At 71.5% G+C, this 57,671-nt stretch carries 46 protein-coding genes and 2 tRNA genes (1 of these 48 running past the window's edge); 39 read left to right on the top strand and 9 right to left on the bottom strand.

Features of this window, described 5'->3' with window-relative positions; all coding sequences use genetic code 11:
• Nucleotides 1–97 precede the first annotated feature (97 nt).
• The 5 genes from Q0283_RS06405 to dnaG all read left to right on the top strand — a co-directional run bounded on the left by Q0283_RS06405 (nt 98) and on the right by dnaG (nt 7,597).
• Complete coding sequence (locus tag Q0283_RS06405; RefSeq protein WP_298043823.1) at nt 98–1,507, top strand: aromatic acid/H+ symport family MFS transporter; 1,410 nt, start codon at nt 98–100, stop codon at nt 1,505–1,507.
• 206 nt (nt 1,508–1,713) lie between these two features.
• Entirely contained in the window at nt 1,714–2,814 is a 1,101-nt protein-coding gene (locus tag Q0283_RS06410) for an iron ABC transporter substrate-binding protein (RefSeq protein ID WP_298043826.1), read from the top strand.
• 41 nt (nt 2,815–2,855) lie between these two features.
• Complete coding sequence (locus Q0283_RS06415; protein ID WP_298043828.1) at nt 2,856–4,511, top strand: iron ABC transporter permease; 1,656 nt, start codon at nt 2,856–2,858, stop codon at nt 4,509–4,511.
• Entirely contained in the window at nt 4,508–5,626 is a 1,119-nt protein-coding gene (locus Q0283_RS06420) for an ABC transporter ATP-binding protein (RefSeq protein WP_298043831.1), read from the top strand. Before Q0283_RS06415 ends, Q0283_RS06420 begins: the two co-directional genes overlap by 4 nt.
• 66 nt (nt 5,627–5,692) lie before the next feature.
• The gene (gene dnaG / locus Q0283_RS06425) at nt 5,693–7,597 is read left to right on the top strand and encodes a DNA primase (RefSeq protein ID WP_298043833.1); all 1,905 of its coding nucleotides are present in this window, start codon (nt 5,693–5,695) and stop codon (nt 7,595–7,597) included.
• 10 nt (nt 7,598–7,607) lie between these two features.
• Here dnaG and Q0283_RS06430 read toward each other — a convergent pair whose 3' ends face one another.
• Nucleotides 7,608–8,291, bottom strand: a complete 684-nt coding sequence (locus Q0283_RS06430; RefSeq protein ID WP_298043836.1) for a PepSY domain-containing protein — start codon at nt 8,289–8,291, stop codon at nt 7,608–7,610.
• Nucleotides 8,292–8,455: 164 nt separating this feature from the next.
• Between Q0283_RS06430 and aroQ the strand changes: the two genes are divergently transcribed.
• On the top strand, nt 8,456–8,911 hold the full coding sequence (aroQ, locus tag Q0283_RS06435; protein WP_298043839.1) for a type II 3-dehydroquinate dehydratase: 456 nt from the start codon (nt 8,456–8,458) through the stop codon (nt 8,909–8,911).
• Between the two features lie 85 nt (nt 8,912–8,996).
• Here the strand turns inward: aroQ and Q0283_RS06440 are convergent, their stop codons facing one another.
• Nucleotides 8,997–10,406 carry an MFS transporter gene (locus Q0283_RS06440; RefSeq protein ID WP_183524131.1) on the bottom strand — a complete coding sequence of 470 codons (1,410 nt, stop codon included), beginning with the start codon at nt 10,404–10,406 and terminating at the stop codon, nt 8,997–8,999.
• Between the two features lie 146 nt (nt 10,407–10,552).
• Here Q0283_RS06440 and Q0283_RS06445 point away from each other — a divergent pair, with 146 nt between their 5' ends.
• From Q0283_RS06445 to Q0283_RS06490, 10 genes are all read left to right on the top strand, one after another.
• On the top strand, nt 10,553–11,311 hold the full coding sequence (locus Q0283_RS06445; protein ID WP_183524134.1) for an IclR family transcriptional regulator: 759 nt from the start codon (nt 10,553–10,555) through the stop codon (nt 11,309–11,311).
• Nucleotides 11,312–11,351: 40 nt separating this feature from the next.
• Entirely contained in the window at nt 11,352–12,251 is a 900-nt protein-coding gene (locus Q0283_RS06450) for a shikimate dehydrogenase (RefSeq protein ID WP_183524137.1), read from the top strand.
• A gap of 10 nt (nt 12,252–12,261) precedes the next feature.
• Complete coding sequence (locus tag Q0283_RS06455) at nt 12,262–14,127, top strand: sugar phosphate isomerase/epimerase and 4-hydroxyphenylpyruvate domain-containing protein (RefSeq protein WP_183524140.1); 1,866 nt, start codon at nt 12,262–12,264, stop codon at nt 14,125–14,127.
• Nucleotides 14,128–14,211: 84 nt separating this feature from the next.
• Nucleotides 14,212–14,667 carry a universal stress protein gene (locus Q0283_RS06460; RefSeq protein ID WP_183524143.1) on the top strand — a complete coding sequence of 152 codons (456 nt, stop codon included), beginning with the start codon at nt 14,212–14,214 and terminating at the stop codon, nt 14,665–14,667.
• Nucleotides 14,668–14,936: 269 nt separating this feature from the next.
• Nucleotides 14,937–15,947, top strand: a complete 1,011-nt coding sequence (gene sbnA, locus Q0283_RS06465; protein ID WP_298043845.1) for a 2,3-diaminopropionate biosynthesis protein SbnA — start codon at nt 14,937–14,939, stop codon at nt 15,945–15,947.
• A complete protein-coding gene (locus tag Q0283_RS06470) occupies nt 15,944–18,619 on the top strand; it encodes a Pls/PosA family non-ribosomal peptide synthetase (protein WP_298043848.1) in 2,676 nt (891 codons plus the stop codon). Before sbnA ends, Q0283_RS06470 begins: the two co-directional genes overlap by 4 nt.
• A 23-nt stretch (nt 18,620–18,642) precedes the next feature.
• Nucleotides 18,643–21,180 (top strand): amino acid adenylation domain-containing protein, encoded by a 2,538-nt coding sequence (locus Q0283_RS06475; protein WP_298043851.1) that lies wholly within the window; start codon nt 18,643–18,645, stop codon nt 21,178–21,180.
• A gap of 15 nt (nt 21,181–21,195) precedes the next feature.
• Nucleotides 21,196–22,203 (top strand): TauD/TfdA family dioxygenase, encoded by a 1,008-nt coding sequence (locus Q0283_RS06480; RefSeq protein ID WP_183524152.1) that lies wholly within the window; start codon nt 21,196–21,198, stop codon nt 22,201–22,203.
• Nucleotides 22,200–23,267, top strand: a complete 1,068-nt coding sequence (gene sbnB / locus Q0283_RS06485) for a 2,3-diaminopropionate biosynthesis protein SbnB (RefSeq protein WP_183524157.1) — start codon at nt 22,200–22,202, stop codon at nt 23,265–23,267. The genes Q0283_RS06480 and sbnB overlap by 4 nt, the downstream gene beginning before the upstream one ends.
• A gap of 54 nt (nt 23,268–23,321) precedes the next feature.
• Nucleotides 23,322–24,485, top strand: a complete 1,164-nt coding sequence (locus Q0283_RS06490; RefSeq protein ID WP_183524160.1) for a pyridoxal-phosphate dependent enzyme — start codon at nt 23,322–23,324, stop codon at nt 24,483–24,485.
• Nucleotides 24,486–24,561: 76 nt separating this feature from the next.
• Here the strand turns inward: Q0283_RS06490 and Q0283_RS06495 are convergent, their stop codons facing one another.
• Both Q0283_RS06495 and Q0283_RS06500 read right to left on the bottom strand, forming a co-directional pair.
• Nucleotides 24,562–25,530: a ketopantoate reductase family protein gene (locus Q0283_RS06495; protein WP_298043858.1), complete on the bottom strand. Its 969-nt coding sequence runs from the start codon at nt 25,528–25,530 to the stop codon at nt 24,562–24,564.
• A gap of 41 nt (nt 25,531–25,571) precedes the next feature.
• Nucleotides 25,572–26,891 carry a heparan-alpha-glucosaminide N-acetyltransferase domain-containing protein gene (locus tag Q0283_RS06500; protein WP_183524163.1) on the bottom strand — a complete coding sequence of 440 codons (1,320 nt, stop codon included), beginning with the start codon at nt 26,889–26,891 and terminating at the stop codon, nt 25,572–25,574.
• Between the two features lie 672 nt (nt 26,892–27,563).
• Between Q0283_RS06500 and Q0283_RS06505 the strand changes: the two genes are divergently transcribed.
• The 5 genes from Q0283_RS06505 (at nt 27,564) to Q0283_RS06525 (ending at nt 34,075) form a co-directional block, all read left to right on the top strand.
• Nucleotides 27,564–28,691, top strand: coding sequence for an acyl-protein synthetase (locus Q0283_RS06505; RefSeq protein ID WP_183524166.1), 1,128 nt, complete (start codon nt 27,564–27,566; stop codon nt 28,689–28,691).
• Between the two features lie 157 nt (nt 28,692–28,848).
• A complete protein-coding gene (locus Q0283_RS06510) occupies nt 28,849–30,021 on the top strand; it encodes a sensor histidine kinase (protein ID WP_298043862.1) in 1,173 nt (390 codons plus the stop codon).
• Nucleotides 30,018–30,704, top strand: coding sequence for a response regulator transcription factor (locus Q0283_RS06515; RefSeq protein WP_183524172.1), 687 nt, complete (start codon nt 30,018–30,020; stop codon nt 30,702–30,704). The genes Q0283_RS06510 and Q0283_RS06515 overlap by 4 nt, the downstream gene beginning before the upstream one ends.
• 194 nt (nt 30,705–30,898) lie before the next feature.
• The gene (locus Q0283_RS06520; RefSeq protein WP_298043864.1) at nt 30,899–32,398 is read left to right on the top strand and encodes a zinc ribbon domain-containing protein; all 1,500 of its coding nucleotides are present in this window, start codon (nt 30,899–30,901) and stop codon (nt 32,396–32,398) included.
• A 3-nt stretch (nt 32,399–32,401) separates the two neighbouring features.
• A complete protein-coding gene (locus Q0283_RS06525; RefSeq protein WP_183524178.1) occupies nt 32,402–34,075 on the top strand; it encodes a serine/threonine-protein kinase in 1,674 nt (557 codons plus the stop codon).
• Nucleotides 34,076–34,091: 16 nt separating this feature from the next.
• Here the strand turns inward: Q0283_RS06525 and Q0283_RS06530 are convergent, their stop codons facing one another.
• Nucleotides 34,092–34,460, bottom strand: a complete 369-nt coding sequence (locus tag Q0283_RS06530) for a hypothetical protein (protein WP_183524180.1) — start codon at nt 34,458–34,460, stop codon at nt 34,092–34,094.
• A 155-nt stretch (nt 34,461–34,615) separates the two neighbouring features.
• The gene (locus Q0283_RS06535) at nt 34,616–35,089 is read right to left on the bottom strand and encodes a hypothetical protein (RefSeq protein ID WP_183524183.1); all 474 of its coding nucleotides are present in this window, start codon (nt 35,087–35,089) and stop codon (nt 34,616–34,618) included.
• Between the two features lie 326 nt (nt 35,090–35,415).
• Here Q0283_RS06535 and Q0283_RS06540 point away from each other — a divergent pair, with 326 nt between their 5' ends.
• Genes Q0283_RS06540 through Q0283_RS06550 form a run of 3 tightly spaced genes read left to right on the top strand, consistent with a single transcriptional unit; the run spans nt 35,416 to nt 41,202 of the window.
• A complete protein-coding gene (locus tag Q0283_RS06540) occupies nt 35,416–39,624 on the top strand; it encodes a TIR domain-containing protein (RefSeq protein WP_183524186.1) in 4,209 nt (1,402 codons plus the stop codon).
• Complete coding sequence (locus tag Q0283_RS06545; RefSeq protein WP_183524189.1) at nt 39,621–40,793, top strand: patatin-like phospholipase family protein; 1,173 nt, start codon at nt 39,621–39,623, stop codon at nt 40,791–40,793. The genes Q0283_RS06540 and Q0283_RS06545 overlap by 4 nt, the downstream gene beginning before the upstream one ends.
• A gap of 13 nt (nt 40,794–40,806) precedes the next feature.
• The gene (locus tag Q0283_RS06550) at nt 40,807–41,202 is read left to right on the top strand and encodes a hypothetical protein (RefSeq protein ID WP_183524192.1); all 396 of its coding nucleotides are present in this window, start codon (nt 40,807–40,809) and stop codon (nt 41,200–41,202) included.
• 61 nt (nt 41,203–41,263) lie between these two features.
• Here the strand turns inward: Q0283_RS06550 and Q0283_RS06555 are convergent.
• Nucleotides 41,264–41,336 (bottom strand) — tRNA-Asn (locus Q0283_RS06555).
• Nucleotides 41,337–41,522: 186 nt separating this feature from the next.
• Here Q0283_RS06555 and Q0283_RS06560 point away from each other — a divergent pair.
• The 8 genes from Q0283_RS06560 (at nt 41,523) to Q0283_RS06595 (ending at nt 49,173) form a co-directional block, all read left to right on the top strand.
• Entirely contained in the window at nt 41,523–42,971 is a 1,449-nt protein-coding gene (locus Q0283_RS06560; RefSeq protein ID WP_183528214.1) for an MFS transporter, read from the top strand.
• A gap of 53 nt (nt 42,972–43,024) precedes the next feature.
• Nucleotides 43,025–43,540, top strand: a complete 516-nt coding sequence (locus Q0283_RS06565; protein WP_183524195.1) for a ferritin — start codon at nt 43,025–43,027, stop codon at nt 43,538–43,540.
• A 279-nt stretch (nt 43,541–43,819) separates the two neighbouring features.
• Nucleotides 43,820–44,740 (top strand): phage holin family protein, encoded by a 921-nt coding sequence (locus Q0283_RS06570; RefSeq protein WP_183524198.1) that lies wholly within the window; start codon nt 43,820–43,822, stop codon nt 44,738–44,740.
• Nucleotides 44,741–44,771: 31 nt separating this feature from the next.
• Entirely contained in the window at nt 44,772–45,416 is a 645-nt protein-coding gene (locus tag Q0283_RS06575; RefSeq protein WP_183524201.1) for a CDP-alcohol phosphatidyltransferase family protein, read from the top strand.
• A complete protein-coding gene (locus tag Q0283_RS06580; RefSeq protein ID WP_183524205.1) occupies nt 45,413–46,312 on the top strand; it encodes a DMT family transporter in 900 nt (299 codons plus the stop codon). Before Q0283_RS06575 ends, Q0283_RS06580 begins: the two co-directional genes overlap by 4 nt.
• Nucleotides 46,309–47,508: a glycosyltransferase gene (locus tag Q0283_RS06585; RefSeq protein WP_183524208.1), complete on the top strand. Its 1,200-nt coding sequence runs from the start codon at nt 46,309–46,311 to the stop codon at nt 47,506–47,508. Before Q0283_RS06580 ends, Q0283_RS06585 begins: the two co-directional genes overlap by 4 nt.
• Before the next feature lie 70 nt (nt 47,509–47,578).
• On the top strand, nt 47,579–49,018 hold the full coding sequence (locus Q0283_RS06590) for a lipase maturation factor family protein (RefSeq protein WP_183524211.1): 1,440 nt from the start codon (nt 47,579–47,581) through the stop codon (nt 49,016–49,018).
• 81 nt (nt 49,019–49,099) lie between these two features.
• A tRNA-Ile gene (locus tag Q0283_RS06595) sits at nt 49,100–49,173 on the top strand.
• Nucleotides 49,174–49,175: 2 nt separating this feature from the next.
• Here Q0283_RS06595 and Q0283_RS06600 read toward each other — a convergent pair.
• Nucleotides 49,176–50,318, bottom strand: coding sequence for an S-layer homology domain-containing protein (locus tag Q0283_RS06600; protein ID WP_183524214.1), 1,143 nt, complete (start codon nt 50,316–50,318; stop codon nt 49,176–49,178).
• A gap of 328 nt (nt 50,319–50,646) precedes the next feature.
• Between Q0283_RS06600 and Q0283_RS06605 the strand changes: the two genes are divergently transcribed.
• Nucleotides 50,647–51,777 (top strand): glycosyltransferase, encoded by a 1,131-nt coding sequence (locus tag Q0283_RS06605; protein WP_183528216.1) that lies wholly within the window; start codon nt 50,647–50,649, stop codon nt 51,775–51,777.
• On the opposite strand, the gene Q0283_RS06610 is transcribed toward Q0283_RS06605, so the two are convergent.
• Complete coding sequence (locus Q0283_RS06610) at nt 51,774–52,376, bottom strand: M23 family metallopeptidase (RefSeq protein ID WP_298043878.1); 603 nt, start codon at nt 52,374–52,376, stop codon at nt 51,774–51,776. The genes Q0283_RS06605 and Q0283_RS06610 overlap by 4 nt on opposite strands.
• A gap of 373 nt (nt 52,377–52,749) precedes the next feature.
• On the opposite strand from Q0283_RS06610, the gene rpsB reads away from it, so the two are divergent.
• The 6 genes from rpsB to Q0283_RS06640 form a co-directional block, all read left to right on the top strand.
• On the top strand, nt 52,750–53,697 hold the full coding sequence (gene rpsB / locus Q0283_RS06615) for a 30S ribosomal protein S2 (RefSeq protein ID WP_183524220.1): 948 nt from the start codon (nt 52,750–52,752) through the stop codon (nt 53,695–53,697).
• A 122-nt stretch (nt 53,698–53,819) separates the two neighbouring features.
• A complete protein-coding gene (gene tsf / locus Q0283_RS06620; RefSeq protein ID WP_183524222.1) occupies nt 53,820–54,656 on the top strand; it encodes a translation elongation factor Ts in 837 nt (278 codons plus the stop codon).
• A gap of 174 nt (nt 54,657–54,830) precedes the next feature.
• The gene (gene pyrH / locus Q0283_RS06625) at nt 54,831–55,649 is read left to right on the top strand and encodes a UMP kinase (RefSeq protein ID WP_010142775.1); all 819 of its coding nucleotides are present in this window, start codon (nt 54,831–54,833) and stop codon (nt 55,647–55,649) included.
• Between the two features lie 106 nt (nt 55,650–55,755).
• The gene (gene frr / locus Q0283_RS06630) at nt 55,756–56,313 is read left to right on the top strand and encodes a ribosome recycling factor (protein ID WP_010142774.1); all 558 of its coding nucleotides are present in this window, start codon (nt 55,756–55,758) and stop codon (nt 56,311–56,313) included.
• A 15-nt stretch (nt 56,314–56,328) separates the two neighbouring features.
• Nucleotides 56,329–57,240, top strand: a complete 912-nt coding sequence (locus Q0283_RS06635; protein ID WP_183524225.1) for a phosphatidate cytidylyltransferase — start codon at nt 56,329–56,331, stop codon at nt 57,238–57,240.
• A gap of 100 nt (nt 57,241–57,340) precedes the next feature.
• Nucleotides 57,341–57,671 carry the 5' portion of a DivIVA domain-containing protein gene (locus tag Q0283_RS06640; protein WP_010142772.1) on the top strand. 278 nt of this gene lie beyond the right edge of the window, so 331 of the gene's 609 nt are visible here — the first part of the coding sequence; the start codon lies at nt 57,341–57,343; the stop codon falls past the right edge of the window.

A 57,671-nucleotide genomic window follows, 5' to 3' on the forward strand; every position in this document is an offset into this window, starting at 1 on the left:
TCGTGTGAGCGCCGTCATGGCCACCCATGACGCAGGACTCGTCGTCAGCGCCCCGCGCCCCATCCCCGTCAAACGATCGCCCCGTCCCGGAGGTTCCATGTCCACGTCCACCACCGCCCGCCCCGCCGGCGGGTCCGGTTCACTCGTGTTGCGCGGCCGCAACTGGGTGGCCCCGCTGTGCTGGTTCGCCGTCTTCCTCGATGGCTTCGACGCCGTCGTCCTCGGCGCCATCATGCCGATGCTCACCTCCGACCCCACCATGGGCATCGACAACGCCGACGGCACCGTGATCGCCACCGCCGGGCTCGTCGGCATGATGGTGGGCGCCCTCGGGATGGGTTGGCTCACGGACAGGTTCGGCCGCCGTAATCTGCTCATGGGCGCCGTGATCGCCTTCTCCGTGCTGACCTTCGTCACCGGTTTCGCCCAGGACGCCTTCACCATCGGGCTGCTGCGCTTCCTGGCCGGCCTCGGCCTGGGTGGCTGCCTGCCCACCGGCATCTCCATGGTCACGGAGTTCGCCGGGCACAAGAAGGGATCCAACGCCACCACACTGATGATGACCGGCTACCACGTGGGCGCCGTCGTGACCGCCCTGCTGGCGATCTGGGCCGCCGCCAACACCGTCTCCGGCTGGCGGGAGATGTTCTTCATCGGGGGCCTGCCCGCCCTCGTCCTCGTGCCGCTGATGTGGCGCTTCCTGCCGGAGTCCCCGGACTACCTGCTCTCCAGGGGCCGGATCCAGGACGCCCACACCGTGGCCGCTCACTACGGCGTCGAGATCGACGACGACCCCGAGCGCGCCTTCGTCGATGCCTCTCCGGAGCGTGCCGGCACCGAGAAGCAGGGCGCCTCATTGCTGCTCTCCGCCGCGTACCGCCGCAACACCGTCTTCATGTGGATCGCCTCCTTCATGGGGCTGCTGCTCGTCTACGGCCTGAACACCTGGCTGCCCCAGATCATGCGAGCCGCCGACTACGACCTCGGCAACTCCCTGGGCTTCCTCGTGGTGCTCAACGCCGGCGCGGTCATCGGCCTGCTCGTCGCCGGACGGGTGGGGGACGCCATCACCCCGCGCAACGCGGGCATCATCTGGTTCCTGGCCTCGGCCGTGCTGCTGGCCGCCCTGGCGATCAAGCTGCCGCTGCTGGGCATCTACGTGATGATCTTCATCACCGGCTGCTTCGTGTTCTCGGCGCAGAACCTGGTCTACGCCTTCGCCGCCACCAACTACCCGCCGAAGGTCCGCGGCACGGCCCTGGGCATGGCCGCCGGGGTGGGCCGCCTGGGCGCCATCTCCGGGCCGATCATGGGGGGAACCCTCGTCACCGCGGGGATCGCCTACCCCTGGGGCTTCTTCGGCTTCGCCGTCGCGGGCGCCCTGGGCGGCCTGGCGGTGACCGGCCTGAGGACGATGCGCCGCGCGCAGCGGGACGGCTCCGGACGCACCGGTGGCGACGCCGGCTCGGTCGCCGGACCCGCCGAGCGCACCCCGGCCGGGGTGTAGTCCTCTCCCCGTCCCCGCTGGGCCGGCCCCGGGGTGGTCTCGTCCGACGGGCTCACCACCGGGGCCGTCCTATTGCGCAAGGACGGCGTTGTGTATTCTGGGTGCTGCTCGGGTTAGGTGAGACTTACCTCACCCCCGGGTTCTCGGCGGACTCGGAAGGGCGCGCCGGGATCTCCCCTCCAGAAGTCCGGACAGGAAGTCAGCCGATGAACCACCGCCGTACCCCCGTCGCCCTCACCCTCCCGATCGCCGTGGTCCTCGGCCTGACGGCATGCTCGGGCGGACAGCCCTCCACGGACACGGCCACCGCGCCGGCCCCGGACACCGCCGCGGCCACGGCGGAGGGGACCACGGGGTCCCCGGCCGAGGGGGACGGCCAGTTGACGCTCTACTCCGGCCGCAACGAGGAACTCGTCCAGCCGATCCTGGACCGGTTCACCGAGGAGACCGGCATCGAGGTCGACGTGCGGTACGGCGACACCGCCGGCATGGCCGCCCAGTTGCTCGAGGAGGGCGACCGGTCCCCGGCCGAGGTGTTCCTGGCGCAGGACGCCGGTGCCCTGGGCGCCGTCTCGCGGGCCGGACTGCTCGAGGCCCTGCCCCAGGAGACCGTCGACGCCGTGCCGGAGTCCTACCGCTCCGCGGACGGGGACTGGGTGGGCCTCACGGGCCGGTCACGGGTCCTGGTGTACAACCCGGAGCAGGTCTCCGAGGACGAGCTGCCGCAGTCGGTGGACGAGCTCGTCTCCCAGGAGTGGAGGGGCCGGGTCGGGGTCGCGCCGACCAACGCCTCGTTCCAGTCGTTCATCACCGCGATGAGGGTCATGGAGGGGGACGAGGCGGCCCGGGCATGGCTGGAGGACCTGGCCGCGAACGACCCCCAGATCCGGGAGAAGAACGGCCACATCGTGGCGGACGTGGACTCGGGCGCCATCGACGCAGGCCTGGTCAACCACTACTACGTGCACGAACTCGCCCAGGAGAAGGGCGTGGACCCGGAGGACCTGTCGGTCCGCATGCACTTCTTCGGGGCCCAGGACACCGGCGCCCTCGTCAACGTCTCCGGTGCGGGGCTGGTGGGGGACCAGCCCGACGGCGATGCCCAGGCGCTCATCGACTACCTGCTGTCAGAGGAGGGCCAGGCCTACTTCGTCGAGGAGACCAACGAGTACGCGATGATCGAGGGCGCGGAGGCGCCCCAGGGCGTGCCCTCCCTCGAGGAGCTCGAGGCACCCAAGGTCGACCTCAACGACCTCGACGACCTGGAGCAGACGATCGAGATGATCACGCAGGCGGGACTGCTCTGACCTCCGCCCGCCGTCACCCCGCGCTGACCGTCGTGGCCCTCGTGGCCACGGCGGTCGCGCTGATCCCCCTGGGCTACCTGCTGCTGCGGACCGGCCAGCAGGGGCTGCCGGCCTGGCTGGACACCGTGTTCACGTGGCGGTCCGGCCGGCTGGCGGCCACCTCGGTGGCCCTGGCCGCCGTCGTCACGGCCGCGAGCCTGGTGATCGGGGTGGCCGGCGCCTGGCTGGTCACCAGGACCGCCGTCCCGCACCGCCGGTTGCTGGCCGTCCTGCTGGCCCTGCCGCTGGCCGTGCCCTCCTACGTGGCCGCCTTCACCTGGGTGTCCGTGGCCGACCTCTGGAACGGGGCGCCCGGCGGGCGCTTCGAGGGCTTCACGGCAGCGTGCGTCGTCCTGACCCTCTACACCTACCCGTATGTCTTCCTGCCCGTGGCCTCGGCGCTCAGCCGGGTGGACGCGGGGCAGGAGGAAGCGGCGCGCTCACTCGGCCGGGGGCCGTTCAACACGCTGATGACCGTCACGCTGGCCCAGGTGCGGCCGGCGATCGTGGGAGGGGGCCTGCTCGCCTCGCTGTACGTCCTCTCGGACTTCGGGGCCGTGTCCATCCTCCGGCTCGACACGTACACCCGGGCCATCTACACGGCGCACACCGTGGGGTTCAACCGGGACCAGGCGCTGTCCCTGGCCACCCTGCTGGTCCTGCTGACCGGACTCATCCTGTGGGGTGAGGGGGCCACGCGCCGGGCGGGCACCCGCTACGCCTCCACCCGGCCGGGCCGTCCCCCCGTGGTGGCCGACCTGGGCGCCTGGCGCTGGCCCGCCGCCACCGGACTGTGGGCCGTGGTCCTGGTGGCCCTGGGGGTCCCGGCGGTCTCCCTGGTGCGGTGGACCGTGGCCGGAACCTCCCTGGCCGACGCGTGGGGGCGCATCGGCGAGGCCGCGGCCGGCTCCCTCACGCTGTCCCTGCTCGGCGCCGTCGTGACCATGGTGCTGGCCCTGCCGATCGGGATCCTCGTGGCCCGGCACCACGGGCGGCTGACCCGGTTCGTCGAGCGGGCGGTCTACCTCGCGCATGGGCTGCCCGGCATCGTGGTGGCCCTGGCCCTGGTGTTCTTCGGCGTCACCGTGGTCCTGCCCCTCTACCAGACCTCCTGGCTGGTGGCCCTGGCCTACGCCACCCTGTTCCTGCCCCTGGGCGTGGCGGCCGTGGTGGGCGCCGCCGCCCAGGCCCCGCCGTCCCTGGAGGAGGTCGGGCAGTCCCTGGGGGCCACCCCCGCGGAGGTGTTCCGGCGGGTGACCGTGCCGCTCACGCTGCCGGGCATCGGCGCCGGCGCCGCACTGGTCTTCCTGGCCGCGATGAAGGAACTGCCGGCCACCCTCCTGCTCCGCCCCACCGGCATGGAGACCCTGGCCACCCGGCTGTGGAGCGCCACGGGCGTCGGGCGGTACGCGGAGGCGGCACCCTACGCGCTGTTGCTGGTCCTCCTCGCGGCGGTCCCGACCTGGGTGATCGTCCAGCGCTCGGGGATCGTCCGGCCGGCTCCGTCCGACGCCACCCCGCCCGAGGACGGCACGCTCCTCGCACCGGCGCCCGCGGCACCCCTGATGGTCGACTCCGTGGCCGGCGAGGTCGGCAACCTCGGGGCCGTCCCGGGCACCACCACGCTCCGACGACCCGCAGAGGACGTTCAGTCATGAGATCCACCGTCAACCGCGCCCCCCTGACAGGGTCCGGACCCCGGGACCCGGCGCCGCGCCCCCGGCTCGCGGTGGACCTGGCGGGGGTCGCGAAGTCCTACCGGTCCCACCCCGTCCTGCAGGACGTGGGCCTGCAGCTCGAGCAGGGCGGCTTCCTGGCGGTACTGGGTCCGTCGGGCTGCGGCAAGACCACCCTGCTGCGCTGCATCGCCGGCTTCGAGCGCATCGACGGGGGGCGGATCGCCCTGGGCAACCGGGCCGTGTCCCTCCCCGGGACACACGTGCCGGCGCACCGGCGCCACGTCGCCGTCGTGCCCCAGGACGGGGCCCTCTTCCCGCACCTGTCCGTGGCCGGGAACGTGGGCTTCGGCCTGCCGAGGACGCAGCGACGAGGGGACGCGCGCATCGAGGAGTGCCTCGCGCTGGTGGACCTGGCCGGGCTGGGCGACCGCATGCCCCACGAACTCTCCGGCGGCCAGCAGCAGCGGGTCGCCCTGGCGCGGGCCCTGGCGCCGCGGCCCCGGCTGGTCCTGCTCGACGAGCCCTTCGGCGCCCTCGACGCCTCGTTGAGGGTGGAGCTGCGCCGTGACATCCGGGCCGCGCTCCACGAGGACGGGGCCACCGCCATCCTGGTCACCCACGACCAGGACGAGGCCCTGTCCATGGCCGACCGCGTGGTCGTGCTGCGCGAGGGCCGGGTGCGCCAGGACGCGGTCCCGTCGAGGGTCTACGCCCAGCCCGCGGACTCCTGGGTGGCGTCCTTCGTGGGCGACGCCGACCTGCTGCCGTTCACGGGGACGGACCCGGCCGGACGGGCCCGCACCGCGGTCGGCCCGGTGGAGGTCCGCTCGGGTGGGCCGGGGGCCACGCACCTGGTCCTGCGGCCCGAGCAGGTCCGCATCGATCCGGTGGGGACCGGGGCGGTCGAGGGCCCCGTGGCCACCGTGCGGGACGTGGAGTTCTACGGACACGACACGCTCACCGCCCTGACCCTGCCGGACGGAACCGTGATCCGCTCGCGTTCCCTCGCGGCAGCGGCCGCGGCCGGTGACAGGGTCCGGGTCCGCGTGGTGGGCCCGGTCTGGGCCGTCCCGGACGGCGGACACCCACGGTGACCCCCGCCCGGCGGTCCGGTGGACGACCGGGCCGGGCGCACCCTGTCCACGCCTAGACTGGAGGGCATGGCAGGTCTGATCAAGCGCGAGGACATCGATCGTGTCCGCGAGCGCACGGACCTCAAGGAGATCGTGGACGCCTTCGTCACGCTCCGGGGCGCCGGGGTGGGCTCCTACAAGGGCCTCTGCCCGTTCCACGACGAGCGCAGTCCCTCCTTCCACGTCCGCCCCTCGGTGGGGACCTACCACTGCTTCGGCTGCGGGGAGTCCGGGGACGTCATCAGCTTCCTGATGAAGATGGAGCACACCACCTTCGCCGAGACGGTGGAGCGGCTGGCGGCCAAGGCCGGGATCGAGCTGCACTACGAGGACGGCGGGACGGGCCCGGACCGTGAGCAGGTCGGCCGGCGCCAGCGGCTGCTGGAGGCCAACAAGGTCGCCGACGAGTACTTCCAGTCCCAGTTGCGCACCGAGGGCGCGGCCACCGGGCAGCAGTTCCTGGCCGGCCGCGGCTTCACCTTCGAGCACGCGGCGCAGTTCAACGTGGGCTACGCGCCGCAGGGCTGGGACAACCTCCTGAACCACCTGCGCCGCAAGGGCTTCCGGGACGACGAACTGAAGCTCACCGGACTGTTCTCCGAGGGCCAGCGCGGGATCTACGACCGCTTCCGCGGCCGGCTCGTCTGGCCCATCCGGGACATGACCGGGGCCACGATCGGCTTCGGCGCACGCAAGCTCTTCGAGGACGATCCCGGGCCGAAGTACCTCAACACACCGGAGACGCAGCTCTACAAGAAGTCCCAGGTCCTCTACGGCATCGACGCGGCCAAGCGGAACATCGCGAAGAAGCGCCAGCTGGTCGTGGTGGAGGGGTACACGGACGTGATGGCCGCGCACCTGTCCGGCGTGGACACCGCCGTGGCCACCTGTGGCACCGCGTTCGGCTCCGACCACGTCAAGATCGCCCGCCGGCTGATCTCGGACGACGGCACCGGCGGGGAGATCATCTTCACCTTCGACGGTGACGCGGCCGGCCAGAAGGCCGCCCTGCGCGCCTTCGAGGAGGACAGCAAGTTCCTGGCCAGGACGTACGTGGCCGTGGAGCCCTCGGGACTCGACCCCTGTGACCTGCGCCAGGAGAAGGGGCCGGAGGCCGTGGTCGCCCTCATCGACTCGCGCCGGCCGCTGTTCGAGTTCGCCATCAAGGCGGGGATGAAGAACTTCGACCTGGACACCGTGGAGGGCCGTTCCGGGGCGCTGCGCCATGCCGCCCCCATCGTGGCGGGGATCCGGGACTCCGTCGTCCGCCCCGGGTACGAGCGGGAACTGGCCGGGTGGCTGGGCCTCGACCAGTCGACCGTCCACCAGGCCGTGCAGCGCGCCCAGCGCGGCGCGGCCTCATCGGCGGACGCCCGGCGGGGGGAGCGGCGGTCATCGGCGGGGGAGGACCAGCGGCCCGACGGCGACCCGGCCGCGTCCGGGCGGCCCCCCGGGTTCCAGCGTCCGGACGCCCGCGACCCCGCCGCGCGGATGGAGAGGGAGGCCCTCGAGGTGGTGCTGCAGCAGCCGACGCTGCTCTCCGCCGAGCAGTGGCAGGCGTTCTACTCGGCGGACTTCAAGGTGCCGGCCTACGCGGTGGTGCACTCCGGGATCCGGGCCGCCGGGATGGCCGGGGCCACCCCCTCGCAGTGGGTGGAACAGGTCCGTCAGGAGGTGCCGGTGGAGCTGGCACCGCTGGTGGGGGAACTGGCGGTCACGCCGTTGCCGGCCCGCACGGACGAGGACCTGATCCGCTATTGCCGGGACATCATGAACCGGTTGTTCGAGCTGCAGATCACCCACCAGAAGGCCGAGCTCCTGGGCCGGCTGCAGCGCATGGGCCCCGCCGGGGACCCGGCCGAGTTCGCGGCCCTGAACCGGCAGTTGCTCGACCTGGAGATGAAGCGGCGGTCCCTGCGCGCACGGGACTGAGGTCGCCCGCTCAGCGGTCCGGGGTGACCTCGCCGGTCATGGCGTCCACGTGCAGCTTCTCGCCGTCGTCGCCGTTCTCGCGGTCCAGCTCCACCTTCCACACGAGGGTGCCGCCCTCGTCATCCAGTTCCATCTCGTCGATGGTCTGGCCCGCACGGCCCTCCAGTGCGGCCCGGGCGGCGTCCTCCGCGGTGACGCTGGCATCCCGCGCGCGGCGGAGGTGGTCGTCGTCGGTGTCCCTGCCGTCCTCGCGGACCGCGCCGTCCGAGGACACGGTGAGGTCGAGGATCTCACCCTGCAGGTGGGCCTCGATCTCGTAGGACGAGCCGTTGTCCTCCCGGTCGACCTTCACGACGAAGGCATCCGGGTGCTGGCCCAGGGCCGCATCGATCGCGGCGTACGCCGGGTCCCCCTCGCCCGTTCCACCCGTGCCGGTGGTGCCGGTGGCCCCGGCGGGGCTCGAGGAGTCGTCCTCGGCCGGTGTCCCCGTGCCGGGGGAGGACTCGGCGGGCGAGCTCTCGATCGGGGCGGTGGTGGCCGTGGCCGTCGTGGTGGCCCCGTTGTCCGCGGGGGTGCCGTCGGCCTCCGGCTCGGCGGTGGAACAACCGGTCAGGAGGGCCAGGGCGAGGAGCCCGGTCCCGGTCATCGCCAGCGGCGTGGTGTACGTGGTCTGGGTTCCCGTGTTCTCCGTCATGGCCCCAGTGTGCCAAACAGGGGTGAGATGTCCATGGGTGACCGTCGGCGCCATGGAGCGAGGGCCCGGACCGTGCATGGGGGAGACTGGAGACGGCCCCGTCGGACCCTCTCCGGCGCGGTGCCCGACCCCCGCCCGCCTGCCCCGAACCCCTGGAGGACCCGATGGCCGACGCCGCCGACAAGCCCGTCTTCGTACTCAACGGACCCAACCTGAACCTGCTGGGCCGGCGTGAACCGGAGAAGTACGGCAGCACGTCCCTGGAGGAGGTGCGCACGATGTGCGAGCAGACGGCCGCCGAGCATGGCCTGACCGTCGACTTCCGGCAGTCCAACCACGAGGGCACCCTGGTCGACTGGATCCAGGAGGCCCGCACGGCCGGCCGCGGCATCATCCTCAACCCGGCCGGGTACACCACCACGTCCATCGCGATCCTGGACGCGCTGCTGGCGGCCGAGCTGCCGGTGATCGAGGTCCACATCACGAACATCCACCAGCGGGAGGAGTTCCGGCACCACTCCTACGTCTCCAAGGCCGCCGCGGCGGTCATCGCCGGGGCCGGAGTGCACGGGTACCAGCTGGCCCTGCAGCACATGACCCGGCTGGTGTCCGGGCGGTAGGACCCCACCCACCACGACGACGGCGCCCGCGAGTCTCGCGGGCGCCGTCGTCGTTGCGGCAGGTCCGGTCAGTCGGCCGGTGACCTCACCGGGCGGTGCCGGCGGGGGTGGTGGTCCGGTCCAGCCGGGCGAGCTCGGCCGCCTCCGTGCGGGTGGTGTGCAGGGCGTCGATCCCGTCCAGGGACAGGTCCTTGGTCTCCTTGGCCGTCAGGGCCGCCGTGCCGGAGATGAGGCACGCGATGCTCACGACGATCGCCACGGCCAGCCAGTTCGTGCCCTCGGCGCCGGCCACCGCCGAGGCGACGATCGGCGTCAGGCCGCCGGAGACGGCGAAGCCGATCTGCGTGCCCATGGCCAGGCCGGTGACCCGCACGCGGGTGGGGAACATCTCGGCGTAGAACGAGGGCCAGATCCCGTTCGCCAGGGAGTAGAAGCACCCCGAGAGGGTGGCGCCGAAGAGGAAGATCAGCGTCCAGTTCCCGGCCTCGATCGCCGAGAGGTACGGGTACATCATCACGGCCGGCCCGATGACACCGGCGAGGAACACCGGCTTGCGCCCGATCCGGTCCGCCAGCACGGCCGCCAGGGGGATGACCACGAGGGCCACGGCATTGGCCAGCACGGCGACCCACAGCATGGTGGGCCGGTCCAGCCCGACCACCGAGGTGGCGAAGGACAGCGACCAGACCAGGAAGACCACGTTGACGGTGTTGATCATCGCGGCGCAGGCGATCCGGGCGACGGCCGCCTTGTGGTACTTGACCATCAGGGCCAGCGGGGTCGCCGGCTTCTCATCGGGCAGCGCGGTCTTCGTCTGCTCGAAGGCCGGCGGTTCCTCCAGCTTGCGCCGGATGACCCAGGCGACCACGACCACCACGGCGGAGAGCCAGAACGGCACGCGCCAGCCCCACGAGAACAGCTGCTCCTCGGTGAGCAGCAGGGTGAACGGAATGAACACGGCGGTGGCCAGCAACGTACCGAACTGGGTACCCTGCAGGGTCCAGCTCGTGGTGAACGCGCGGCGGTGCTCCTCCGAGTGCTCGAGGGACACGGTGATGGCGCTGGCCTGCTCACCGGAGGCCGACAGGCCCTGGATGATGCGGCAGAGCACGAGCAGCGCGGGGGCGAGCATCCCCGCCTGGTCGTAGGTCGGCAGGCAACCGACGGCGAAGGTCGCCCCGCCGATCATGAACAGGGTGAGCATGAGCACGAACTTCCGGCCCAGGCGGTCCCCGAGCGGACCCATGATGAGCGCGCCCAGGGGGCGCACCACGTAGGCCACGCCCACGGTCGCCATGGACAGCAGGATCGCGACGCCGGGGGAGGCGTCGTCCGGGAAGAACAGGTGGTTCAGGACGAGCGCCGCCGCGGTGCCGTAGACGGCGAAGTCGTAGTACTCCAGGGCGGACCCGATCCAGGCGGCCAGGGCGGCCTTCCTGGGGGTCTTGACGTGGGTGGCGCCGTGGGCGCCGGCGTCAGGGGCTGCATGGGTCATGACGGGGTCCTTGGGTTGTCCATCTTCAGGGAGAGAGCGGGGGCGAATCCCCTCCGCAGACGTGGAGTTCTCGAATATTGGGAGTAACTCCTGTATGTTAGGAATGAGCATGGCGCACATCACAGCGGAGTGTCAAGGAGGCACGCATGGCGACGGTCCAGACCGGCACGGTCGGCAAGGCCCTGGAGATCCTCACCGTGGTCGGGGAATTCCCCGAGGGCGGCACGGCCGCGCAGGTCGCCCAGCGGGTGGACTACCCGTTCAGCACCGTGCACCGGCTGCTGTCCACCCTGACCGAGACGGACTTCCTGTCCTATGACCCCCGGGACAAGCGCTACTCGCTGGGGCTGCCCGTCTTCCAGCTGGGACAGCAGGTGGCACACCGCCGCGGGTTCACGGCCACGGCCGCCGCGGTGCTCTCGAGGCTGACCGAGGCGACGGGGGAGAGCTCGATCCTGTCCGTGCTGGACCGCGGGCGTGCGCTGACCGTCCACACGGTCGACGGGCCGCAATTCCGCACGACCACCGATCCCGGGGGATACAGCCCGCTGCACACGAGCGCGATCGGCAAGGCGCTGCTGGCCTTCACGGACGAGGAGACCCGGGAACACCTGCTGGCGACCGTGGACCTGACGCCCCGCACCGAGCACTCGGTCACCGACCGCGCCGTCCTCGCCCGTCAGGTCGCCGAGGCCCGCGCGCAGGGCTGGGCCGGGCAGTCCGAGGAGAACGACATCGGCATGGCCGCCATCGCGGTCCCGGTCCAGGACCCCTCGGGAGGGCTGATCGCGGTCGTGGCGCTGGCCGCCCCCCTGTTCCGCTGCGACCTGGAGGGGCTCAAGGGCCACCTGCCCGCGCTCCTCGCCGCCGCCCACCAGCTCTCAATCCAACTGCCCCCGCGCTGAGGCGCGTCCACCCACCACTCACCACCGCGAAGGAAACCGCATGAGCACAGTCGCAGAGTCCTACCTCGTCGGGCTGATCGGGGACGGGATCACCGCCTCCCTGACCCCGCCGATGCACGAGAGGGAGGGACGCGAACAGGGACTGCACTACCTCTACCGTCCCGTGGACGTGGCCGCCCTCGGGTTCACCGGGGACCAGGCCCAGCGCCAGGCGCCCCTGCTGCTGGAGTACGGCCGCCGGCTGGGCTTCAACGCCTTCAACATCACGCACCCGTTCAAGCAGACGATCATGGCGCACCTGGACGAGGTGGACGAGGACGCGCGGAACCTCGGGGCCGTGAACACCGTCGTGTTCGCCGACGGGCGCTCGGTGGGTCACAACACGGACTTCTCCGGGTACATCACCGGCCTGCGCACCACGCTGCCGGAGGCGGACCTGACCTCGGTGGTCCAGCTGGGCGTCGGCGGCGCCGGTTCGGCCGTGGCCTACGCCCTGCTGCGCGCCGGTGCCGAGGAGCTGGTGCTGATCGACCTCGACGCGGACCGGGCCGGTGCGCGGGCCGCCGACCTGCAGGAGCAGTTCCCGGCCCAGCGGGTGTCCGCCCGGCCCCACGGAGAACTGCGGCAGGCCCTGGCCCGGGCCACCGGCTTCGCGCACTGCACGCCCGTGGGCATGCACCTGCACCCCGGCATGCCGGTGGCCGCCGAGTGGCTGCGGGCGGGGATGTGGGTCTCGGACGTGGTCTACCTGCCGGTGGACACCGAGCTGATCGTCACCGCGCGGGACCGGGGCTGCGCCGTGGTGGACGGCGGGACCATGGCCGTGGGCCAGGCCGTGGACGCCTTCGGCCTGGTGACTGGGCGTCCGGCCGACGCGGGTCGCATGCGCCGCCACTTCCTGGACCTCGTGGCCGCCCAGTCGACGGGGCGGGGTGCGTAGAGTGAGCGCCGTGAGGACCTCCATCGCCACCGTCTGCCTGTCCGGAACCCTCGAGGAGAAGATGCGCGGTGCCGCCCGGGCGGGCTTCGACGGCATCGAGGTCTTCGAGCCGGACCTCGTGGCCTCCCCCCTGTCCCCGGAACAGGTCGCCGACCTCGCCGCGGAGCTGGGACTGACCCTGGACCTGTACCAGCCCTTCCGCGACCTCGAGGGGGTGGAGGCCGAGGTCTTCGCCGCCAACCTGCGCCGGCTCGAGGCCAAGTTCCAGCTGATGCGGTGCATGGGCATGGACCTGATCCTGCTGTGCTCCAACGTCGGCACCGCCACCCGGTGGGAGGACGAGGTCGCGATCGACCAGCTGCGGCAGGCGGCCGACCTGGCGGCCGGCTACGGCATCCGCATCGCCTACGAGGCGCTGGCCTGGGGCCGGTACGTGAGCACCTACGAGCACGCCTGGAGCCTGGTCGAACAGGCCGACCGGCCCAACCTGGGCGTGTGCCTGGACTCCTTCCACATCCTCTCCCGCCGCGGTGACGTCACCGGGTTCCGGTCCATCCCGGGGGAGAAGATCTTCTTCGTGCAGCTGGCCGACGCACCGAACCTGTTGCTGGACCTGCTGTCCTGGTCCCGCCACCATCGCACCTTCCCCGGCGAGGGCGCCTTCGACCTGGTCGGGTTCTACCGGGAGCTGGTCGCCACCGGGTATGCCGGCCCGCTGTCCCTGGAGGTCTTCAGCGACGTCTACCGGCAGACGGACACCCCGCGCACGGCGCTCGCCGCCATGCGCTCCCTGCACTGGCTGCAGGAGGCGACGGCGCACCCGGACGAGGCGGCGGACCTGCAGCCGAGGGGCTGGGACTACGCCGAGGTGCTGGCCGCCGAGCCCCAGGACGTGACCGAGATCCTGGCCGCCCTGGGCTTCCAGGACCGCGGTCCGCACCGGACCAAGGACGTCCGGCTCTATGCCGCCGGAGACGCCCGGGTGGTGCTCAACGGCCGGCCCCGGCCCCGCGGGGAGGACGGGTCCGAGCTGGTGGGCCTCGGCCTGCAGGTCCCGGACCCCCGGGCCACGATGGACCGCGCCCGGCTGCTGCAGTACCCCGTGGCCTGGCGCTCCAACCGGGCGGACGAGATGGTCCTGCGCGGGGTCACCGCCCCGGACGGCTCGGAGCTCTTCGTCGCCCCGGTGCCGGACGAGGGCCGGGAACCGGGCTGGACCGGGGAGTTCGGGCCGGACGCCACCGGCCGCGGCACGGGACACCTCCGCGCGACGGACGCGCCGGCGTCGTCCGCAGGTGAGTCCCTGATCCTGGGGGTGGACCACGTCAACCTGGCCCAGCCGTGGCAGTGGTTCGACGAGGGCGTGCTGTTCTACCGGGCGCTGTTCGGTCTGCACGCCCGGGCCAACAACGAGGTGGCCTCACCCCAGGGACTGGTGCGGTCCCAGGTCGTGCAGACGGACGACGCCTCGGTCCGCCTGGCCCTGAACATGCTGCCGCAGGTGCTCGAGGGCACGGACGAGGGACGGCGACGGCGGCGCGCCGACTTCCCGGAACACGTCGCCTTCCTGTCCTCGGACGTGGCCGAGGTCGCCCGCCGCGCCCGGCGGGCCGGCCTGCGGTTCCTGCCGATCCCGGCGAACTACTACGAGGACCTGCACGCCCGCTTCGACCTGGACGAGGGGCTGTTGCGCGTGCTGCGCGAGAACGACCTGATGTACGACCGCGACGAGCGGGGGGAATTCCTGCACTTCTACACCCGCACCGTCGGCAGCGTGTTCTTCGAGGTGGTCGAACGCCGCGGCGGTTACGACGGCTACGGCGCGATGAGCGCCCCGGTGCGCCTGGCCGCGCAGTACGACGTGGACCGGCAATAGCCGACGGGCGGACGTTGTGCGGCCCCCGCCGTGGAGCCTACGGTGTCCGCACACCCGGACACCGGTACCCGAGGGAGCTCCACGATGCAGACATCACAGCCGATCGTCGTCGGGGTCGACGGCTCCCAGGCCTCCCTGGAGGCGCTGCGCGAGGCCGGCCGGATGGCCGACCTGATGGGATGTCCGTTGACGGCGGTCACGACGTGGCAATTGCCGGTCACGGCCGCGGACTACCCCTTCCCCCTGGAACAGAACTTCGAGGAGGACGCCCGGAGACGGCTCGGCGCCTCGGTCCGCGCGGTGTTCGGCGAGGATCCTCCCGCCGGTCTGGAACAGGTGGTGAGCGTGGGATCGCCCGCGCGGGTGCTCCGGGACCTCAGCGAGGACGCCCGGTTGCTGGTGGTCGGCAGCCGGGGCCACGGGGGCTTCGTCGGCCTGATGCTGGGTTCGGTCAGCTCCGCCGTGGCCGCCCACGCCCGGTGCCCCGTCCTCATCACGCACCGGGACGTCCCCGGGCCGGCCTCCGCGCCGGCCGGCTGAAAACTGTCAGGCCCCCGTCCGGAACCACCGGGCGGGGGTCTTTTCGTGCGTTGTCCCGCGTCCGGGCTGGTCACCCCGCATTCCGGCCTCCAGGGGAGCCGAGGCCCGGGTGGAGGGAGCCCGAGTACGCCGGAGAAAGTACCCCGCATACCGCTGTGTAGGTATTCCCAAAATACCGGGGCGGGAGGATTCTTTCTCGTGTTTTCGAATCCACTCTTGATGGGGAGCGGTCCTGGGGCCGCGCATAGGGCAAGAGATCGAGGGACATCATGACCATCATCAAGGAACCGCACCTGTTCAACGAGCAGAGCCTGTTCATCGACCTGGAGGGAGTACTCGGGAGGCTGCTCTACCTGAAGATCGAGGGGTTCAACCTCGCGGGATCGATCAAGCTCAAGCCGGCCATGGAGATGGTCGAACGGGCCGAGCGGGAGGGGAAGGTCGGCCCCGGCTCCGTGCTCGTGGAGTCCTCCTCGGGCAACCTCGGCGTCGCGCTCAGCATCATCGCCGCCAGCAAGGGGTACCGCTTCGTGTGCGTGATCGACCCGCGCTGCAACCCCGCGACCCGGCAGCTCATGGAATCACTCGGGGCCCAGGTCGACCTGGTCACCGAGCCCGATCCCGTGGACGGCCTGCTCGGGGCCCGGCTCAACCACGTCCGTGCACTGTGCGAGTCCGACGACCGGTACGTCTGGCTGAACCAGTACGCCAACCCCGGCAACTGGGGAGCGCACTACCGCTGGACCGCTCCCGAGATCGCCGCGCAGTTCCCCGGGCTCGAGGTGCTGTTCGTCGGGGCGGGGACCACGGGCACCCTGATGGGGTGCGCCCGGTACTTCCGTGAGCACCGGCCGGACGTGCGCATCGTCGCGGTCGACGCCGCCGGATCCGTCTCCTTCGGGGGCCAGCCGGGCACCCGCCTGATCCCGGGCCTGGGCATGAGCGTGCGGCCGCCCCAGCTCGATGAGTCACTGGTCGATGACGTGGTGATCGTCGAGGAGGTGGACACGGTGCGCACCTGCCACCGCCTGGCCTCCCGCGGGTTCCTGTTCGGCGGTTCCACCGGGACCGTGGTCCACGGTGCCATGACGTGGCTCGCGGACCACCACGCCCAGCACGTCACCGCGGTGGCCATCTCCCCGGACCTGGGCCGCCCGTACCTGGACACCGTCTACGATCCCGACTGGGTACTCGACCACTTCGGGGCCGGGGCGCTCACCGGGGCCGACCCGTCGGCAGCGTCGGTGGTCAACTCCTCGCCGGAGAGTGTCTCGCAGTGAAGAAGCTCGTCGACACCCTGCCGATGTCCACGGCTGCCCGCATCCCCGCACCCAGCCTCCTTCCCTCCACCCCGGAGACCGAGGGAACGGCCGCGGACCGTCCACTCGAGCGTCGCCTGGCCCAGCTCCTCGCCTCCGTGGTGCAGCAGGACGAGGTCGCCGTGGACGCGAACTTCTTCGAGGACCTGGGCGCCGACTCGCTGGTGATGGCGCAGTTCTGTGCCCGGGTGCGCAAGCAGCCGGACCTGCCGGCCGTGTCGATCAAGGACGTCTACCGGCACCCGACGATCGCGGCACTGGCCGCCTCGCTGGGTGGGGGTGAGCCGGTGACCGCGGGCCAGCCCACGGTCACCGACGCCGTCGCCTCCCCCGCGGCGGGACCGGGACCGTCCACCGCCCTCGTCCCCCCGGAGCGCTCCGGGCGGACGACGCACCGAGGACGTCACCGGCGCACCCCCGCGGAGGGCACACCGGCCACCACGACCGAGTACGTGGTGTGCGGCGTGCTGCAGACCCTGATCTTCCTCGCCTACACCTTCCTGTTCGCCGTGATCATCGAGAGGGGGCTGCTCTGGGTCTGGGAGGGGGAGGGCCTGCTCGAGCACTACCTGCGGGGTGCCGGCTTCGGTGCGGTCACCTTCCTGGTCATGTGCACGCTGCCCATCCTCGTCAAATGGCTCCTCATCGGCCGCTGGAAGCCCCGGGACATCCGCATCTGGAGCCTGGACTACGTGCGGTTCTGGTTCGTCAAGACCGTGGTGGTCGCCAGCCCCCTGGTCCTCTTCGCCGGCTCGCCCCTGTACCTGTTCTACCTGCGGGCCCTGGGAGCCAAGGTCGGGAAGGGGGCGATCGTCCTCACCGGGCGCGTGCCCGTCTGCACCGACATGCTCACCATCGGTGAGCGCACCGTCATCGACAAGGACACCTTCCTGACGGGATACCGCGCCGTCAGCGGCATGATCCAGACGGGTCCGGTGACCATCGGCAAGGACGTCTTCATCGGTGAGAAGGTGGTGCTGGACATCGGCACCTCCCTCGGTGACGGCGCACAACTGGGCCACGCCTCGTCCCTCCACGAGGGCCAGGCCGTCCCGGCCGGCGAGCACTGGCACGGATCACCAGGTGAGCGGACGGAGTCGGACTACCGTGCCGTCGCCCCGATCGACTGCGGCCCCCTGAGGAGGGCCGGGTACGTCATCTGCCAGTTGCTGCTCCTCTTCGGCGTGACACTGCCGGTGGGGTTCGGCGGGCTGGCCCTGGTCCTCGACGTGATCCCCTGGCTCTCGGACATGCTCTGGTCGCCGGTGGTGTCCTTCACGAGCGCGTCGTTCTACGGGTACGTCCTGCTGACCTCCGTCATCCTGTTCTTCGGGACCATCGTCGTCGGCATGGTCCTCACCATGACCGTGCCACGGCTGCTCAACCTGGCACTGACCCCGGACCGGACCTATCGACTGTACGGATTCCATTTCGCGTGCCATCGGGCGATCGAGGGACTGACCAATCGACGGTTCTTCCACGACCTCTTCGGGGACAGCTCGTTCATCGTCCGCTACCTGCAGAGCCTCGGGTACGGGCTGTCCCCGGTCGTGCAGACCGGATCGAACTTCGGCACCGACATCAAGCACGACAACCCGTACCTGGTCTCCGTCGGGAGCGGCACGGTGGTGGCCAGTGGCATCTCGATCGTCAACGCCAACTACTCCAGCTCCTCGTTCAGCGTCTCGCGCAGCTCGATCGCGCCCAACAGCTTCTTCGGCAACGAGATCCTCTACCCACCGCAGTCCACGACGGGCCCGGACTGCCTCATCGCCACGAAGGCGCTGGTCCCGATCGACGGACCGGTCCGGGAGGGGGTCGGGCTCCTGGGCTCGCCGGCCTTCGAGATCCCGCGCACGGTCCAGCGGGACAGTGAATTCATCCGCATGGCCCATGACGAGCAGCTTCCCGACCGGCTCGCCGCGAAGAACCGGCACAACCTCGTGACCATCGGACTGTTCCTGCTGGCGCGCTGGTTCTACGTCTTCGTGGCCACCCTGTTCGGCTTCTTCGCGGTGGACCTCTACTTCCTGGTCGGTGAGGTCTCACTCATGCTGACCACGGTCCTCACCCTCGTCTTCGGCCTGTTCTACCGTGCCCTGGTCGAACGCGCCTCGACCGGGTTCAAACCCCTGAAGCCGAAGTACTGCTCGATCTACGACATCGACTTCTGGCGCACGGAACGCTTCTACAAGCTCGAGGCGGAAGTGAGCCCGCTGTTCAACGGCACCCCGTTCAAGGGCGCGATCCTGCGGATGCTGGGGGTGCGCGTGGGCAGGCGGCTCTTCGACGACGGTGCCCAGATCGCCGAGAAGAACCTCGTCACCCTCGGTGACGACGTCGCCCTCAACACCGGTGCGTGGGTCCAGTGCCACTCACAGGAGGACTACGCCTTCAAGTCCGATGCCATCACGATCGGCTCCGGCTGCTCCGTGGGGGTGTCCGCGATGATCCTCTACAGCGCGCGGATGGGCGACGGCGCCTTCCTCGCCCCCGACTCCTTCCTGATGAAGGGCGAGGAGATCCCCGCCGGCGAGCGGTGGGGAGGCAACCCTGCCGAGGCCCTGACCGATGCGAACCCCGGCCGGCAGCCACGGCCGTCCTCCGCCGCCGACGTGGTCGAGACCGTCTGAGCAGGAAAGCAGGAAAGCAAGACATGGACATGATGACTGACACGGGACGCGCTTTCTGGCGGGGCATGCTCGCCGCGGGTGGACTCACCACGATCCCGCGGTGGACGCTGGACCCCCGTCCCGGCCTCGGCGAGCACCACGAGGCCCTCCCCGAGGACCTGCTGGGAGCGCTGCGCCGGCTGGCCGACGGCCTGGGGACGTCGGTGGACGCGGTCCTGCTGACCGCCCACGCCAGGGTGCTCGCCACGCTGGCCGGGGAACGGGAGGTCGTGACCGGTTACGGCACGGCGCCCGGAGGCGAACCGGTGCCGTGCCGGCTGACGATCGACCCGGGCTCCTGGCGCGATCTCCTGACCTCCGTGGCTCGCCTGGAGGGGGAGCTGCGATCGCACCTGCAGGACGGACACGGCGTCGACCTCGACGGTGTCCGCCGGGAGCTGGGCCTGCGCGGGCCGGTGTTCGAGACCGAGCTCATCCCACGGGACACCCCGGGGGAGCCGGCCGACGGCACGGTCCTCCAATTGTCGGTGTCGAACGAGGCGGGCGGTGCCCGGTTGCGGCTGCGGTACCGCACCGATGCGCTAGACGCGCCCGCCGCCGCCCGCATCGCCGGATACCACGCGCGGGCCCTGGCGGCCATGGCCGCGGACCCGGACGGCGAGCACGCCCGCGCCTGCCTCCTCACCCCCGAGGAGTTGCGCTTCCAGCTGGAGGATCTCGCCGGTCCCCGGCGGGAGCTTCCCGACCTCCGCGTCCACGAGGTGCTCGAGCAGCGGGCCGGGTCCACCCCCGACGCGGTCGCCGCGGTGCACGGGGAGGCCCTCCTGACCTACCGCGAGCTGAACGCCCGGGCGAACCGGTTGGGCCGGGCGCTGCAGGCCTGGGGCCTCGACCGGGAGACCGTCGTCACCGTGGTGACGGAGCGGAACCTGGACTGGATGGTGACCGTCCTGGCCATCTGGAAGGCAGGCCTGACCTACCTGCCGCTCGAGCCGCACTTCCCGCCGGAGCGCATGGCCACGGCCATCTCCCGCGCGGAGTCCCCGCTGGTGGTGACCGAACGGGCCAGTACCGCGATGCTCGACCAGGCCCTGTCCATCCTGCCCGGCGTCACGGAGCTCTTCGTCGAGGACCTCGCCGCCGAGGATCACCCGGAGGGCGACCTCGGGGTGGACGTCGCCGCCGGTCAACTGGCCTACATCCTGTTCACGTCCGGCTCCACCGGGCAGCCGAAGGGCGTGATGTGCGAGCACGCCGGGATGCTGAACCACATCCTGGCCAAGATCGACGACCTCGGCGTGCGCGAGGGAGAGGTGATTCCCCAGACCGGTCCGCAGTGCTTCGACATCTCGGTGTGGCAACTCGTCGCCGCCCTCCTGGTCGGCGGGCGCACCCTGCTCGTCGACCAGGACGCCATCCTCGACGTGGAGCGGTTCGTCGACACGATCGTGGACGGTCACGCCGGCGTCATCCAGGTCGTGCCCTCCTATCTCGACGTGATCGTGTCCTACCTCGAGCAGCACCCCCGCGAGCTGCCGGACCTGCACTGCGTGTGCCCCACCGGCGACTTCCTGAAGAAGGAGCTCGTCCAGCGCTGGTTCGCCCTCTACCCCCACATCCCCGTGGTCAACACCTATGGGCTCACCGAGACGTCCGACGACGCGGTGCACGAGATCATGGACCGGCCCCCGGCTGGGCCGGGGGTCCCCCTCGGGCGGCCGATCAACAACACCCACGTGGACGTCGTCGACGAGTTCGGCACCCCGGTACCGCTCGGCGCCCCGGGACTGATCGTGTTCTCCGGCGTGTGCGTGGGACGCGGGTACGTCAACGACCCGGAACGCACCGCGGCGATGTTCGGCGACGACCCGCATCGTGCGGGGGCGCGCATCTGCCGGACCGGTGACTACGGACGGTGGCGTCCGGACGGGAAGCTCGACTTCCTGGGCCGGCGTGACAACCAGGTCAAGATCCGGGGCTTCCGCATCGAGATCGGTGAGATCGAGAACGCCCTGCTGGGGGTTCCCGGCGTCCGCGACGGCGCCGTCGTCGTCGGGCGGGGGCCCGACCAGTCCGCGTTCCTCGTGGCGTTCTACTCCGGTGACCGTCCACTCGAGGCGGAGGAGCTCCGTACCCGGATGGCCGGACGGGTCCCGGACTACATGGTCCCCTCCGCGTACCGGTGGCAGGAGCGCCTGCCCCTGACCGGCAACGGCAAGATCGACCGGAAGACCCTGGGCGGCATGGCGCAGGACACCGTGGCACACCCCACCCCCACGGAGGAGCTCACGGCCGCCGAGCAACGGCTGGCCGGGGCCTGGGGATCGGTCCTGGGCCTGCCGCCGGAGCGGATCAGCAGGCAGGACTCCTTCTTCGAGCTGGGCGGCACCTCCTTGTCCGCCGTGAAGCTCGTCGTGCTGCTCCAGCGCGCCGTCTCGCTCCAGCAGGTCATGCGGACCCCGGTCCTGGCCGACCTGGCGTGCCTGCTCGACACGCATTCCGCGCCCCCGGACCAGGACCCCGGCCGTGACCGGCTGACCACTCCCACTCGTTCCCTGTGACCCGAAAGGACCCTCATGTCATCCCCCTCACCCAGAACACAGCTCGCCGTGGACCGTGAGGCCGGCCGGACACCGATGCTCACCGTCGCGGACGGCCCCGATCCCGTCCAGTGGGCCGACCAGCACCGGGAGGGACTGCGCGCGGCGGTGGACGAGCACGGTGCCGTCATGGTCCGTGGGCTCGGCCTCCGCGACGCAGCCGAGGTGGCCGCCGTGTTCCACCGGCTGGCCCCGGGCGGACTCATGCCCGACCGGGAGGCGTTCGCCGCCCGGCGGCAGCACGCCGAGGGCGTGTACTCGTCGCTCACGTGGCCAGCCAACCAGCCCATGTGCATGCACCATGAGCTCAGCTACGCGCTCGAGTTCCCCGGCCTGTTGCTGTTCGCCTGCCTCGAGGCACCCGCCACCGGAGGGGTGACCGGTGTCGCGGACGCCCGCACCGTGCTGGAGGCCCTTCCCCCGGACCTCGTCCGGCGGTTCGAGGACGAGGGGTGGTTGCTCGCCCGCAGCTACAACGAGGACGTCGGGGCCTCCTACGAGGAGGCCTTGGGGGTCGGTGACCGCGCCGCGGTCGAGGACTACTGCCGGGCCCACGAGATCGAGTTCGAGTGGCAGCCCGACGGGGAGCTCCGGACCCGGCAACGCCGCCCCGCCGTGGTGCGGCACCCGGTGACGGGCCAGCGCTGCTGGTTCAACCAGGTCGCGTTCCTGAACGAATGGACGATCGCCCCGGAGATCCGGGAGTACCTGGTGGACGTCTACGGTCCCGACGGACTGCCGTTCAACACCCGTTTCGGCAACGGCGACCCGATCGGGGAGGACGTCATCACCCTGGTGAACGAGGTCTACGAGGCCCACACCCTGCGGACGCCGTGGGAGGCCGGGGACCTCATGCTCGTCGACAACGTGAGCACGGCCCACAGCCGTGAGGCCTACGAGGGCCCTCGGGAGATCCTCGTGGGGATGGCCGAGCCGCGGCGGGTGTCCGACCTCGTGACCACGGGGCGGGAGGACGTGCGATGAAGGAGGATCCCACCGTCTCCCCGGTCGCCACCCCGGAACCGAGGACCGTCCCCCCGTTCGCCGTCATCCCCGGTGCCCAGGTGCAGCAGGCGCTCCAGGGCCGGGAGCGGCAGGTCGTCGAGCTGGTCGAGGAGACCTACCGGGTGCACGCGGCCGGGGACTCGGTGAACCCCCCGTCGTACTTCCTGACCTTCCCGGACCGGCCCACCGCGCGCATCATCGCCCTGCCCGCCTCGATCGGCGGCAGCGTCGGGGTCGACGGCATCAAGTGGGTCTCGAGCTTCCCGGACAACGTGAGGTCCGGGATACCCCGCGCCTCCGCGGTGCTGATCCTCAACGACCGGGCGACGGGCTACCCCTTCGCCTGCATGGAGAGCTCCATCATCAGTGCCTCCAGGACGGCCGCCTCGGCGGCCGCGGCCGCGGACTGGCTCAGCAGGGGACGGGGCCGGCCCCGACGCGTCGGGTTCTTCGGCGTGGGCCTCATCGCGCGGTACATCCACACCTTCCTGGACGCGACGGACTGGTCCTTCGACGAGATCGGGGTGTACGACCTCTCGGGCGAGAGCGGAGAGGGATTCAAGGGGTATCTCGAACGGAGCGGCACGGCCGCCCGGGTGACCGTGCACGACAGCCCCGAGCAGTTGATCCGGAGCAGTGACCTCGTCGTGTTCGCGACCATCGCGTCCCAGCCGCACGTGCACGACCTCTCCTGGTTCGAGCACAACCCGCTGGTGCTGCACGTGTCCCTGCGTGACCTGGACCCGGAGATCCTGCTGGCGTCGACCAACGTCCTGGACGACGTCGACCACTGCCTGAAGGCCGGGACGTCCGCGCACCTCGTGGAGCAGATGGTCGGTCATCGGGACTTCGTGGCCGGCACCCTGGCCGATGTCATGGCCGGCACGGTCCCGCTGCCGGAGGACCGCCCGGTGGTCTTCTCACCATTCGGCCTGGGCGTGCTCGACCTGGCCGTGGGCAAGTACGTCTATGACGACATGGCCCGCAGCGGCCGGCTCCAGGTGGTCGAGGACTTCTTCACCGAGCTGAGCCGGTATGGCTGAGACGGTTCGCCCGGACACGGACACGGACACGGACACGGGGGAGGCGGACGCGGAATGGGCAGGGTGACCGGTTCGGCGCGCACCGCCGGGTGCGAGTGGCTGCAGTACGACTACGGTCCCGCCCTGGTCCCGGACGGGGAGCCGGGATCGTTCACGATGTGGCGGTACCGGGCGCTGCTGCCCGTGGCCGAGGGGCCGGTGCGCTACCCGTTGCCCGTCGGCGGCACGCCCCTGCTCGCGGTCCCGGCCCTGCGAGGCGCGCTGGGCGTCGCGGGCCTGTGGGTCAAGGACGAGACCCGTGGCCCGACGGCGTCCAACAAGGACCGGGCCACGGCGCTGGTGATCGAGGACGGGCTGCGGCACGGCCGGGACACCATCACGACGGCCTCCACGGGCAACGCCGCGGTGGCCACGGCCTTCGGGGCGGCCGCCGCCGGAATGCGCGCCGTCATCTTCGTCTCGACCGACTGCCAGGAGGAGAAGCTCGCGCTGATGACCCAGGCGGGGGCCTGGGTGTTCCAGGTCCCCGATGGCTACGCCGCCGCCGTGGACCTCTCGCGTGCAGCCGTCGAGGAGTTCGGCTGGGTGGACCGGAACACCGGGGTGAACCCGCTGACGACGGAGGCGAAGAAGACCGTCGCGCTGGAGGTCTGGGAGCAGCTCGGCCGGCGCATGCCGGACGTGATGGTCGCCCCGGTGGGTGACGGCCCCACGCTCGTGGCGCTCGCCAAGGGCTTCGACGAGCTCGTCGCCTGCGGCGTCGCCGCCCGGACGCCCCGTCTGGTGGGTGTGCAGGCCGCGGCGTGCCAACCGCTGGTGCGCGCGTGGTCGGGCACCGATCCGGGTCCCGGTGAACTGGATGCGGGGGCGACCGTCGCCGACGGGATCGCCGTGCTGCGGCCGGCTATCGGTGAGGCGGTGCTCCAGGCCATCCGCTCCAGCGACGGGACCATGGTCGCGGTGAGCGACGCGGAACTGCTGGCGGCCGTCGGCCTGCTGGCCGCCACGGCCGGCGTCGGTGCGGAACCGGCCGGGGCCGCCTCCGTGGCCGGCCTGCGGGGTGCCCTGCGCGAGGGCGTGGTGCAGCCCGGGGAGACCGTCGTGGTGCTGGTCACCGGACGTGAGGTCAAGGCGTCCGGGTCCCCGTCCCGGGACCGGGTGACCGTGGCCCGCCGGCTGGACGACGTGCGGACGGCCCTCGCGGACGCCCCCCGGTGAGGGCCGGGCAGCCGACCCACCCGCATCGGCGGCCCGGTGCCCGGTCCCCGGGGGTGAGCGGACCAGACGGTGGTCCTCACAGGGTGGCCAATCGCACCGGACCCGGCTGGGCCGGACGGTCGGCTCGCGTGGCGGTCTGGTCGTGCACCCGCACGTGGGTCAGGGCCAGCCGGGTCAGGGGGACCTCCACGCCGTACCGCTCCGCCGTGGCCACGAACTCCCCGAGCAGGTGTTCCCCCTCGTGCGAGAACCCGGCGGTCAGGTCCCGGTAGAGGGAGGAGGTGAACACGGACCCGGGTTCGGTGAACATCTCCAGGCTCGCCGCGTGCGCGGCGTCCGAGACGGGGTATCCGGCCGCCGCGGCGACCCGTTCGGTCTGGTCGATGACCTCCAGGACGAACTCCCTGCCGCCGGGGGTGGCCAGGATGGCGCCGATGGTGCCACGCATCAGGCACGTGGTGGTCCCCCCGGCCACGATGAAGGCCCACTTGTGCCACATCGCGGCCAGGATGTCCTCGTCCAGGACCAGGTCGTACCCCGGTACCGACAGTTCCTGCTGGATGCGGGCCGCGCGGTCCGTGCCTCGCCGGTCCTGTTCGCCGAAGATCATCGTGGCGTGCGGTTTCAGCTGGAAGACCGCACCCTCCGGGGTGACCGTGGTGACCACGCGGACGATCCCGCCCAGCACGGCACCGCGGCCGAAGCGGGCGTTGACCCGCTCCAGGTGGGCCATGCCGTTGAGCAGCGGCAGGATGGCGGTGTCCGGTCCCACGGCCGGGGCGATGTCCTCCATGGCCTGCTCCAGGGCCCAGGCCTTGGTCATGAGCAGGATCAGGTCGTAGGGACCGTCCAGCTCGCGGGCCGTGACGGCCCGGACGGGAATCGTCTCGTCGTACCCCGGCCCGTAGACGCGGAGGCCCTGGCGCAACTGCTCGGCGCGGGGTGGACGGACCAGGAACGTGATGTCACGTCCGGCCTGGACCAGACGGGTCCCGAAGTACCCGCCGGTGGCTCCGGCTCCCACAATCAGAGTCTTCATGGTCATCTTTCCTCGTGTCGTGCGGATGGGTGTGAGGGACGGGCTGTTCATCGGGCTGATCCCCGGTGTTGCTCCGGTGCGGCTGTCCGGTCCCCGTCCGGGGACGGAGCCTCCAGCGGGGGGACGCTGGGCGAGGGCTTCGCCCACCCCTCCCGCACGCGCCGCCGGGTCCAGTCGCTGGACTCGGAGATGATCGCCTCCAGGGGGCCCTTGCCCAGGGAGCTGCGCCACATCAGCGCGAACAGCATGAAGGAGATGACCTGGATCCACAGGTTCACGACCGGCTGGTCCTCCGGCAGGATCTCGAGCATCATGACGATGCAGTGGGCCGAGTAGAGGGTCAGCGTCATCGCACCGATCGCGGTGAAGGGCGTGAAGACCCTGCCCCCGCCGCGGGTGATGAGCAGGGCGAAGCCCAGCACGGCCATGGCCGCCCCCAGCGTGTGGAGCGTGCTCAGCGGGGTCTCGGAGTAGGGCGCGACGGTGGCCAGCCACCACCAGGACGAATCCGGCAGCAGGGTCGTCTCCGGACCGAAGGTCAGCACCTCGGCGATCTCGTCCGCATCGAGTTCCGGAGTCGCCCCGATCAGGCGCTGCAGGCCGCCGACGGGGCCGAGCAGGAACATCGACAGGGCCCAGGCCGCGGCGGCCAGCGCCGAGCCCCAGCCCAGGAGCCTGAGCGCCAGCGTGCGGGACGTCAGTGCCTGCCGTCCGATGACCATGCCCACGCAGAGGTAGACCATCCACATGGCCGCCGGGTAGAAGCCGGTCACCACCATGTCCGAGAGGAACGGCAGCGGTTGCTGGGCTGCGGTGACCAGCGTGTAGTCGGCGTCCGGATCGGCCTGTTCCGGGATGAGGCCGTGGAGATTGAGCAGTTGCCTCAGGATGGGCCCGAGGACGACGAAGACGGCCGCGGCCACGAGCAGCACGCGCGATGACCGGCCGTAGAACGGCAGGGCCAGCAGGAACAGGACACCGAAGTAGGGGATGATCGTGGCGATCGGCGTGTCCAGGTGCCCCAGCATCAGGCCGGCCAGCAGGATCAGCAGTCCACGGACGACCAGGGCCGCCCGGTCGGCCGCCAGGGCGCGGCCCGAGAAGTCCCCGCGGGACCGCTTCTCCACGAACGCGATGGAGACCCCGGCAAGCAGGGCGAACAGGGCTGCGCCACGCCCGCCGGCGATGCCGAAGGCCAGGCTCATGCCGCCCTCCCGGTTCTCCTCCGGGAGGACGTGGACGGAGACCATGCCGATCAGGGCAAGCGCCCGGGCCACGTCGACGCCCAGGGCACGCCGTGATGACGGCGGTACCGCCTCACGGGGAGTACGAGGTGCGGGTGCACTGGCCAGCGGATGTGGAGACATGGGATCGACCTTGCGGATTGAGGAGGTGGATGGGTGGTGTGGCCCCGTCAGCTGCGGCTGGACCTGCAGGAGCGGGACACCGTGTGCCTCCAAGAATGCGCGGGAGTCGGCTCAGAAGCGTCCGCCACGGGCGGTATCCCGGCGCTACAGAGTGTGGTGGATACCGAATGGACCGGGGCACGACGATCGGGCCATGCTTCCGACCGCAGTCGGTGTGCTCCGACCGGGATGCCGGCCATTCTGAGTGATGCCAGCCGCGGTATGTCGCTGTGAACCATCCCCTGGATCCACATGACCGGGCCGGTGATCAAGTCCAGCACCGGGCGCGGGGCGGTCGCAATCATGGCGATGCTGTGCGTTTTCTATGAGGTCCCCTGCGCGCCGCGTACGCAATGAACAGTACGAGGTCTACCGCATCGCAGGTATTCCCAAAGTACCGCTGCGGGAGGATCCTTTCTGGTGTCCTCGCAACCATCATTGACTGACATAGGGACAGTTCGAGCCCATCGGTGAGCCGAACTGCTGGGAAGAACGAATTGCAGAGGGGCAGTCTCATGCGAGCCAACCACCAGATCACCCATGCCTCCGGCGATCACGCGGGTGTGTTGCCTGTCCGGTACACCCGTGCCGCCGCCACCGTGGCGGCCGTCGAGACCACGGGGAGATAGGACCATGTTCTCCTTGTCGCAGATCCTCGGCGACGTGTCGGCAGCGCACCACCAGACCCCGGACGACTGGGCGCGGTCGGTCACCACCGTCGTGCGGGACGCCGCCATCTACCACGCGGCCAGGAACGGCTTCTACCGTGCCCAGTGCGACGCCGTGGGGGTGGACCCCGCCGCGCTGCACGAACTCGAGGACCTTCAGCGCCTGCCCCTGTTGCCCGTCAGCCTGTTCAAGCGGGCCGATGCCCGCGTCCTGCTCACCTGCCCCCTGTCCAAGGTCGAGACCGAGGCCCGGTCCACGGGGACCAGCGGGGTGTCCTCGGTCGTGCGCCGCGACGCCGAGACGGTGACCCGTGCACTGATCGGGCTGACCGGCACGTACCGGGAATTCTTTGGCCTGTCCGGGGGAGCGGGACTCTTCCTGAGCCCGTCCTCCGCCGACGCCCCGGAGAACGGCATGGCCAAGGTCTTCAACATCCTCAACGGCATCCTCGACGACCACGCCTACCTCGTCAGTGACAACGTCTTCGATCCCGCCGACGCCCTGGAGTACCTGCGGAAGTGGAAGGGCCTGATGACCCGGCACATCATCGGGCCCCCGTTCCTCGTGCGTCGGTTCCTGCGCTTCCTCGAGCTCGAGGGAATCAACGTCTTCCTGGACCCCTACAGCATGGTCATCACCCTGGGTGGCTGGAAGCGCTACCCGGGTGAGGCCGTCTCCGCCGAGGACTTCCGGGACGAATGCCATCACCGGCTGGGCGTCAGCCGGGAGAACGTCCGGGACATGTACGGACTGATCGAGTCGGACCTGCTCGCGGTCGAGTGCCACCTGCATCGCAAGCACGTGCCACCGTGGTGCTTTGTGTCCATCCGGGACGTCCACGACGTCACCAGGGAGGTCGCCGCCGGGCAGACCGGCATGATCGCCGTCCTGGACGCCGTCAACACCAGTTATCCGGGCTTCCTCCTCACCGACGACGTGGGGGAGGTCGAGACCGGCACCTGTGCCTGCGGCCGGACCGGGCAGGTCATCACCTTCCGCCACCGGAGGCAGGGGGGTGAACTCGACCGCAGCGCCGTGAGCATCGAGCGGTACATGGGTTCGGGCCGGTACGCCTCGGCCCAACCCGCATGAGTGCAGCACCGCCAGTCCCTGGAAGGGCGGTCGGGACGGAAGATCATGAGTTCAGTCGAGACCGGTAAGCCGTTCCGGCGATGATGGGCACGGGGCGCCGGCCGTGGGGCCCCCTCGGGGCCCGGAGCGCGGTCCGTCAGGCCGGGGGTGATGCGCGATGATCTCGCCCATCGTCTCCGGCCGGGACGTGAAGATCGCCCTCGGGGCGGTGGCCCTGGACACGCTGCTGTTCACGGGGGTGCCCTACGCCGGATGGTCCGCGCTCGGACCACCGTCCGTGACGGTGGTCGTGCTGAATCTCGCGATGGTGCCCGTCCTGTTCCTCCGGCGGCGCGCACCGGTCCTGATCTGCCTGATCCTGTGCGGTTACGCCGCCGCCCTGACCCTGACGGTGGGGTCACGCCCCCTGGCCAGTCTCCTGGTGGCCGTCTTCACCGCCGCGGCGCTGCGCCCGGCCCGGTACAGCGGCTGGTGCCTCGCGGCCATCCTGGGCACCCATGCCGTCAACCTGTCCTACCAGGCCTCCCTGGCCACGAGGGAGGGGAACCCGTGGACGACCGTCCTGGTCGTCGGCGTCGCCCTGGTGGTCTTCGACCTCGCAGCCTGGTTCCTGGGGCGCTGGGCCGCCGAGTCCCGGCGCCGGTCCCGTGAGCTCGTCAGGACGAGTGAGGCCAGGGCCGCGAAGGCCGTCGCGGACGAGAGGCTGCGGATCGCCCGGGAACTGCACGACATCGTGGCCCACGCGGTCACCGTGATGGTCCTGCAGGCCTCCGGCGCCCGGCGGCTGCTGGTCAAGGACCCCGTCTCGGCCGAGACGGCGCTCGCCTCCGTGGAGGAGGTCGGCAAGCAGGCGATGGCCGAGCTGCGCCGCCTGCTCCAGGTGCTCCGCACCGTGGGCAGCACGGATGAGGAGGCGCTCGAGGCCGGGATGATCGCCGGCCTCGAGGACCTCGATCCCCTCGTCGAGCAGACCAGGGCCGCCGGGGTCACCGTCGATCTCTCGACCTCGGGCCTGGAGGGGCGGCTCCACTCCAGCGTCGAACTGAGCGTGTACCGGGTCGTTCAGGAGGCCCTGACCAACGTGGTCCGCCATGCCGGGCCGGGCACGCGCGTCCGCGTGAGCGTGGCCCGCGTGGATGACACCGTCACGGTCGAGGTGACCGACGACGGTTCCGGCACCGTCAGCAGCGTGGCCCAGGAGCTGACCAGCGGGTATGGCCTGGCCGGACTCCACGAGCGGATCAAGCTCATGGGCGGGGAGATCCACACCGGGCCGGTGGACGGCGGCGGTTACCGGGTCCGCGCCACCCTGCCGGCGGTGACACCATGATCCGCGTCCTGCTCGCCGACGACGAACCCCTGGTCCGGACCGGTATCGCCATGATCCTCGGAGCCGAGGACGACATCGAGGTCGTGGACGTCGTGGGCGATGGCCGTGCGGCCGTGCTGCGCGCCCGCCAGACCGCACCGGACGTCGTCGTGATGGACGTCCGCATGCCGGTGATGGACGGGGTCGAGGCGACGCGGCGGATCCTCGACGAACAGGAGGCCGGTGCGCCGCAGCCGGGGGTCCTGGTGCTGTCGACCTTCCATGTGGACGAGGCCGTGCACGGTGCCCTGCGCGCCGGTGCCTCCGGTTTCGTCCTCAAGGACGCGGCGCCGGACGAGCTGGTCGCGGCCGTCCATGCCGTCGCCCGCGGAGACGCCTGGCTCGCCCCCGCGGTCGCCAAGCGACTGCTGGCGGAGTTCAAGGGACGGCCGGAGTCGCTGCTGCCGCGCGGCGACCTCATGGGCCGCCTCACCCATCGCGAACGGGAGGTGCTCATCCTCCTCGCCCACGGCCTGGGCAGCAGGGCGATGGCCGAGCACCTGTTCCTCAGTGAGGCGACCGTCAAGACCCACCTGAACCGGATCCTGACGAAGCTCGGCGTGCACGACCGGGCCGGAGCGGTGGCCGTGGCCTACCGCGAGGGACTGGTGGGCCCCAACGATCCGATGCCGCCACGACCGTGACCACACCGAGACGGGCCCGCGGACGGGCATGTGTTCCGGGTCACGGGGCGAACTGCTACCCTCTGCCCAGGCATCGTGGAACCTCTTGGCCCAGGGACGGGGCAACAGTGAGAAGCTTGCTCGTCAACAATGGATCCGTGCCAGCGTCGGCTGAATGCTTCGCCGGGGGACGGGCGCGTGTCCCACTGGTCCGGGTGCTTCTCGGCATCGTCGCCCTGGTGTGCCTGACGGCGGCCGGAAGCCCCGCCCCGTCCGCGTCGGCCGAGCTCCACAGCGGCACGGAGGGGACTAAGGCCGCCCTCGTCCGCGTCGAACTCAGTGCCGTGGCCGAGATCGTCCACATCGACCACTCCTCCGGTGAGGTGGAGATCGCCCGCGGCCGGACCACCGTGCCCCTGGGGGCCGGGACGGGCGTGCTGGTGTCCGCGGACGGCGTCGTGGCCACCACGTGGGAGAACATCCGCGTGGACGCGGACCAGGTGGCCGTCTACGCCGCCAATGAGCTGTTCGCCGACGTCATCGGCGTCGCCATCGTCGGCAACGACGGCGACCCGGCCAAGCGGGGTTCCACCCCGGATCCGTACTGGGGTCCGCACCTGCAGCACTGCTACGACCAGGTCACGCACTGCGTGCACTTCCGGGTACCGCAGTACCACGTGCGCACCTACACGACGGAGCCCGGTGGCGTCATGGCCGAACTGCTCAACTCCCCGTCCGGGCCCGGGGACGTGGCCCTGCTGCGGATCAGCGGCGGCGGGGGTGCGCCCACCGCCACGGTCGCGGCAGCGGACGCGGCCCCCGGTGCGGACGACCTCCTGCTCGGCTTCACGCGCCGGCCTGGACCGGAGCACGGACCGGTGCAGCTCCCGGTGACGCTGGACGCCGCCACTGACGTGATCAGCTCCCCGGAGGACCTGACCGGGCCGTTCGGCGCAGGCGTGTCCGGCGGACCCGTCGTCGACCCCTCGACCGGGCAGGTCATCGGACTGGCCGGGCCGCCCCAGGACGGCGGATCGGCGACGCTCGTGACCGCCGCTCAGATCCGGGCGGCCATGGACGAGGCCGGTGTGGAACCGTCCTCGTCGAAGTTCGACGTGGTGTTCCGCCGGGGGATCGATCATCTGGCCTCGGGCAACCCCGGCAGATCGGCCCAGGGTGCCCTCGAGGAGTCCCTGACGTACTACGATTCCGCGCTGGCGACGAGCCATCTCCACCAGGCCCAGGCGTCGGAGCCCACCGACAGCGCCGACGCGGCGGCAGCCGCCGGGCCGGGGGAGGAGACGGGAGGCCTGCGGTGGGGTGCCTTCCTGGCCATCCTGATCGGCGCCCTGCTCGTGGCGGGCATCGTCGCGGCCCTCGTCCTGGGGCGACGCCGGACGCCCGCGACCGCCGGTGCCGACAGCCGGCCTCCGGAGACCGGCCGCTGGCGCTCCGTCCCCGCGTCCGTGGCGTCAGTCCTCCCGGCGAGGTGGCGGGGCGACACGCACCCGGACCCCGCCCCTCGGCACTCCCGGTCGGCCGATGCGCCGGCACCGCCGGATGCGGCGCCGGACCACGGCGACGACGCTACCGTCGACGCACGGACCGGCCCCGCCCCGGACGGGTTCGACGGTCGACGGTTCTGCGCCCAGTGTGGCGCGGCGGTGGGCCCGGGAGCGCGATTCTGCACCGGTTGCGGTCACCCGGTCGGCTGATCCGTGGACAGCCCGAGGAATTCCCTGGGACCGGGGGCGGAGGTCGCGGGGTACCGCGTCCAGTCACTGATCGCCCGGGGCAGCAGGGGCGTCGTCTACCGGGCCCTGGACGTCGAGCACGACCGTCCGGTGGCCCTCAGGCTCCTCGCCCCGGAACTCTCGGCCGATCACGAGTTCAGCCGGCGGTTCGACCGCGAGTCCCGGCTCGTGGCCTCCATGGACCACCCGAACATCCTGCCCGTGTACGGGACCGGGGAATGGTCGGGGCTGCTGTACGCCGCCATGCACCACGTCCGCGGGACGGACCTCCAGTCCGAGCTCGACCGGCGCGGCCCCCTCCCGCTGCCAGAGGCACTGCGCATCCTGACCGAGACGGCCGCCGCCCTGGACGCCGCCCATGAGGCCGGGGTGATCCACCGCGACGTCCGGCCCGGCAACATCCTGCTGTCCGAGGATCCCCTCCCCGCCGACGGCGCGGACGGCCACCGCCACGTCTACCTGGCCGGCTTCGGCCTGGGCAGGCCGATGGCGATCGCCAGCGGGGCCGCCACCCCGGCCCAGGTCCCCGGCACCGTGGACTACCTCGCACCCGAGCAGATCCGCGGTGGGGACGTCGACGGCCGGGCGGACGTGTACGCGTTGGCGTGCGTGGCGTTCGCACTGCTCACCGGTCGCCCGCCGTTCGACGAAGCGGACGGGGAGGGGGACGAGGAGGCACGGCTCCGGGCCCACCTGGCCGGGAAGCCACCACGGCTCGCCGGCGAACGCCCCGACGTCCCGGCCGTCGTCGAGTCCGCGATCCTCCGGGGCATGGCGAGGGACCGGGCGGACCGGCCCCCCTCCTGCGGTGCGCTGGTCGGCCTGATGTCCGGGGCCCCGGCCACCGACGCCGGGCGCGTCCCGCCACCCCCACCGGACGCCACCACCGAGCCGGCCGGTGACGGACCGGCGCACGGTGGCGATGACGACGTCCGCGCCGAGCCCGGACGGCCGGCGGACACCGGAGGCGGTCCGGGGCCCGGTCCCCGCCCGGACCAGCACGGAGGCTCCCGGCACCGCGCGGTGCCCCGGGTGGGAGGACGCACCCGCCGGATGATCGTGCTGGGCGCGGTGCTCCTCCTGCTCCTTGGCCTCGGCCTGGTGCTGGCCCGGTGGTCACCGGGGGAGAAGTACGTGCCCTTCCGTGCGGAGGGAGTGCCCTACACCCTCGATGTCCCGGAGAGCTGGACCGCCCGCACCCACCAGGCCGGGGACAGCACGGTCAGCGTGCTGTCCCCGGCGGACCTCACCGCCTTCTTCGCCGATGACCCGGAGGCGCCTGCGGCCGTGGGCCGCACCGCGGCCGACGACCCGTCCGGTGTCGTCGGCCTGGCCATCTACCACCGTCCCACCGGGCTGGAGGGTCAGTCCCCGGCCGCCCGGGTCGATGCGGCGGAGGCCCTCCTGCCCGGCCGGGAGGCGTATCTGGTCCACCGCGGGGAGGCCACCGTCGGGGACCTGACGGGGCAGGTCATGGAGGGATCCGTGCAATTGCCCACCGCCACCCTGCAGGTCCGGGTCCTGGTCGTCGAGGCGGACCCCGCCCAGTTGCTGGTGTTCTTCGCCCCCTCGCCGCTCTTCCACGAGCGTGCGGAGGTCTTCGACGAGGTCACCGCATCTCTGCGCCGGACCGGCTGACCGCCCGGCCCCGGGGTCACTGGGTCTGGCAGGTGGCCAGGCTCAATTCCTCCAGGACGGACAGCACCGCGGTGCCCGGTCGGTCCAGGGCGGTCTGCATGCCGCTCAGCGCCTTCCGGAGGGCGGCGGCCGGCCGGGTGGACCCCTGCGCGTTGGCGTACCGCAGCAGGTGCTCCACCAGGCTGATGCGCTCCAGGGTGCGGTCCTCACTCGGGCCGTTCAGGGTGTCCTCGACGGCGAGCACCGCCAACCGGGTGGCGACCGCGGCCAGGGTGCCGTACGAGGCACCGCGGCTCGTGAACGTCTCCTCGACCCGGCGGCCGGTGGCGGTGGTGACCACCGCGGTGCCGGTGGCCGGGGAACTGGTGGTCGAGACGATGGTCATGGTCTTCCCTCGTGGTCTGCTGAGTTCGTGCGGGTGCGGGTGCGGGTGCGGGTGCGGGTGCGGGTGCGGGTGCGGTGGCCGGATATCCGGCGGGGTGCGGGATCCGGCCGTGGCGTGGACCCCGCACCCGGTGGCGTGCCGGTCTGGCTGCCTGCCTAGTCCCAGTACCTCACGACCTTGTACTTGAGCTCGTAGTGCGCACCGTGGTCGTCGAACGTCGCGTACTGCCATCCCTCGTCGTAGTCGTGCTTCTCGATCCAGACGTGTCCGAGGTAGTCGTCCTCGTCGTCGTGGTGTCCGTGGTCCTCGTCCCAGAGGCTGAGCTTGAAATCGTGGTCGACGTCCGCCCAGGCGCCGTCGAACCCGTAGTGGTCCCCCTCGTCCATGTCCTCGGGGCCCCAGACGGTGTGGTGACCGAACTTCATGTAGACCTCGTCGTAACCCTTGTGGTCCTCGTTGTCGTGGCAGTCGAGGTAGTCGAAGACCACTCGGTAATGCCACTCGCCGTCCGAAGAGCCGTCCGCGCCGGCGGTGCTCGCCGTCGCGGCCGGAACCCCGGCGAGGAGGGCGGATGCCGCGAAGGCCGTGCCCGCGAGGGTGGCACCGATCTTTCGGTTGAGAGGCGACATGGTGGTGATCCTTTTCCTCAAGGGGCGTTCCGCCGATCGGAACCCTGGATGCCCTGTGTCATCAATGGTGGTCCGATCGGCCGGGGAAAGCGTCGGCTCGAAAAGGTATTTCCCGGCTACCGCAGACGGTGTACCCGGGGTCCTCCCCGGGGTGACGGCGCAGACGCCCACGCCTTGCCGCGCCGCGGAAACGGGCGGAGCATGGACGCCATGGACTGGGGGTCGGGCCGCGGCCGGTGGGGGCCGTCGTCTCATCAGGGGTTCTGCCGGACGACGACGGCGCGTGCCGTTCGCCGCGCGGGACACCGCGTCCCGGGAGCGCTCTGATGTCCCGCGTGTTCCTGAGCCACTCGAGCCGCAATTCCGCGGAGGCGGTGGCCCTGAAACGCTGGCTCGTGGAGCAGGACCCCGGGCTCGCCGACGAGATCTTCCTGGACCTCGACCGCGACACGGGCATCGCCCCCGGCGAGCGGTGGAAGCGGGCGCTGCGCCAGGCCAATGAGCGGTGTGAGGTCGTGCTCTGCCTGCTCTCCGCCCACTGGCAGAACTCGAGCGAGAGCCTGGCCGAGTACCGGACGGCCGAGACCCTGGGCAAGCTGATCCTGTGCGCCCGGCTCGAACCCCTGGACACGGCGGGGATCACGGGGGAGTGGCAGCACTGCGACCTGTTCGGCGATGGCCCGGCCACCGAGATCCCCGTGGACGAGGCGGGCCGGTCCGTGTGCTTCCAGACGGACGGGCTCCGGCGGCTCTACCGGGGGTTGCGCCGGGCCGGCATCGGCGCGGACCAGTTCGCCTGGCCCCCGCCGGACGATCCGGAGCGGGCCTGCTACCGGGGGTGGGAGCCGCTGGACGAGTCCGACGCGGCCGTGTTCTTCGGCCGGGACGCACAGATCATCCGGGGCATGGACGCGCTGCGGGGCATGCGGGCCTCCGGGATCGAGTCGCTGTTCGTGGTGCTGGGCCCCTCCGGGGTGGGCAAGTCCTCCTTCCTGCGCGCGGGACTGCTGCCGCGGATCCGGCGCGACGACCGGCACTTCCTGGTGGCCGGCATCGTGCGCCCCGGCCGGGACGCTCTCACCGGGGACCGGGGCCTCGCCCGGTCAATCCATCACCTGCGCATCGGCCTGGGCCTGAACCATCCCGCCCTGGGTGACATCAAGGAGGCCTGTCTGCGCGCGGACGCGGCCTTCCTGACCGGACTGCTCGCGGAGGCCCGGCAGACCGCGGGCCAACGCCTCCTCGACGAGTCGGAGCAGACGCCCCTGCCCACGGTGGTCCTGCCCCTGGACCAGGCGGAGGAACTGTTCAGCGCGGACGCCGGTCCCCAGGCCCCGCGGTTCCTCTCGCTGCTGGCCCAGTTGCTGGGCCCCGGGGACGGGGCCGCACGCGGGATGGTGGCGGCCTGCACGATCCGCACCGACTTCTTCGGGTCGTTGCAGGACGCTCCCCAGCTGTCGGACCTGAAGAGCGTGGTCTTCGATGAGCTGCGGCCCATGCCCCCCGCCCATTTCCGGGAGGTCATCCTGGGGCCGGCGGCGCGCTCCACCGCGGCCGGGCGGGCGTTGGTTGTCCAGGCCGACCTCGTCGAACGGCTGCAGAGCGACAGCTCACACGGTGCGGACAGCCTGCCCCTGCTCTCCCTCACCCTCGCCCGACTGTACGAGGACTACGGGGACACCGGTCAGCTCACCCTGGACGGATACGAGGCGATGGGTGGGATGGGCCGGGTGGTCCAGACCCAGGTCGACGCGGTGCTGGCGCGGGACCCCGTGGTGCGGAAGTCGCAGCTCCATCGACTGCGGTCGGCCTTCATCCCCTGGCTGGCCACCATCAATCCGGACAACGACCAGCCCGTGCGGCGGGTGGCACGGCTCTCCGACCTGCCCGCGGACGCCCGCCCGGAGATCGACGCCCTGGTGGCCACCCGGTTGCTGGTCCAGGACGAACGCGACGGCGAGGTCTTCGTCGAGGTGGCGCTGGAGAGCCTGCTGCGCCAATGGGGGGAGCTGGCCGGATGGCTGGAGGCGGAGCGGGGGGACCTCAAGGAGGCGGACAACCTCGAGCGGGCCGCCGCCGCCTGGGAACAGAACCAGCGCAATCCCTCGTGGCTGCTGGAGGGCGAACGCCTCGAGCGGGCCGAGTCCATGGTGGCGAAACCGGGCTTCCGGGATCGTCTGTCCCACACGATGGACTTCCTGTTCGCGTCCCGGGCCCGGGAGTACCAGCGGATGGCGCAGGAGGAGCGCCACAAGGCCGCCGAGCTCCACGCGGCGCGGGAGAAGCAGGAGGTGGCGGAGGCCCATGCCGCGACCCTGCGTCGCAGGTCGCGCATCCTGAGGGCGGTCCTGGCGGGGACCGCCGTCGTCGCCCTGGCCGCCGTCATCGGTTTCGTGCTGGCCGTCGCCGCGATGCGCGAGGCCTCCGACCGGGCGCGAGAGACCACGGCGCTCATGCTGGCGGCCGAGGGCCAGGCGCGGCTGGCCGGTGCCAGGCCGGGGGGTGAGCTGCTGGGCATGCAGCAGATGCTGGCGTCGCGGGCCCTGATGCCGACCACCGAGGGGGACCGGGCCCTGGCCAGCTCCGTGGTGGTCCAGCACGACGTGTACAAGATGATCCCCGTGGGGTCCCCGGTGCGGGACGTGGCGTACGCCCCGGACGGGCGCCTCGTCGCCTCGGGTGATGACGGCGGAGCCGTGCGGCTGTGGGATGCCGGGACTGGCCAGCCGGCCGGAGAACCACTGCTGGGACACGCGGGAGTTGTCCGGGCGGTGGCCTTCAGTCCAGATGGGCGGCGCCTCGCCTCGGCCGGCGACGACGGCACGGTCCGGTTGTGGGACACCGGGACCGGCCAGCCGGTGGGAGGCCCCCTGACCGGCCATGGCCAGCCCGTGCGGGCGGTCGCGTTCAGCCCGGACGGGCGGCGCCTCGCCTCCGGTGGCGCGGACGGTTCCGTGCGGTTGTGGGACGCGGGCTCCGCGCGACCGCTCGGTGAACCGATGATCGGCCAGGGTCCGGTGAACGCTGTGGCGATCAGCCCGGCGGGCCGGCTGATCGCCACCGGTGGGGACGATGGCGCCGTGCGGTTGTGGAACGCGTCCACCGGCCAGCCGGTCGCCGCCCCGATGACCGGGCACGCCGGGGCCGTGCACGCGGTGGCCTTCGACCCGGCCGGTGAACGGATCGCCTCGGCGGGGCACGACCGGACCGTGCGGTTGTGGGACGCGGATTCCGCCCGGCCGGTGGGAGCACCGCTGACCGGGCACAAGAACTGGGTCTCCGACGTGGCCTTCAGCCCCGACGGCCAGCGACTGGTCTCGGCGAGCGCCGACTACAACCTGCTGCTCTGGGACCCGGCGGCGGGCCAGTCGATCGGTGATCCGCTGACGGGGCACGGACACGAGGTGTTCAGCGCGGCGTTCAGCCCGGACGGTGAGCGGATCGTGTCCGGCATGGGGGACGGGACGGTCCGCGTGTGGGACGCGCGGGCGCCCGTGCCGATGCTGCACGGGTTGTGGGTCCTCGACCTGGACGTCAGTGACGACGGGGCCCTGATCGCCTCCACCGGCGTGGACAAGATCGTCCGGCTCTGGGACACCGGCACTGAACAGCCCGTGGGCGGATCACTGGCCGGACACCAGGACGTCGTGCACGGGGTCGCGTTCTCCCCGGACGGGACCCTGATCGCCACGGCCAGCGCGGACCGGACGGTGCGGTTGTGGGACGTGGCCACCCGCCGCCAGCTGGGCCCCGCGCTGGCGGGGCACGACGGGGCGGTGCTGGACGTGGCGTTCTCCCCGGACGGGACCCTGATCGCCACGGCGGGGGCGGACCAGACGGTGCGGCTCTGGGACGTGGCGGCGCGTCGGCAACGGGGGCCTGCGCTGGCCGGCCACGAGGGCGCGGTGAACGCGGTGGCGTTCTCCCCGGACGGGGCCCTGGCCGCCTCGGCCGGTGCGGACGGGACGGTGCGATTGTGGGAGGTCGAGACGGGACGGGCGGCGGCGGAGCCGTTGTCCGGGCACGGGGAGGCGGTCCTGGACGTGGCGTTCTCCCCGGACGGGGCCCTGATCGCCTCGGGGGGAGAGGACAAGATGGTGCGCCTGTGGGACGCCCGGAGCCGTCGGCAGCAGGGCCCCGGGCTGGCCGGGCACGAGGCCGCCGTGCGGTCCGTGGCCTTCAGCCCGGACAGCCGCCGGGTGGCCTCCGGCGGGGACGACTGGCAGGTGCGGCTGTGGGATGCCGGGACCGGTGCGGCGATCGGCAACCCGCTCATCGGCCACTGGGACGTGGTGGACGGTCTCGCGTTCACCCCGGACAACGCCACGGTGGTCTCGGGGAGCTGGGACCGCACCGTGCGCACCTGGCCCGTGCCGCCGGACGCCCCCGGGGCGCTGTGCTCGAAGCTGACCCAGAACCTGAGCCGGGACCAGTGGCTGGAGTCGGTCTCCCCGGACGTCGACTATGTCGCCACCTGCCCGGACCTGCCCGTGCCGGACCCGGCGGGCGAGGCGTCGGAGGAGGCCGGGGGATGACGGTCCGGGAGCTGAGCCGGGACGACCACTTCCGCAACGACGGCAGGCCGAAGCGCATCCTGACCCTCGACGGCGGTGGGCTGAGGGGCGTGCTGAGCCTGGGGATCCTGGAGCGGATCGAGGACCTGCTCCGGGAACGCCACGGTGCGGGCCCGGAGTTCCGGCTGTGCCACTACTTCGACCTGATGGCCGGGACCTCCACCGGCGCGATCATCGCGGCCGCCCTGGCCCAGGGCTGGAGCGTGGCCCAATTGCGCGAGAGGTACCTGGCCCTGGGCAGACGGCTGTTCAACAGGAGCCTGCTCCGGGAGGGCCTCCTCCGGGCGAGGTATGACAAGCGGATCCTGAACTCCGAGCTCAAGGAGCTGCTGGGCGCGGACACGACGTTGGGCAGCCCGAGGCTGCTGACCGGCCTGCTGGTGGTCACGAAGCGCCTGGACACCGGCAGCGTCTGGCCCCTGGGCAACAACCCCCGGGGCAAGTACTTCAGCACGGAGTCCGAGGGAAGCGCCCGGAACGCCGACTACCTGCTGTGGCAGGTGGTGCGCGCCTCGACGGCCGCCCCGTCCTACTTCGAGCCGGAGACCATCACGATCTCGAGCGCGGCAGGCAGCAGGCCCGTGGTGGGCACCTTCGTCGACGGGGGCGCCAGTCCCTACAACGACCCGTCCCTGCTGGCCTTCGTGTACTGCACCCTGGAGGGATACCGCGTGGGCTGGCCCACGGGCGGCGACAGGCTGCTGCTCGTCTCGGTCGGGACCGGTTCCAGGGATCCCACGAGGAAGAGGTCGAGGCTCGCCGTCAACCATGCGCTCCAGGCGCTGTCCTCCGTCATGCAGGACTGCGCGGCGCAGCAGCGGGCACTGCTCCAGTGGATGTCCGACAGTCCCACCGCGGCAGTGATCGACCAGGAGCTCGGTGACCTGCGCGGCGACACCGTCCCGGGCGGTCCCCTCCTGAGCTACCTGCGCTACGACGTCGACCTGCGCCCGGACGGCGTCCTGGCCCTGGACGACTCGGCGGCCGCGACGGGCAGGATCGAGTCCCTGGGCCGGTTGGACGCGCCCGGGAACATGCCCCTGCTGCACCGGCTCGGCCTGCTGGCCGGGCAGCGCGACGTCGACCCCGGCCATTTCAGGCCGGTCTTCGACCTGGTCCCGGACCCCTGAGCGGGGGCGTGCCATGACCGAGCGCAAGCGGTACCGGCCACGGCCGGAGCGGACCGTCGTCGCCGTCCCCCTGCGCCTGGACATGCCCGGTTTCCGGTACCGCAAGTGGGGGGCCGAGCAGTACTGCAAGGCCGGTGACTGGCTCGTGGACGACGACGGGGACATCCGCACCGTGGACGCGGACGTCTTCGCGGCCACCTACCGCAGGGTCGGTCACGGCCAGTACCGCAAGATCACGCCCGTGTGGGTCGAGCGCGCCGAGGAGGAGGGCAGCGTCGAGACCAAGGAGGGCTGGACGCACTTCGGGCGGGGGGACTATGTGGTGTCCAACAACGCGGACGGCACCGACGCCTACGCGATGAACCCGGAGACGCTCGAGTCCCTCTACGAACCCGACGACGAGGACTAGGGGCCGGCGCACGCGAGAGGCCCTCGTCCCGCACTGCGGGACGAGGGCCTCTCCGGTGAAGCTCCCCCGACTGGACTCGAACCAGTAACCCTTCGATTAACAGTCGAATGCTCTGCCAATTGAGCTACGGGGGACCGTTGGCCTGCGGTCCACCCCGGGGGATGAACAGCCGGACAGCGGGATCCACTGTACCCAAGTTCCGCGCGAGAACGAAATCGGCGTTCCCGGAGGCTGCTCTTCGCTAGAGTCCCCCCGTGAACACCACCCCCTTGTCGCCGCTGCGGCGCTGGCTGCTGCTGGCCACGGTGAGTGCCGGGGTCATGCTGATCACCCTGGACAACACGATCCTCTACACGGCGTTGCCGACGCTGACCGAGGAGCTCGGGGCGAGCGCATCGGAGTCGCTGTGGATCCTCAACGCCTATCCGCTGGTGATGTGCGGGCTGCTGCTGGGCGCCGGCACGCTGGGGGACCGGTACGGCCACCGCAGGCTGTTCCTCCTCGGCCTCGTCGTCTTCGGCGCGGCCTCGGTGGTGGCGGCCTTCGCGCCGGCCGTGGGCGTGCTCATCGCCGCCCGTGCCCTGCTGGCCGTGGGTGCGGCCTGCATGATGCCGGCCACCCTGGCCCTGATCCGCATCGGCTTCGACGACGTCCGCGAACGCAACCTCGCCGTCGCGGTGTGGGGTGCCATCTCCGTCGTCGCCGCGGCGATGGGTCCCATCGTCGGCGGGGTGCTGCTGGAGGCGTTCTGGTGGGGGTCGGTCTTCCTCATCAACGTCCCCGTGGTGCTGGTCGCCCTGGTGCTCACCCCGTGGGTGGCCCCGCGTCCCCGGCCGGACCGCTCCACCCGGTGGGACGCGCCGTCCTCCGTGGACGCGATGCTCACCCTCACCGGCACGGTCTTCGCCATCAAGGAGGCGACCGGCCCGGACCCCTCCTGGCCGCGGTTCGCGGCGGCCGTGGGGGTCGGTCTCGTCGGCGGCTGGCTCTTCGTTAGGCGCCAGCGGCGCCTCGAGCATCCGGTGCTGGACTTCGCGGTGTTCCGTAACCGGGCCTTCAGCGCCGGGGTCATCGCGGCCGCGTGCTCGATGTTCGTCATCGGCGGGGTCCAGCTGGTCACCACCCAGCGCTACCAGCTCGTGGCCGGCTTCACCCCGCTGCAGTCCGGCCTGCTGGTGGCGACGATGGCCCTGGGCTCCCTGCCGGCCTCGCTCGCCGGCGGTGCCACCCTGCACCGCCTCGGCCTGCGGGTCCTCGTCGCGGGCGGTCTGGGGCTGGCCGCGCTCGGCCTGGTGATCGCCCGGCTCGGGGGTGTCGGGCCGCTCGGGCTGTTCGTGGCCGGGCTCGTCGTCACCGGCGTCGGGATGGGGCTGACCATGTCCGTCGCCTCCACCGCCATCATCGGCAACGTCCCCGCCCGGCAGGCCGGGATGGCCTCCTCGGTGGAGGAGGTCTCCTACGAGTTCGGCAACCTGCTCGCCGTCGCCCTGCTCGGCAGCCTCGCCACCGGGCTGTACGCCCGGTTCGTCCGGTTGCCCGACGACGCCCCCGCGGCCGCCGCGGACAGCCTCATCGGCGCGGTGGACGCCGCGCAGGGGGACCCCGGCATCCTCGCGGCCGCCGGGGTCGCCTACGACGCCGCCTTCCTCACCATCCTGGTCGTGGTCGCGGTCATCGTCGCCCTCACGGCCCTGGTCACCGGACGGTTGCTGCGCCACCACGGACCGGGCACGCCGGCCGGGGCCCACGAGTCCAATCACCCGCTGTGAGGACAGGCTTGCCTGCGATGACACGGGCCTGAGGGGGGTCCTACTGTGAGCATATGAAGCTCACCGCAGACCTTGAGAAGAAGTTCAACGAACAGATCACCCTCGAGTTCGAGGCCTCCCTGGTCTACCGCCAGCTGGCCATCGAGGCCGACGAGCAGGACCTGACCGGCATGGCGTCCTGGCTGCGGCACCAGGCCGACGAGGAGATCGTGCACGCCCACAAGTTCATCGACCACGTGGTGGACCGGGGCAACCACGCCTCGATCGGCGCCATCAACGCCCCGGCCGTGAACCCGGGCCTGTCCCCGCTGGAGATGTTCGAGGCCTCCCTGGCCCACGAGCAGCGCGTGTCCAACGCGATCCGGGACCTGTACCGCGAGACGGAGGCCGCCGGGGACCTCGACGCGCGCCCCCTGCTCAACTGGTTCGTCGACGAGCAGATCGAGGAGGAGGCCACGGTCAGCGAGATCATCGGCCGGATCCGGCTGATCGGCGACGACGGCTCCGGGCTGCTCCGGCTGGATGCCGAGCTGGGCTCGCGCTCCGGCGGGGGCGAGCACCACAGCTGAGCCGGCCTGAGACGCCGGCGGGCACGAGAAGGGCCGGCGCCGCCTGAGGGGGATGGGGCGGCGCCGGCTTCGCCCCGAACCTACGCCCTAAAGTTGAAAAGTCAAGTGACTGGCCGTTGACGTGCACGGAACGGTTTTCGCTCCGTGCCGCGGTGGTAGGTTTGACCTGCCCGGGCTGCCCGGGTGTGATGGACTTCAGGATTGCTCGTCAGGCACGGCGGCAGTCTCACCGCAGACCCACCGCAGACCCACCGCAGACCAGAGGGAAGGCACGCTCCAATGGCCCATCAGGCACCGACGCTCCCCAAGGGGTCCCCCCGCGTCTCCGACCAGACCCGTTCCAGCTCGCTGACGGAACTGGTCTCCACCGGCTTCCGCCTGCTGCCCCTGCAGCTGAAGGACGAGCTGGCCATGGTCAAGGGCCAGCTGGGCAAGAAGGGCGTCACGGCCGGGATCGGTGCCGGGCTGGCCGTCGTCGGGCTCGTCTTCCTGTTCATCATGGCCGTTGCCCTGATCGTGGCCATGATCGGCGGCTTCGCCCAGGACCGGCCGATCTGGTTCTCCGCGCTCATGGTCGCCGCCGGCGCCCTGGTCGTCGCGCTGGTCTTCCTCGGGATCGGGGCGCTGCGTATCAAGGCCGCGATGCCCCTGGTCCCCGCCGAGACCATCCAGGGCGTCAAGTACGACCTCGGATACCTCAAGGAGGGCAACGCCTTCGACCCGGCCGAGTTCGACCGGCTCGAGGCGCAGCGGGCCGAGGAGAAGCGGATCGCCCAGGCCCGGGAGGAAGAGCGCCGCAAGGCTGCCGAGGCCGAGGCCAAGGCGGCCCGCAAGCGCGGCGAGGCCCCCAAGGAGGCCACCGCCCAGGACCCGTCCTACGCCGAGCTGCGCCGCCGCACCCAGTTGCGCCGCCAGCACCTGGGGGACATCCGGTCCGGGCTCGAGGAGAAGACCGACGTCAAGGCGCAGTTCTCCAGCTTCACCTCGCAGTTCCGGGGCCGTCCGGCCCCCGCCGGCCCGGACGCCCAGGACCCCACCTCGCCGACCGCACCCCACCACACCGGTGCCCGCGCGGGACAGACCGTCCACGACGCCGGCGAGAACGTGGGCGAGTACGTGCGGGAGAAGTGGCAGCCGCTGGCGCTGCTCGGCGCCGCGTCCACCGCCATCGCCGTCTTCGCCCGCCAGCTCAAGAAGTAACCCGCTCACCACGACCGCACGGGGGTCCACGTTGCGTCTGATCGGTGCGGGGCACCGCGATGACATCGAGTACGAGGTCACCGACCGGATCTGGACCGTCCCCAACGTCATCACCATCCTCCGGTTCTGCCTGGTCCCGGTCTTCGTCTGGCTGGTGGTCTCGGAACAGTACCTGGCCGCATTCATCGTGCTCGCGGTGCTCTCCAGCACGGACTGGGTGGACGGGTACATCGCGCGGCGCTACAACCAGATCTCCACGGTCGGCCAGTGGCTGGACCCGGTGGCCGACCGGCTGTCCCTGGCCGTCGTGGCGGTCACGCTGGTGGCCACCGGCATCGCCCCCTGGTGGCTGGTGGTGTCCCTGGTCCTGCCGGACGTCGTCCTCGGCCTCACGGCGCTGGCCCTGTTCCGGGGCAGCCCCGAACTCGAGGTCACGGTCCTGGGCAAGGTCCGTACCGCGCTGCTGCTCGTGGGCACCCCCCTCCTGCTGCTGGCGCAGGTCCCCGGCCTGGCCGAGGGGCCGCTGACCGTGATCGCCACCGTGGTGCTCGTCCTCGGCTGCGTGGGCCACGTCTGCGCCGCCGTCGACTACATCGGAGGCTGCGTGCGCAAGTTCCGCCGGCTCCGCGCGGCCGGGGTGGACCCCCGCGACCGCACCCGTTGGGCGAGCGCGTGAAGTGGCTGTCCATCGCGGCCGCCCTGGCGGGAGCCTTCTGCCTGGCCCTGGGCAGCGAGCGCCAGGCCGCGGGAGTGCGTAAGCACCAGGCCTACCTGGGACTGCACCCCCGTTCGGGCCTGCTGAGGCTGTTCACCTCCGGCACCTGGCTGGCCGGCGGCGCACTGATGCTGCTGGGCATCGGCCTGAACGTCTATGCCCTGGCCACCGCGCCGCTGACCGTGGTACAGCCGATCGGGGCGATCGCCGTCGTCATCACCACCCTGCTGCATGCCCGCATCCAGCACCTCCGGCTCAACCGGGAGACGATCTGGGGGATCATCGCGTGCGTGACCGGCTCGGCGGCGTTCGTGCTGGTGGCGATCGTCGCCACCGAGGAGAACCCGGCCCCCACCGTCGACCAGGAGCGGATCGCCGCCGTGGTGGCCATCACGGCCACCGTGCTGTGCGCGGTCGCCGCCCTGGTGATGCTGCGCCGTCCCAGTGCCTTCGGCTACATCATCGGCGCCGGCGTGCTGTTCGGCTTCGTGGCGGTGTTCGTCCGGCTCGGCTCCATCCACTTCCTGCGCGGCGACGCCGGTGGGCTGCTGGGCATCCCGTGGTTCCACCTCGGGGTCATCGCCGCGGCCGGAGGGATCGGCGTCTACTTCGTGCAGAGCGCCTACCAGCACGGACCCCCGGACCTGGTGGTGGCCGGGCTGACCGTCATCGACCCCATGGTCGGCGTGCTGACCGGCATCATCGTGCTGGGCGAGCTGCAACCCGGTCTTCCCTGGTGGGTGGGTTGGTGCATGGCCGCCGCCGGTGCCATTGCTACGCTCGGAGTCGTTGTCCTCGCCCGGCACCATCCGGACGTGATCCAGCGACGCGAGCAGACAGGAGCCCCATCCACGTGACGGCATCATCGGAGCGCCCGCTCAAGGTCCTCATCGCAGCGGACACCTATCCGCCGGACGTGAACGGAGCCTCCGTGTTCTGCTTCCGCCTGGCCAGGGCCCTGCACGCCCGTGGCCACGAGGTGCACGTGATGGCGGCCCGCAACGACGCCGGACCGGACACCGTCCAGGTCAACGACGAGGCGACCGTGCACCGCCTGCAGTCCGTCAAGGCCCCCACGCACGAGTACTACCGCCTGGTCTTCCCGTGGCACGCCCGGAGGTCCATCGGGGCACTGCTGGATGAGATCCGTCCGGATGTGGTGCACGTGCAGTGCCACTACATGATCGGCGAGGCCGCCATCAACGAGGCCGAGAAGCGGCGGATCCGCACCATCTCGACCAACCACTTCATGCCGGAGAACCTGGAGCCCTTCCTGCCGTTCCCGCAGTGGTTCCGGGACATCGTCTCGAAGAACTCCTGGCGGGACATGGGCCGGCTGATGCGCAAGACGGCCGCCGTCACCACGCCCACCGGGCTGGCCGCCAGGACCATGTCCGAGCATGCCGGCCTGGACCACGTCCTGCCGATCTCCAACGGCATCGACTCCGCCGCCTATGAGCGCGCCCCGGGGGAGACCGTGGAGCGTCCCGGCCACCCGGTGGTGCTGTTCGTGGGCAGGCTGGCCGTGGAGAAGAACGTGGACGTGCTGATCCGCGCCATCGGCCTGCTGGACCCGCAGCTCGACGCCCACCTCGAGGTGGTCGGCGACGGCGAGCAGCGCGGCCCGCTGCGGGCCCTGGTGGAGGAGCTGGGGCTGGGGGAGCGGGTGCACTTCCTCGGCCACGTCTCCGACGCCGAGCTGCACACCGCCTACCTGCGCGCCGACGTCTTCTGCCAGCCGGGGACCGCGGAACTGCAGTCGCTGGTCTCCCTCGAGGCCATGAGCGCCTCCAAGCCGGTGGTGCTGGCGGACGCCCTGGCGCTGCCCCACCTGGTCACCGACGGGGACAACGGATACCTCTTCGCCCCCGGCGACCCCCAGGACCTGGCCGAGAAGCTGACGGCCGTGCTGACCGCCTGTGACGACGAGCTGGCCCGGATGGGGCGGGCCTCCCACGACCGTGCGGTGCGGCACTCGCAGGACAAGACCATCGACCTGTTCGAGATGCTCTACCGGGGGGCCACCCCCGAAGAGGTCCGCGCCCTGCTCTGACGGCCGGCCCGGACGCAGGGGCGCTCACCAGCAGGTGCCGGCAGCCGCCGCCGGAGCCTAGGATCACACCGTGGAGTGGTGGCTCGCGACCGACTCGGAATGGGCCCGCCAGATCGTCCAGCGCGGGGTGGCGGTCCTGTACCTCATCGCGTTCTGGTCCACCCTCAACCAGTTCCGGGCCCTGCTGGGCGAGCACGGCCTGCTGCCCGCCACGGCGGTCCTGGCCGCCGGCCGGCAGCGTGGCCCCACGGTCTTCCGCCGCTGGGGCTACACGGACCGCCGCCTGGTGGGGGTCGCCGTGGTGGGCATGGTGCTGGCCGCCGGGCTCGTGGCCGGGATCCCGCAGTCCGGACCGCCCTGGGTGCCGCTGGCAGGGTTCCTCGTGCTGTACGGGCTGTACATGTCGATCGTGAACATCGGGCAGGTGTTCTACGGCTTCGGCTGGGAGATGCTCCTGCTCGAGGCCGGGGTGATGGCCGGGTTGCTCGGCTCCGACCGGACGGCTCCGCTGCTGCCGGTGATCCTGCTGGTCGCCTGGCTGGTGTTCCGGCTGGAATTCGGTGCCGGGATGATCAAGCTGCGCGGCGGGGCCGAGTGGCGGGACCTCACCGCGATGGACTACCACCACCAGACCCAGCCGATGCCCAACCCGCTCAGCCGCCAGGCCCACCTGAAGCCACGCTGGTGGCACCGCTGCGAGGTCATCGGCAACCACGGGACCCAGCTGGCGATGCCGTTCCTGATGTTCCTGCCGCAACCGGTCGCCTCCATCGGCGCCGCCGTGATCGTCTTCACCCAGTTGTGGCTCGTGGCCACGGGGAACTATGCGTGGCTGAACTGGGCGACGATCATCCTGGCCTGCGGTGCCCTGGGTGACCGGGCGATCCATGCCGTGATCCCCGCGCTGCCGGAGGACCTGGGCACGGTGGCGGACCCGCCGCCGTACTGGACCGTGATCGTGCTGGCAGCGTGTGTGGGGATCGCCGTGGCCTCCGTCCCGGCGCTGCGGAACCTGTTCTCGTCCCGGCAGCTAATGAACGCGTCCTTCAACCGCTGGCAGATCGGCAATGCCTACGGGGCGTTCGGCACGGTGACGAGGACCAGGGTCGAGGTGGTCATCGAGGGAACGGAGGAGGGCACCGAGGACGCACCGCCCCCCGAGGACCGTTGGCTGGCCTACGAGTTCAAGGGCAAGCCCGGGGACCTGAGGCGCCGTCCGCGGCAGTTCGCCCCGTACCACCTGCGCCTGGACTGGATGATGTGGTTCCTGCCGCTGTCCGGGATCCACCAGCGCTGGTTCCTCACCCTGCTGGCGCGGCTGCTGGCCGCCGACGCCGCCACGCTGCGGCTGCTGCGGCACGACCCCTTCGCCGGCCGCCGGCCCTCCCTCATCCGCGTGCGGACGTTCCGGTATCGCTTCGCCACGCGCGCCGAACGCCGCGCAGACGGCTCCTACTGGGTGCGCGAGGGGGGCCGGACCGTGATCGGGCCCGTCGCCGCCCGTGGGTGAGCAGTGACCGGTGAGCCGGAGCGCCCCGGGGCCGGAGCGCCGCTAGGATGGGTCCCTGTGCGACCGGCATCCCCGGTCCGCGGGGCGTTAGCTCAGTTGGTCAGAGCAGGGGACTCATAATCCCTGGGTCGCGGGTTCAAGTCCCGCACGCCCTACCTCAGTCGAAGCGGCCGGCCTGCGGGAGCATGTTGGCCGGGCTGTAGTCCAGGTCCGTGAGCGTCACGCCCGAGGTGGGGTTGCGGGCGTGGGCGATCTTGCCGCCCTCCACGACGATCGCCACGTGGTAGACGCCGGAACTCGAGCCGTTGTTGGACCAGTACACGAGGTCTCCGGGCTTGGCGCGGGAGAGCGGGACCTTCGAGTCCGCGGCGGTGTACTGCGACTTCGAGCTCCGTGGCAGGGACGCCCCCCCGGCCGAGAAGGCACCGGTGGTGAACCCGGAGCAGTCGAACGCGTACGGCCCGTTGCCGCCGTACTGGTAGTAGGTCTTGGTGCTCTTCGCCTTGGTCGTGGCCCAGTTCACGGCCTTGGCCTTCCAGGTCGCCACCGTGGACGAGGCCCGGGTCTCGTCCAGGGGCCGCAGGGCGGGCGTCACCACGTTGCCGCGGCCCTTGAGGGCGCCGGCTGCCTCGTACAGGAACGACGCGGTCTCGGCGCGGGTGATGTCATTGCCGGGCCGGAAGGTGCCGTCGCCGTAGCCCGAGGTGATGCCCCGCGTCCGGAGCCAGGCAGAGGCGACGGAGAACGCCGCGCCCGGGCGCATGTCACGGAACGATGCCCCGCCGGCGGCCGGCTCGTCGGCCAGCCGGTGCAGGAAGGCGGCCAGTTCACCGCGCGTCACCGGCTGGTTCGGCCGGAAGGTACGGTCCTGGTAGCCGACGGAGATCCCATCCTGGGCGAACCAGGTGATGGCCTGGTAGTTGGCCCCGCCGGGGTTCACGTCGGTGAAGTAGCGCGCGGTGGACTTGGGGTGCGACGGCGTGACCTGTCGGTACAGGAAGGCCGCGACCTCCCCGCGGGTGACGGCCTTGTTCTTGCGGAAGGTGTTGTCCGCGTAGCCCACCGAGATCTTCTCGCAGGCCATCCACGAGATGGCCTGGTAGAACCCGGACCCGCGCGGGGCGTCCGCGAAGTCGGCGCGCCCGCAGGACTGGCCGGCCGAGGCCGGGTCGGCCGTGGCCACGGATCCGGCCAGGGACGCGGTGGCGACGACGGCCGCGGTCGCCACGGCGGCGACGGCCGCGGTCAGGCGGGTGCGTGCGGACCGGTGCTGACCGGACCGGCTGTGGGATGTAGGCACAGGTGTCCCCTAGCTGGATGCGAGCGATGTTTTCTTGTCCACCGCGAGGACGATGAGTCCAGGGAAGCGCGCGTGGTGCCCGGTGCGGGGCGATGGATAACTCCAAGTGATCCGGCGAATGTCTGCCTGACCGTGACCTACTGTAACTGAGTGTTATCTGTTCGTCACCTGCGAGTTATGGGACCGTGATGAGGCGCCGGGCATCCTTTCTGGCGGTAGCGTGGAGCCCGTGCCAGACCCCGCGACCGCCGATGTTCCCGATCCCGTGGACGTGCCCTCGGGTGTTCCGGCGGACGAGGCCGGCCGGAACCGTCCGCTGCGCCTGTTCATGGACGCGCGGTACACCCGCACCGACTTCCATGACGGCATCTCCCGCTACGGCGCGAGCCTGATCGAGGCCTGCGCCCCGCTCGCCGAGGTCACCATGGTCATCTCGGACGAGGCCCAGCTCGCCCTGCTCCCCGGGGGCGTCCCCTGGGTGCGGGCCGCGGACCCGACGTCCCCGGCCGAGCCGTTCATCGCGCGTCAGCTGAACCGGCACCGGCCCGACGTGGTGTTCTCCCCGATGCAGACGATGGGCTCGGCCGGCCGGGAGTACGGGCTGATCCTCACCCTGCACGACCTCATCTACTACCGGCACCGCACTCCGCCGGCCGACCTGCCGGCCCCGGTCCGATTGCTGTGGCGCGCCTTCCACCTGGCGTACTGGCCCCAGCGGCTGGTGCTCGACCGGGCCGATGCCGTCGCCACGGTCTCCCACACGAGCCGCCGGCTGATGCGGCGGCACCGGCTCACCAGCCGTGAGATCCGGATCATCGGCAACGCCCCGCAGGCCGTGCCCGCCCCCCGCGATCCGGAGGCGAGGCCCGAGCGGTCCCTGGTCTACATGGGCTCGTTCATGGACTACAAGAACGTCGAGACGCTCATCCGCGGCCTCGCCGGCCTGCCCGGGTACCGTCTGCACCTGCTGTCCAGGATCTCGGCGGCCCGAGAGGCGGAACTGCGCCAGGTCGCGGCGGATGCGCGGGTACCCGCCGAGGCCCTGGTCTTCCACCGGGGGACCACGGACGAGGAGTACGTGCGCCTGCTGCGCTCGGCCACGGCCCTGGTCACCCTGTCCCGCTCCGAGGGCTACGGTCTCCCCGTGGCCGAGGCGATGGCCCAGGGCACTCCCGTGGTGGTCTCCGACCTCGAGATCTTCCGGGAGATCGGCGGGCCCGACGGCGGCGCCGCGCGGTTCGTGCCCCTCGGGCCCGCCGGGGAGGCGGCGGGCTCGGGCGCCGATGACTCCCCGTCCCTCCTGGCGGGCCGGATCAGGGAACTCGAGGACCCGGCGGTGTTCGCGGCGGCCTCCCGCGCGGCGGTCGACCAGGCCGGCACGTTCTCCTGGGAGACCTCCGCCCGTGCGCTGGTGGACCTGGCCACGGCGATCGCCCGCCGCCGCTCCCGAGGGACCTAGGACACCGGTGGTCCGCCCGTGACCGGCCACAGCACGGAGGGGCCGGACAGGCCCAGCAGGACCAGCGGGTCCACGTAGCGGTCCCACGTGGCGCCCTGCACGGTCCAGCCGTCGGGAATACGGACGCCCCAGTGCACGCACTCGACCGGGCAATGTCCCACGCCACCCTGGACGGAGCCCACCGGCTCGCCGGCGCCGATGCGATCGCCGACCGCCAGCCCCGGCGCCAGGTCGACCGGTTCGAGGCTGGAGAGCATCCCGTCCGGATGGGCCACGGTGACCACGGAGCGGCCGGCTACCGGTCCCGCGAACCGGATGGTGCCCGCACCCGGGGCCAGGACGCCGCCGTCCGGACTCGCCCAGTCCACGCCGCGGTGCCCCGACGACCACGGGGCCGCGGGCGGATCGAAGGGGCGGAGCACCGCCGAGGCCCCCCTGGCGGGGGAGGGCGCCGACCAGTCGCCGGGGCCACCGGGACCGGCCTCCGCCGCGGACGGGGCGAGCAGCGCCAGGGCCGCCACCGCGGCGGCGGGCACCGCCATCGGGCAGGGGGTGATGCTGCGGACGGCGCGTCTGGGGCGGGGCAGGTGCGGTGACATGGCCACCACGCTCCCGCGCCGCCGTCGGGTCCGCCACCGGCCGGTGGCGCGGGTGGGGAGGGCATCGCCCCGCCGGTGTGCTGTGGAGTCCCGGTTCGGACCACGGAACGGGCTGGGGTAAGATTGACCCAGCAGTTGTGTGCCTGCCCGGGAGGGATCCCGATCAGGACCCGCGACTGACTACGCGCATGACTGATGCCGGCCACGCGGAGTCCGCTCCGCCCATGGCACGGCAGGTCCCCACCATCGGTCCCGGCGAGCACGTGCGTGCGCTGCCGGGTCAGCGTCGGGGGCGCCGGGTTCGCCCGCAGCCCATGCCAGGGACCGGACCACCACGGCCGGTCGACAACCGACAACCCCTCTAAGGAGCGACATGCCTGTCGTGACCATGCGCCAGCTGCTCGATTCCGGTGTCCACTTCGGACACCAGACCCGCCGCTGGAACCCCAAGATGAAGCGCTTCATCTTCACCGAGCGCAACGGCATCTACATCATCGACCTGCAGCAGTCCCTGTCCTACATCGACCGGGCCTTCGAGTTCGTCAAGGAGACGGTGGCCCACGGTGGCTCCATCCTCTTCGTCGGCACCAAGAAGCAGGGCCAGGAGGCCATCGCCGAGCAGGCCACCCGCGTGGGCATGCCCTACGTGAACCACCGCTGGCTCGGCGGCATGCTGACCAACTTCTCCACGGTCTCCAAGCGCGTGCAGCGCATGAAGGAGCTCGAGGAGATCGACTTCGAGGACGTCGCCGGTTCGGGCCACACCAAGAAGGAACTGCTCCTGCTGCAGCGCGAGCTGACCAAGCTCGAGTCCAACCTGGGCGGTATCCGCAACATGACCCGGACCCCGTCCGCCGTCTGGATCGTGGACACCAAGAAGGAGCACCTGGCCGTGGACGAGGCCCAGAAGCTGGGCATCCCGGTCGTGGCCATCCTGGACACCAACTGCGACCCGGACGAGGTCACCTACCCGATCCCGGGCAACGACGACGCCATCCGCTCCGTCAACCTGCTGACCCGCGTGATCGCCGACGCCGTGGCCGAGGGCCTCATCGCCCGCAACCAGGGCAAGTCCGGCTCCCAGGGCGCCGAGGAGCCCATGGCCGAGTGGGAGCGCGAACTGCTCGAGCAGCACAACGCCCAGCAGGCCGAGGCCGCCGACCAGTCCGCGCCGGCCACCGACCAGTCCGCGCCGGCCACCGAGCAGGCCGCAGAGCAGGACGTCGAGACCGCGGAGGCACCTGCTGCCGAGGCCGCAGAGGCACCCGAGGCCACCGAGGCGCCCGCCGCCGAGGCACCCGAGGCCACCGAGGCCAACTGATCCACCACCGGCCGGTCCCGTACGGGGCCGGCCGGTGTCTGCCCGGGCCCCCCGGGCAGACACCGACAGACCACCACAACACCACTCGGGATAACCCCGCAACAGGTAAGGATGGGTACCGCATGGCGAACTACACCGCAGCTGACATCAAGGCCCTGCGCGAGCGCACCGGCGCCGGGATGATGGACGTCAAGAAGGCACTGGACGAGGCCAACGGCGACGCCGACAAGGCCATGGAGATCATCCGCGTGAAGGGCCTCAAGGGGGCCACCAAGCGCGAGGGCCGCGCGACCGCCGAGGGCCTGGTCGCCGCGACCGTCACCGCCGGCGCCGGCGTCATGATCGAGATCAACTGCGAGACCGACTTCGTGGCCAAGAACGAGAAGTTCATCGAGCTGGGCAACGTCGTCCTCGAGGCCGCCGTCTCCTCCGGCGCGACCGACCTGGACGCCCTGCTGGCCGCTCCGTACAACGGCCGGACCGTGGGGGACCACGTCACCGACGAGGGTGCCATCCTCGGCGAGAAGGTCGTCGTGCGCCGCATCGCCCGCGTGGAGGGCGCCTTCGTGGACGCCTACCTGCACAAGACGTCCAAGGACCTCCCCGCCCAGGTGGGCGTCCTGATGGCCGTCGACTCCGACTCGGACGCGGCCAAGACCGCCGCCCACGACGTCGCCGTGCACACCGCCGCCTACGCCCCGACCTACCTGTCCCGCGAGGACGTGCCGGCCGAGACCGTCGAGAACGAGCGTCGCATCGCCGATGAGACCGCCCGCGCCGAGGGCAAGCCGGAGCAGGCCCTGACCAAGATCGTCGAGGGCCGCCTGACCGGTTTCTTCAAGGAGATCGTGCTGGTGGACCAGCCGTTCGCCAAGGACCCGAAGCAGACCGTCGGCAAGGTCCTCTCCGAGGCCGGCACCGCCGTCACCGGTTTCGCCCGGTTCCGCGTCGGCAACTGACCGACCGGCACACGGCCACGGACCGCGCGCGGTAGGATCGGACCGACCGCGTCGCGGAACGACCTGGAAGGGGGTGGTCACCAGTCACTGGTGGCCACCCCCTTTGTCCTGCCCTATCCGGCACCATTCCGTCGGCGCAAGCCGCCAGCCCCGATGAGCCCAGGAGGCCCGCACATGCAGAGCACCGACCAGCGCACCACCCCGGACATCCGTGACGCGACGTCGTTCAACGAGTCCCGGGACCTGCAGCAGGCCCAGGCCGGCGACACCCACGGGGACCCGGGCCGGACCGGCAAGCGCCGCGTCCTGCTCAAGCTCTCCGGCGAGGTCTTCGGCGGCGGCAAGGTCGGCGTCGACCCGGACACCGTGCGCGGCATCGCCGACCAGATCGCCGGCGCACGCGGCCAGGTCGAGGTCGCCATCGTCGTCGGGGGAGGGAACTTCTTCCGCGGGGCCGAGCTCTCGGAGAACGGCATGGACCGGCGCCGCGCGGACTACATGGGCATGCTGGGCACCGTGATGAACTGCCTGGCCCTCCAGGACTTCCTCGAGCAGGCCGGCGTGGATACCCGCGTCCAGTCCGCCATCCACATGGAGCAGGTCGCCGAACCCTACATCCCGCTGCGGGCCATCCGGCACATGCAGAAGGGCCGCGTGGTGATCTTCGGCGCCGGCACCGGCCTGCCCTACTTCTCCACCGACACCGTCGCCGCCCAGCGGGCCCTGGAGGTCGGCGCGGACGAGGTGCTGATGGCCAAGTCCGGCGTGGACGGCGTCTACACGGCCGACCCCAAGAAGGACCCGGGGGCGCAGAAGTACGAGCACCTGACCTACGACGAGGCGCTGCTGAACGACATCCGCGTGATGGACCAGACCGCCATGACCATGTGCAAGGACAACAAGCTGTCCATGATGGTGTTCGGCATGGAGGGGGACGGCAACGTCACCCGCGCCCTGCTGGGCGAGCGGATCGGCACCACCGTCACCGTCTGAGGCCACCGGCCCCGTCCATCCCCACCGTCCCCCCCCCTCGTCCGGGCCATCCGGTGCCACCGGTGTCCTAGGATTGAGGCCACACCATCCGAACCGAGGAGACAACGTGACGCAGGAAACCCTTCAGGCCGCCGAGGAGCAGATGGAGAAGACCATCGAGGCCACGGGCGAGGACTTCGCCTCGGTCCGCACCGGACGGGCCAACCCCGGCCTGTACTCCAAGGTGATGGTCGAGTACTACGGCTCCTTCACGCCGCTGCAGCAGCTGGCCTCGTTCACCACCACCGACGCCCGGACCCTGCTGATCTCCCCCTTCGACGTCAGCGCCCTGCGGAACATCGAGAAGGCCCTGTCCGACTCGGAGATCGGCGCCAACCCGTCCAACGACGGCAAGGTCATCCGGGTCGTCATGCCGGAACTGACCGAGGAGCGCCGCAAGGAGTACGTCAAGCTGGTCAAGTCCAAGGCGGAAGAGCACAAGGTCTCGCTGCGCAACTCCCGCCGCAAGGCCAAGGAGGCCCTCGACCGGATGGTCAAGGACGGCGAGATCGGTGAGGACGAGGGGAGCCGCGCGGAGAAGGAGCTCGACGCCCTGACCCGCAAGTACACCGAGACCATCGAGGACATGGCCAAGCGCAAGGAAGCCGAGCTCCTCGAGGTCTGAGCGGCACCGCACCCGATGACGTCCGAACCCTCCGCTCCCGCCGGGCCGCGGCCGGTCCCGGACCCGGGACCACCGCAGACCCGGCGGCAGCGGCGGGAACTGGAGGCGGCCCGGGCCCGGAAGGCCAAGGCCGGCCGCAACCTCCCCGCTGCCATCACCGTCGGTGCGCTCCTGCTGGGTGGCGCTCTCGTCGGCCTGATCTGGCTGCCGGTCGTGCTGGCGATCCTCGTGGTCGCCCTGCTGCTGCTGGGCGTCACCGAGACCGCCAGTGCGATCTCCCGGCGCGGCCTGGACGTGCCCCGGATCCCGCTGTGGACCGGTGCCGTGGCGATGCCCCTGGGGGCCTTCGCCGGAGGCGCCGAGGCGCTCGTGCTGGCCCTGCTCGGCACGGTCCTGCTCATCCTGGTCTGGGCCGTCGCGGAGGACCTGCCGGCACGCGGTGAGAGCGTCCTGGTGTCCGTGTTCATCGTGATGTGGGTGCCGTTCCTGCTCTCCTTCGCCGTCGCCCTGCTGCGCCAGGAGCAGGGGAACCTCATGGTGGCCTGCATGCTGCTCATGGTGGTGGCCAATGACACGTTCGGGTACATCGTGGGGGCCTCGTTCGGCCGGCACCCGATGGCCCCGAAGGTCAGCCCCAAGAAGTCCTGGGAGGGCTTCGCCGGTTCGGTGGGCGGGTCCGTGGTGGTCGGGACCCTCGCGGTCCACTTCCTGCTGGACCACCCCTGGTGGATCGGCAGTCTGCTGGGCCTGCTGACGGTCGCCTCCGCCACCGCGGGGGACTTCGCCGAGTCCATGGTCAAGCGCGAGCTGAACATCAAGGACATGGGCTCGATGCTGCCCGGGCACGGCGGGGCCATGGACCGGCTGGACTCCCTCGTGTTCTCCGCCCCGGTCGCCTACATGGTCTTCGCGCTGCCCTTCGTCTGACCCCGGCCGTCCCGCCCTGCCCGGTCTCACCCCCTCCCGTCCCCGCTGGCTACGATGGTCTCGGCACCACGACTTTTCCGGCAGAAGGAGCGCCTCCCCGATGGACCACGGCACGCGGCAGGACACGCAGGGGCTCGCGAGGCGGGTGATGGCCTCGGCCGACCGGCAGCCCTTCGACGTCGTCCCGCCGGACACGTTCGGCTACCACCGGCGCCAGGTCGACCGGTTCATGGCCCGGGCGCGCGTGGCCTATGAGGGCGCCGGGGGCCTGCGGTCCGCGGACATCCGCCGGATCGCCTTCGACGCCGTCAAGGGTGGCTACGCCGCCGACCAGGTCGACGACGTGCTGGACCGCCTCGAGGACGCACTGGCCCAGGCCGAGCGTCAGGAGCGGATCCGCTCCGAGGGCGAGGACGCCTGGTCCGCACGGG

The sequence above is a fragment of the uncultured Citricoccus sp. genome, from assembly GCF_937871995.1.
Lineage (GTDB): Bacteria > Actinomycetota > Actinomycetes > Actinomycetales > Micrococcaceae > Citricoccus.

Excerpts from the sequence above, each read along its gene's own strand:
- Q0283_RS06405 (WP_298043823.1), top strand. The coding sequence starts at position 98 with ATGTCCACGTCCACCACCGCCCGCCCCGCCGGCGGGTCCGGTTCACTC.
- Q0283_RS06410 (WP_298043826.1), top strand. The coding sequence starts at position 1,714 with ATGAACCACCGCCGTACCCCCGTCGCCCTCACCCTCCCGATCGCCGTG.
- Q0283_RS06420 (WP_298043831.1), top strand. The coding sequence starts at position 4,508 with ATGAGATCCACCGTCAACCGCGCCCCCCTGACAGGGTCCGGACCCCGG.
- dnaG (WP_298043833.1), top strand. The coding sequence starts at position 5,693 with ATGGCAGGTCTGATCAAGCGCGAGGACATCGATCGTGTCCGCGAGCGC.
- Q0283_RS06430 (WP_298043836.1), bottom strand. The coding sequence starts at position 8,291 with ATGACGGAGAACACGGGAACCCAGACCACGTACACCACGCCGCTGGCG.
- aroQ (WP_298043839.1), top strand. The coding sequence starts at position 8,456 with ATGGCCGACGCCGCCGACAAGCCCGTCTTCGTACTCAACGGACCCAAC.
- Q0283_RS06440 (WP_183524131.1), bottom strand. The coding sequence starts at position 10,406 with ATGACCCATGCAGCCCCTGACGCCGGCGCCCACGGCGCCACCCACGTC.
- Q0283_RS06445 (WP_183524134.1), top strand. The coding sequence starts at position 10,553 with ATGGCGACGGTCCAGACCGGCACGGTCGGCAAGGCCCTGGAGATCCTC.
- Q0283_RS06450 (WP_183524137.1), top strand. The coding sequence starts at position 11,352 with ATGAGCACAGTCGCAGAGTCCTACCTCGTCGGGCTGATCGGGGACGGG.
- Q0283_RS06460 (WP_183524143.1), top strand. The coding sequence starts at position 14,212 with ATGCAGACATCACAGCCGATCGTCGTCGGGGTCGACGGCTCCCAGGCC.
- sbnA (WP_298043845.1), top strand. The coding sequence starts at position 14,937 with ATGACCATCATCAAGGAACCGCACCTGTTCAACGAGCAGAGCCTGTTC.
- Q0283_RS06475 (WP_298043851.1), top strand. The coding sequence starts at position 18,643 with ATGGACATGATGACTGACACGGGACGCGCTTTCTGGCGGGGCATGCTC.
- Q0283_RS06480 (WP_183524152.1), top strand. The coding sequence starts at position 21,196 with ATGTCATCCCCCTCACCCAGAACACAGCTCGCCGTGGACCGTGAGGCC.
- sbnB (WP_183524157.1), top strand. The coding sequence starts at position 22,200 with ATGAAGGAGGATCCCACCGTCTCCCCGGTCGCCACCCCGGAACCGAGG.
- Q0283_RS06490 (WP_183524160.1), top strand. The coding sequence starts at position 23,322 with ATGGGCAGGGTGACCGGTTCGGCGCGCACCGCCGGGTGCGAGTGGCTG.
- Q0283_RS06495 (WP_298043858.1), bottom strand. The coding sequence starts at position 25,530 with ATGACCATGAAGACTCTGATTGTGGGAGCCGGAGCCACCGGCGGGTAC.
- Q0283_RS06500 (WP_183524163.1), bottom strand. The coding sequence starts at position 26,891 with ATGTCTCCACATCCGCTGGCCAGTGCACCCGCACCTCGTACTCCCCGT.
- Q0283_RS06505 (WP_183524166.1), top strand. The coding sequence starts at position 27,564 with ATGTTCTCCTTGTCGCAGATCCTCGGCGACGTGTCGGCAGCGCACCAC.
- Q0283_RS06510 (WP_298043862.1), top strand. The coding sequence starts at position 28,849 with ATGATCTCGCCCATCGTCTCCGGCCGGGACGTGAAGATCGCCCTCGGG.
- Q0283_RS06515 (WP_183524172.1), top strand. The coding sequence starts at position 30,018 with ATGATCCGCGTCCTGCTCGCCGACGACGAACCCCTGGTCCGGACCGGT.
- Q0283_RS06530 (WP_183524180.1), bottom strand. The coding sequence starts at position 34,460 with ATGACCATCGTCTCGACCACCAGTTCCCCGGCCACCGGCACCGCGGTG.
- Q0283_RS06535 (WP_183524183.1), bottom strand. The coding sequence starts at position 35,089 with ATGTCGCCTCTCAACCGAAAGATCGGTGCCACCCTCGCGGGCACGGCC.
- Q0283_RS06540 (WP_183524186.1), top strand. The coding sequence starts at position 35,416 with ATGTCCCGCGTGTTCCTGAGCCACTCGAGCCGCAATTCCGCGGAGGCG.
- Q0283_RS06545 (WP_183524189.1), top strand. The coding sequence starts at position 39,621 with ATGACGGTCCGGGAGCTGAGCCGGGACGACCACTTCCGCAACGACGGC.
- Q0283_RS06550 (WP_183524192.1), top strand. The coding sequence starts at position 40,807 with ATGACCGAGCGCAAGCGGTACCGGCCACGGCCGGAGCGGACCGTCGTC.
- Q0283_RS06560 (WP_183528214.1), top strand. The coding sequence starts at position 41,523 with ATGCTGATCACCCTGGACAACACGATCCTCTACACGGCGTTGCCGACG.
- Q0283_RS06565 (WP_183524195.1), top strand. The coding sequence starts at position 43,025 with ATGAAGCTCACCGCAGACCTTGAGAAGAAGTTCAACGAACAGATCACC.
- Q0283_RS06570 (WP_183524198.1), top strand. The coding sequence starts at position 43,820 with ATGGCCCATCAGGCACCGACGCTCCCCAAGGGGTCCCCCCGCGTCTCC.
- Q0283_RS06605 (WP_183528216.1), top strand. The coding sequence starts at position 50,647 with ATGGACGCGCGGTACACCCGCACCGACTTCCATGACGGCATCTCCCGC.
- Q0283_RS06610 (WP_298043878.1), bottom strand. The coding sequence starts at position 52,376 with ATGTCACCGCACCTGCCCCGCCCCAGACGCGCCGTCCGCAGCATCACC.
- rpsB (WP_183524220.1), top strand. The coding sequence starts at position 52,750 with ATGCCTGTCGTGACCATGCGCCAGCTGCTCGATTCCGGTGTCCACTTC.
- tsf (WP_183524222.1), top strand. The coding sequence starts at position 53,820 with ATGGCGAACTACACCGCAGCTGACATCAAGGCCCTGCGCGAGCGCACC.
- pyrH (WP_010142775.1), top strand. The coding sequence starts at position 54,831 with ATGCAGAGCACCGACCAGCGCACCACCCCGGACATCCGTGACGCGACG.
- Q0283_RS06635 (WP_183524225.1), top strand. The coding sequence starts at position 56,329 with ATGACGTCCGAACCCTCCGCTCCCGCCGGGCCGCGGCCGGTCCCGGAC.